The 56,109-nt window shown below is 72.0% G+C and carries 53 protein-coding genes and 3 pseudogenes (2 of these 56 cut by a window edge); 36 read left to right on the top strand and 20 right to left on the bottom strand.

Going from position 1 to position 56,109, the window contains the following annotated elements; translation table 11 throughout:
• Both ACFY1S_RS04345 and ACFY1S_RS04350 read right to left on the bottom strand, forming a co-directional pair.
• Positions 1-169 carry the 5' portion of a TetR family transcriptional regulator gene (locus ACFY1S_RS04345; protein WP_387112765.1) on the bottom strand. The gene continues 434 nt to the left of window position 1, outside the view, so 169 of the gene's 603 nt are visible here — the first part of the coding sequence; its start codon is at positions 167-169; the stop codon falls past the left edge of the window.
• A 12-nt stretch (positions 170-181) separates the two neighbouring features.
• On the bottom strand, positions 182-358 hold the full coding sequence (locus ACFY1S_RS04350; RefSeq protein ID WP_387112767.1) for a hypothetical protein: 177 nt from the start codon (positions 356-358) through the stop codon (positions 182-184).
• Here ACFY1S_RS04350 and proS point away from each other — a divergent pair.
• The 12 genes from proS (at position 357) to ACFY1S_RS04410 (ending at position 8,592) form a co-directional block, all read left to right on the top strand.
• Complete coding sequence (gene proS / locus ACFY1S_RS04355) at positions 357-1,763, top strand: proline--tRNA ligase (RefSeq protein ID WP_387112769.1); 1,407 nt, start codon at positions 357-359, stop codon at positions 1,761-1,763. The two genes, ACFY1S_RS04350 and proS, sit on opposite strands and share 2 nt — an antisense overlap.
• A 37-nt stretch (positions 1,764-1,800) precedes the next feature.
• Complete coding sequence (locus ACFY1S_RS04360; RefSeq protein WP_387114284.1) at positions 1,801-2,421, top strand: DUF402 domain-containing protein; 621 nt, start codon at positions 1,801-1,803, stop codon at positions 2,419-2,421.
• A gap of 230 nt (positions 2,422-2,651) precedes the next feature.
• The gene (gene rpsP / locus ACFY1S_RS04365; protein ID WP_387112771.1) at positions 2,652-3,155 is read left to right on the top strand and encodes a 30S ribosomal protein S16; all 504 of its coding nucleotides are present in this window, start codon (positions 2,652-2,654) and stop codon (positions 3,153-3,155) included.
• Entirely contained in the window at positions 3,130-3,390 is a 261-nt protein-coding gene (locus tag ACFY1S_RS04370) for an RNA-binding protein (protein ID WP_172862164.1), read from the top strand. Before rpsP ends, ACFY1S_RS04370 begins: the two co-directional genes overlap by 26 nt.
• On the top strand, positions 3,390-3,944 hold the full coding sequence (gene rimM, locus ACFY1S_RS04375; RefSeq protein ID WP_387112773.1) for a ribosome maturation factor RimM: 555 nt from the start codon (positions 3,390-3,392) through the stop codon (positions 3,942-3,944). The genes ACFY1S_RS04370 and rimM overlap by 1 nt, the downstream gene beginning before the upstream one ends.
• A 12-nt stretch (positions 3,945-3,956) precedes the next feature.
• Entirely contained in the window at positions 3,957-4,730 is a 774-nt protein-coding gene (gene trmD / locus ACFY1S_RS04380) for a tRNA (guanosine(37)-N1)-methyltransferase TrmD (RefSeq protein ID WP_357990903.1), read from the top strand.
• A 143-nt stretch (positions 4,731-4,873) separates the two neighbouring features.
• Positions 4,874-5,230 carry a 50S ribosomal protein L19 gene (gene rplS / locus ACFY1S_RS04385; protein ID WP_088991045.1) on the top strand — a complete coding sequence of 119 codons (357 nt, stop codon included), beginning with the start codon at positions 4,874-4,876 and terminating at the stop codon, positions 5,228-5,230.
• Between the two features lie 181 nt (positions 5,231-5,411).
• Complete coding sequence (gene lepB / locus ACFY1S_RS04390; RefSeq protein WP_387112775.1) at positions 5,412-6,281, top strand: signal peptidase I; 870 nt, start codon at positions 5,412-5,414, stop codon at positions 6,279-6,281.
• Positions 6,282-6,291: 10 nt separating this feature from the next.
• Positions 6,292-6,927, top strand: coding sequence for a signal peptidase I (lepB, locus tag ACFY1S_RS04395; RefSeq protein WP_203177896.1), 636 nt, complete (start codon positions 6,292-6,294; stop codon positions 6,925-6,927).
• 50 nt (positions 6,928-6,977) lie between these two features.
• A complete protein-coding gene (locus tag ACFY1S_RS04400) occupies positions 6,978-7,466 on the top strand; it encodes an NUDIX hydrolase (protein WP_387112777.1) in 489 nt (162 codons plus the stop codon).
• The gene (locus ACFY1S_RS04405; protein ID WP_387112779.1) at positions 7,460-8,272 is read left to right on the top strand and encodes a ribonuclease HII; all 813 of its coding nucleotides are present in this window, start codon (positions 7,460-7,462) and stop codon (positions 8,270-8,272) included. The genes ACFY1S_RS04400 and ACFY1S_RS04405 overlap by 7 nt, the downstream gene beginning before the upstream one ends.
• Positions 8,269-8,592 (top strand): DUF2469 domain-containing protein, encoded by a 324-nt coding sequence (locus ACFY1S_RS04410; protein WP_007075222.1) that lies wholly within the window; start codon positions 8,269-8,271, stop codon positions 8,590-8,592. Before ACFY1S_RS04405 ends, ACFY1S_RS04410 begins: the two co-directional genes overlap by 4 nt.
• Positions 8,593-8,643: 51 nt before the next feature.
• Here the strand turns inward: ACFY1S_RS04410 and ACFY1S_RS04415 are convergent, their stop codons facing one another.
• Together ACFY1S_RS04415 and ACFY1S_RS04420 are read right to left on the bottom strand one after the other, a co-directional pair.
• Positions 8,644-9,771, bottom strand: a complete 1,128-nt coding sequence (locus ACFY1S_RS04415; RefSeq protein ID WP_387112781.1) for a sulfite oxidase — start codon at positions 9,769-9,771, stop codon at positions 8,644-8,646.
• A gap of 157 nt (positions 9,772-9,928) precedes the next feature.
• Entirely contained in the window at positions 9,929-10,561 is a 633-nt protein-coding gene (locus ACFY1S_RS04420; protein WP_387112783.1) for a class I SAM-dependent methyltransferase family protein, read from the bottom strand.
• Positions 10,562-10,705: 144 nt separating this feature from the next.
• On the opposite strand from ACFY1S_RS04420, the gene ACFY1S_RS04425 reads away from it, so the two are divergent.
• Complete coding sequence (locus tag ACFY1S_RS04425) at positions 10,706-11,407, top strand: M23 family metallopeptidase (protein ID WP_387112785.1); 702 nt, start codon at positions 10,706-10,708, stop codon at positions 11,405-11,407.
• On the opposite strand, the gene ACFY1S_RS04430 is transcribed toward ACFY1S_RS04425, so the two are convergent.
• The gene (locus ACFY1S_RS04430; RefSeq protein WP_387112787.1) at positions 11,358-11,747 is read right to left on the bottom strand and encodes a nuclear transport factor 2 family protein; all 390 of its coding nucleotides are present in this window, start codon (positions 11,745-11,747) and stop codon (positions 11,358-11,360) included. The two genes, ACFY1S_RS04425 and ACFY1S_RS04430, sit on opposite strands and share 50 nt — an antisense overlap.
• Positions 11,748-11,815: 68 nt before the next feature.
• Here ACFY1S_RS04430 and ACFY1S_RS04435 point away from each other — a divergent pair, with 68 nt between their 5' ends.
• Positions 11,816-12,595, top strand: coding sequence for a helix-turn-helix domain-containing protein (locus ACFY1S_RS04435; protein WP_387112789.1), 780 nt, complete (start codon positions 11,816-11,818; stop codon positions 12,593-12,595).
• A 7-nt stretch (positions 12,596-12,602) separates the two neighbouring features.
• Here the strand turns inward: ACFY1S_RS04435 and ACFY1S_RS04440 are convergent, their stop codons facing one another.
• From ACFY1S_RS04440 to ACFY1S_RS04465, 6 genes and pseudogenes are all read right to left on the bottom strand, one after another.
• Positions 12,603-13,784, bottom strand: coding sequence for an aminotransferase class V-fold PLP-dependent enzyme (locus ACFY1S_RS04440; RefSeq protein ID WP_387112791.1), 1,182 nt, complete (start codon positions 13,782-13,784; stop codon positions 12,603-12,605).
• Between the two features lie 44 nt (positions 13,785-13,828).
• Positions 13,829-14,329, bottom strand: a pseudogene (locus tag ACFY1S_RS04445) (tyrosine-type recombinase/integrase); the annotation flags it as partial.
• 185 nt (positions 14,330-14,514) lie between these two features.
• Positions 14,515-14,932, bottom strand: a pseudogene (locus tag ACFY1S_RS04450) (site-specific integrase); the annotation flags it as partial.
• A 281-nt stretch (positions 14,933-15,213) separates the two neighbouring features.
• Positions 15,214-16,407 carry a DNA-processing protein DprA gene (gene dprA, locus ACFY1S_RS04455; protein ID WP_387112793.1) on the bottom strand — a complete coding sequence of 398 codons (1,194 nt, stop codon included), beginning with the start codon at positions 16,405-16,407 and terminating at the stop codon, positions 15,214-15,216.
• A complete protein-coding gene (locus tag ACFY1S_RS04460) occupies positions 16,404-17,924 on the bottom strand; it encodes a YifB family Mg chelatase-like AAA ATPase (RefSeq protein WP_387112795.1) in 1,521 nt (506 codons plus the stop codon). The genes dprA and ACFY1S_RS04460 overlap by 4 nt, the downstream gene beginning before the upstream one ends.
• 30 nt (positions 17,925-17,954) lie before the next feature.
• Positions 17,955-18,314 carry a YraN family protein gene (locus tag ACFY1S_RS04465; protein WP_387112797.1) on the bottom strand — a complete coding sequence of 120 codons (360 nt, stop codon included), beginning with the start codon at positions 18,312-18,314 and terminating at the stop codon, positions 17,955-17,957.
• Positions 18,315-18,478: 164 nt separating this feature from the next.
• On the opposite strand from ACFY1S_RS04465, the pseudogene ACFY1S_RS04470 reads away from it, so the two are divergent.
• From ACFY1S_RS04470 to ACFY1S_RS04505, 8 genes and pseudogenes are all read left to right on the top strand, one after another.
• Positions 18,479-19,511, top strand: a pseudogene (locus ACFY1S_RS04470) (hypothetical protein).
• 433 nt (positions 19,512-19,944) lie between these two features.
• A complete protein-coding gene (gene rpsB / locus ACFY1S_RS04475) occupies positions 19,945-20,847 on the top strand; it encodes a 30S ribosomal protein S2 (RefSeq protein WP_387112799.1) in 903 nt (300 codons plus the stop codon).
• Positions 20,848-20,981: 134 nt separating this feature from the next.
• Complete coding sequence (tsf, locus tag ACFY1S_RS04480; protein WP_387112801.1) at positions 20,982-21,809, top strand: translation elongation factor Ts; 828 nt, start codon at positions 20,982-20,984, stop codon at positions 21,807-21,809.
• A gap of 160 nt (positions 21,810-21,969) precedes the next feature.
• Positions 21,970-22,737 (top strand): UMP kinase, encoded by a 768-nt coding sequence (gene pyrH, locus ACFY1S_RS04485; protein ID WP_151490294.1) that lies wholly within the window; start codon positions 21,970-21,972, stop codon positions 22,735-22,737.
• 49 nt (positions 22,738-22,786) lie between these two features.
• Positions 22,787-23,344 (top strand): ribosome recycling factor, encoded by a 558-nt coding sequence (gene frr, locus ACFY1S_RS04490; protein ID WP_121655235.1) that lies wholly within the window; start codon positions 22,787-22,789, stop codon positions 23,342-23,344.
• A gap of 276 nt (positions 23,345-23,620) precedes the next feature.
• Complete coding sequence (locus tag ACFY1S_RS04495; protein ID WP_387112804.1) at positions 23,621-24,895, top strand: phosphatidate cytidylyltransferase; 1,275 nt, start codon at positions 23,621-23,623, stop codon at positions 24,893-24,895.
• A gap of 104 nt (positions 24,896-24,999) precedes the next feature.
• Complete coding sequence (gene rlmN, locus ACFY1S_RS04500; RefSeq protein ID WP_364366780.1) at positions 25,000-26,157, top strand: 23S rRNA (adenine(2503)-C(2))-methyltransferase RlmN; 1,158 nt, start codon at positions 25,000-25,002, stop codon at positions 26,155-26,157.
• A gap of 31 nt (positions 26,158-26,188) precedes the next feature.
• Positions 26,189-27,340 carry a DivIVA domain-containing protein gene (locus ACFY1S_RS04505; RefSeq protein WP_387112806.1) on the top strand — a complete coding sequence of 384 codons (1,152 nt, stop codon included), beginning with the start codon at positions 26,189-26,191 and terminating at the stop codon, positions 27,338-27,340.
• Between the two features lie 80 nt (positions 27,341-27,420).
• Here ACFY1S_RS04505 and ACFY1S_RS04510 read toward each other — a convergent pair whose 3' ends face one another.
• Positions 27,421-27,642 carry a DUF2631 domain-containing protein gene (locus tag ACFY1S_RS04510; protein WP_151490290.1) on the bottom strand — a complete coding sequence of 74 codons (222 nt, stop codon included), beginning with the start codon at positions 27,640-27,642 and terminating at the stop codon, positions 27,421-27,423.
• Between the two features lie 92 nt (positions 27,643-27,734).
• On the opposite strand from ACFY1S_RS04510, the gene ACFY1S_RS04515 reads away from it, so the two are divergent.
• Both ACFY1S_RS04515 and ACFY1S_RS04520 read left to right on the top strand, forming a co-directional pair.
• The gene (locus ACFY1S_RS04515; RefSeq protein WP_387112809.1) at positions 27,735-28,601 is read left to right on the top strand and encodes a tol-pal system YbgF family protein; all 867 of its coding nucleotides are present in this window, start codon (positions 27,735-27,737) and stop codon (positions 28,599-28,601) included.
• Positions 28,602-28,733: 132 nt separating this feature from the next.
• Positions 28,734-30,323 (top strand): Rieske 2Fe-2S domain-containing protein, encoded by a 1,590-nt coding sequence (locus tag ACFY1S_RS04520; protein ID WP_387112811.1) that lies wholly within the window; start codon positions 28,734-28,736, stop codon positions 30,321-30,323.
• A 31-nt stretch (positions 30,324-30,354) separates the two neighbouring features.
• On the opposite strand, the gene ACFY1S_RS04525 is transcribed toward ACFY1S_RS04520, so the two are convergent.
• Positions 30,355-31,947, bottom strand: coding sequence for a phytoene desaturase family protein (locus ACFY1S_RS04525; protein WP_387112813.1), 1,593 nt, complete (start codon positions 31,945-31,947; stop codon positions 30,355-30,357).
• Between the two features lie 88 nt (positions 31,948-32,035).
• Positions 32,036-32,875 carry a YhjD/YihY/BrkB family envelope integrity protein gene (locus tag ACFY1S_RS04530; protein ID WP_364366763.1) on the bottom strand — a complete coding sequence of 280 codons (840 nt, stop codon included), beginning with the start codon at positions 32,873-32,875 and terminating at the stop codon, positions 32,036-32,038.
• Between the two features lie 51 nt (positions 32,876-32,926).
• Between ACFY1S_RS04530 and ACFY1S_RS04535 the strand changes: the two genes are divergently transcribed.
• The 6 genes from ACFY1S_RS04535 to ispG all read left to right on the top strand — a co-directional run bounded on the left by ACFY1S_RS04535 (position 32,927) and on the right by ispG (position 42,295).
• Positions 32,927-33,478, top strand: coding sequence for a GNAT family N-acetyltransferase (locus tag ACFY1S_RS04535; RefSeq protein WP_387112816.1), 552 nt, complete (start codon positions 32,927-32,929; stop codon positions 33,476-33,478).
• 304 nt (positions 33,479-33,782) lie between these two features.
• Positions 33,783-37,469, top strand: coding sequence for a CARDB domain-containing protein (locus tag ACFY1S_RS04540; protein WP_387112818.1), 3,687 nt, complete (start codon positions 33,783-33,785; stop codon positions 37,467-37,469).
• Positions 37,470-37,863: 394 nt separating this feature from the next.
• The gene (locus tag ACFY1S_RS04545; protein ID WP_387112820.1) at positions 37,864-38,505 is read left to right on the top strand and encodes a Uma2 family endonuclease; all 642 of its coding nucleotides are present in this window, start codon (positions 37,864-37,866) and stop codon (positions 38,503-38,505) included.
• Positions 38,506-38,652: 147 nt separating this feature from the next.
• Positions 38,653-39,864 (top strand): 1-deoxy-D-xylulose-5-phosphate reductoisomerase, encoded by a 1,212-nt coding sequence (gene dxr, locus ACFY1S_RS04550; RefSeq protein ID WP_387112822.1) that lies wholly within the window; start codon positions 38,653-38,655, stop codon positions 39,862-39,864.
• Entirely contained in the window at positions 39,864-41,114 is a 1,251-nt protein-coding gene (locus tag ACFY1S_RS04555) for a M50 family metallopeptidase (protein ID WP_387112824.1), read from the top strand. The genes dxr and ACFY1S_RS04555 overlap by 1 nt, the downstream gene beginning before the upstream one ends.
• 8 nt (positions 41,115-41,122) lie before the next feature.
• Positions 41,123-42,295 carry a flavodoxin-dependent (E)-4-hydroxy-3-methylbut-2-enyl-diphosphate synthase gene (gene ispG, locus ACFY1S_RS04560; protein WP_130408231.1) on the top strand — a complete coding sequence of 391 codons (1,173 nt, stop codon included), beginning with the start codon at positions 41,123-41,125 and terminating at the stop codon, positions 42,293-42,295.
• Positions 42,296-42,402: 107 nt separating this feature from the next.
• On the opposite strand, the gene ACFY1S_RS04565 is transcribed toward ispG, so the two are convergent.
• On the bottom strand, positions 42,403-43,002 hold the full coding sequence (locus tag ACFY1S_RS04565) for a PadR family transcriptional regulator (RefSeq protein ID WP_387112827.1): 600 nt from the start codon (positions 43,000-43,002) through the stop codon (positions 42,403-42,405).
• Between the two features lie 152 nt (positions 43,003-43,154).
• Here ACFY1S_RS04565 and ACFY1S_RS04570 point away from each other — a divergent pair, with 152 nt between their 5' ends.
• Complete coding sequence (locus tag ACFY1S_RS04570) at positions 43,155-43,994, top strand: GNAT family N-acetyltransferase (protein WP_387112829.1); 840 nt, start codon at positions 43,155-43,157, stop codon at positions 43,992-43,994.
• 64 nt (positions 43,995-44,058) lie between these two features.
• On the opposite strand, the gene ACFY1S_RS04575 is transcribed toward ACFY1S_RS04570, so the two are convergent.
• Positions 44,059-44,619: a hypothetical protein gene (locus tag ACFY1S_RS04575; RefSeq protein ID WP_387112831.1), complete on the bottom strand. Its 561-nt coding sequence runs from the start codon at positions 44,617-44,619 to the stop codon at positions 44,059-44,061.
• 1,004 nt (positions 44,620-45,623) lie between these two features.
• Between ACFY1S_RS04575 and ACFY1S_RS04580 the strand changes: the two genes are divergently transcribed.
• Both ACFY1S_RS04580 and ACFY1S_RS04585 read left to right on the top strand, forming a co-directional pair.
• A complete protein-coding gene (locus tag ACFY1S_RS04580; protein WP_387112833.1) occupies positions 45,624-45,794 on the top strand; it encodes a hypothetical protein in 171 nt (56 codons plus the stop codon).
• Between the two features lie 96 nt (positions 45,795-45,890).
• Positions 45,891-49,403 carry an ATP-binding cassette domain-containing protein gene (locus tag ACFY1S_RS04585; protein WP_387112835.1) on the top strand — a complete coding sequence of 1,171 codons (3,513 nt, stop codon included), beginning with the start codon at positions 45,891-45,893 and terminating at the stop codon, positions 49,401-49,403.
• A 45-nt stretch (positions 49,404-49,448) separates the two neighbouring features.
• Here the strand turns inward: ACFY1S_RS04585 and ACFY1S_RS04590 are convergent, their stop codons facing one another.
• The 4 genes from ACFY1S_RS04590 to ACFY1S_RS04605 all read right to left on the bottom strand — a co-directional run bounded on the left by ACFY1S_RS04590 (position 49,449) and on the right by ACFY1S_RS04605 (position 53,696).
• Positions 49,449-50,516, bottom strand: coding sequence for an NADH:flavin oxidoreductase/NADH oxidase (locus ACFY1S_RS04590; protein WP_387112837.1), 1,068 nt, complete (start codon positions 50,514-50,516; stop codon positions 49,449-49,451).
• Between the two features lie 68 nt (positions 50,517-50,584).
• A complete protein-coding gene (locus ACFY1S_RS04595; protein WP_387114287.1) occupies positions 50,585-51,889 on the bottom strand; it encodes a dicarboxylate/amino acid:cation symporter in 1,305 nt (434 codons plus the stop codon).
• 168 nt (positions 51,890-52,057) lie between these two features.
• Positions 52,058-52,738, bottom strand: coding sequence for a DUF998 domain-containing protein (locus tag ACFY1S_RS04600; RefSeq protein WP_387112839.1), 681 nt, complete (start codon positions 52,736-52,738; stop codon positions 52,058-52,060).
• On the bottom strand, positions 52,731-53,696 hold the full coding sequence (locus ACFY1S_RS04605) for a glutathione S-transferase family protein (protein WP_387112841.1): 966 nt from the start codon (positions 53,694-53,696) through the stop codon (positions 52,731-52,733). The genes ACFY1S_RS04600 and ACFY1S_RS04605 overlap by 8 nt, the downstream gene beginning before the upstream one ends.
• Positions 53,697-53,802: 106 nt before the next feature.
• Here ACFY1S_RS04605 and pcaF point away from each other — a divergent pair, with 106 nt between their 5' ends.
• The 3 genes from pcaF to ACFY1S_RS04620 form a co-directional block, all read left to right on the top strand.
• Positions 53,803-55,008, top strand: coding sequence for a 3-oxoadipyl-CoA thiolase (gene pcaF / locus ACFY1S_RS04610; RefSeq protein WP_387112843.1), 1,206 nt, complete (start codon positions 53,803-53,805; stop codon positions 55,006-55,008).
• Positions 55,009-55,159: 151 nt separating this feature from the next.
• Positions 55,160-55,972 carry an SAM-dependent methyltransferase gene (locus ACFY1S_RS04615; protein WP_357984872.1) on the top strand — a complete coding sequence of 271 codons (813 nt, stop codon included), beginning with the start codon at positions 55,160-55,162 and terminating at the stop codon, positions 55,970-55,972.
• Between the two features lie 4 nt (positions 55,973-55,976).
• Positions 55,977-56,109 carry the 5' portion of a putative bifunctional diguanylate cyclase/phosphodiesterase gene (locus tag ACFY1S_RS04620; RefSeq protein WP_387112845.1) on the top strand. It continues 2,024 nt past the right edge of the window, so 133 of the gene's 2,157 nt are visible here — the first part of the coding sequence; the start codon lies at positions 55,977-55,979; the stop codon falls past the right edge of the window.

A 56,109-nucleotide genomic window follows, 5' to 3' on the forward strand; every position in this document is an offset into this window, starting at 1 on the left:
CCGCCTTGCTGCCGAACTCGTTGTAGACGGTCTGCCGGCTCACCCCCGCCGTGGTGGCCACCCCGCCCATCCGGACCGCGTCCCAGCCCGCCGCGATGGTCCGTGTGCGGGCGGCGTCCACGATCGTGTCCCGCAGCCGCTGGCGGGGCGAGTCCATCGATGTAGTCATGGTGGTCGAATTCTACGGCCGCGCCGCCGACCCGCCCAGGCCGCGCCGCCGACCCGCCGCCGACTCGTCGCGGCGCGCGTCGTCTAGCCGTTCCGGCACGCCGACGGCCGGCGTGGGGGTGACCGCGGCGCGGCGCGGCGGCTCCCGGGCGCGGCGTCGTGCCGCCTGACGCATAGGATGTGCGGTCATGGCACGCGTGCTCACTCCCCGCGCGGAGGACTTCCCCCGCTGGTACCAGGACCTGATCGCCAAGGCGAAGCTGGCCGACAACGGCCCGGTCCGCGGCACCATGGTCATCCGCCCGGCCGGTTACGCCATCTGGGAACGGATGCAGGCCGAGATGGACGCCCGGATCAAGGCGGCCGGCGCGGAGAACGCGTACTTCCCGCTGTTCATCCCGGAGAGCTACCTCAAGCGTGAGGCCGAGCACGTCGAGGGCTTCTCGCCGGAGCTGGCGGTGGTCACCCACGGCGGTGGCAAGCAGCTCGCCGAGCCGGTGGTGGTGCGCCCCACAAGCGAGACGGTCATCGGCGAGTTCATGGCCAAGTGGATCGACTCGTACCGGGACCTGCCGCTGCTGCTCAACCAGTGGGCGAACGTGGTCCGGTGGGAGCTGCGTCCGCGGATCTTCCTTCGTACCAGCGAGTTCCTCTGGCAGGAGGGGCACACCGCGCACGCCACCCGCGAGGACGCCCGGGCGTACGCGCGGCGGATCCTGCACGAGGCGTACGAGGACCTGATGGTCAACGTGCTGGGCATCCCGGTGGTGGTGGGCCTGAAGACGGCGCGTGAGCGGTTCGCCGGCGCGACTGCCACGTACACCTGCGAAGGCATGATGGGCGACGGCAAGGCGCTCCAGCTGGGCACCAGCCACGAGCTGGGCCAGAACTTCGCCAAGGCGTTCGACATCAGCTACTCCGCCAAGGAGGGGGGCCGGGAGCACGCCTGGACCACGTCCTGGGGCACGTCGACACGGATGCTCGGTGGCCTGATCATGGCGCACGGCGACGACAACGGTCTGCGGGTGCCGCCGAGGCTGGCCCCGATCCAGGCGTACATCATGATCGTCAAGGATGGCGAGGGCGTCGCGGAGGCGGCGGCCAAGCTGCGCGACGGCCTGCGCGACGCCGGCGTCCGGGTCGCGCTCGACGACCGGACCGACACCGCCTTCGGTCGCCGGGCCGTCGACGCCGAGCTGAGGGGCTATCCGGTACGCGTCGAGGTCGGCCCCCGTGACCTGGCGGTCGGCAACGCGACTGTGGTGCGTCGTACGGACGGGTCGAAGTCCCCGACGCCGGTGGCCGACGTGGTCGGCGCGGTACTCGCCGCCCTGGAGGCCGACCAGCAGGTGCTGCACGACCAGGCGCTCGCTCACCGGCTGTCCCGCACGGTGGAGGTGGCCACCCTCGCCGAGGCGATCGAGGCGGCCGCTACCGGCTGGGCCCGGGTGCCGTGGTCGGCGGTCGGCGTGGCCGGCGAGGCCGAGGCGAACGGTCAGGGTGTCACGGTGCGCTGCCTGCTGCGGGCCGACGGCTCGGTCCCGGATTCGGAGGACGAGCCGGACCTGGTCGCCATCCTCGCCCGCGCCTACTGAGGTGCTCGTCGACCGGTTCCAGCCGGGTCGGCTGATCATGCACCGGAACGTGCGGCACGGCCGGATCGGGTGGGTCCGGCCGGGCCGGGTGGTCAGCGACGACGAGCGTGGCCTGCTGGTGTGGATCGCCCGGGACTCGCCGGTGGCCCACGAGGTGACCGAGGCGGGGTTGGGGATGCGGGCGGTGCCGTTCGCGCAGTGGATCTCGTCGTCGTACCGGCTGGCGCACGGCCGCTGGAACGGTCCGCCGCTGTTGAAGTTCCTGCCCACCGGGGCGGCGCACTCGGTGTGGTGGTTCCGCGACGCGCAGGGCCGGTTCGCCCACTGGTACGTCAACCTGGAGGAGCACGGCGTCCGCTGGGACGACGGCCCGGTGGCCGGCGTCGACGTGGTGGACCAAGACCTCGATGTGGTGGTGCGCCCGGACCTGAGCTGGCAGTGGAAGGACGAGGACGAGTTCGTCGAGCGGCTCGCCTTCGGGGACGACTACTGGGTCACCGACGAGAAGGCGGTCCGGGCCGAGGGGGAGCGGGTGATCGCGCTCGCCGAGGTGGGTGCGTTCCCGTTCGACGGCAGTTGGTGCGACTTCACGCCCCCGGCAGACTGGGACGTACCGGACGAACTTCCGCCGGGATGGGACCGTCCGCCGGTGCGTTGAGCGGTGTTCCCGGTCACCGGTGGCGTGGTGTCCGGGTCCGATGCGGGAGATCGGCAGCGGATCTGGCAGAATGGGTCGCTGGTATCCGGCGCGCGTCCGGCGCCCTCTAACCCGGGCGCGTCGCCAGTCCACCGAGTTGTCTCCGGCCCAACCCCACTGTGCCGGTCGGCGCTCACCCATGCACACCGCCCGTACCGGGCCGGTGAGATCGCAACAGGAGCGAAACAACTGTGGCCGTAAAGATCCGGCTCCTGCGGATGGGCAAGATCCGCAACCCGCAGTACCGCATCGTCATCGCCGACTCGCGCACCAAGCGTGACGGTCGTGCGATCGAGTTCGTCGGGGTGTACCAGCCGAAGGAAGACCCTTCGGTCATCGAGGTCAAGTCGGAGCGGGTCCAGTACTGGCTGTCCGTCGGCGCCCAGCCGAGCGAGGCGGTGCAGCGGCTGCTGGAGCTGACCGGTGACTGGCAGAAGTTCAAGGGCCTGCCGGCCCCGCCGCCGCTGCTGGTCGCCCCCGAGAAGGCCGACCGCAAGGCGGTGTACGAGGCTGAGTCGAAGGCTGCCGCCGGGCTGGCCCCGGAGACCCCGGCCAAGCCGGCCAAGAAGGCCGCCAAGGCCGCCGAGGCTCCGAAGGCCGACGCCCCGGCTGAGGCTCCCAAGGCCGAGGCTCCCAAGGCCGAGGCTCCGGCCGAGGCCCCGGCTGCCGCTGCCGACGCCGGTGAGCAGGCCTGACATGCCTCTGCGTCCGGCGTTGGAGCACCTGGTCAAGGGCATCGTCGATCACCCGGACGACGTCCGGGTGCGGATGGTCGATTCCCGTCGGGGCAAGCGGCTCGAAGTCCGCGTGCACCCCGAGGACCTCGGCACGGTGATCGGGCGGTCCGGCCGGACCGCCAAGGCGCTGCGTCAGGTGATCGGCTCCATCGGCGGGCGCGGGGTACGCGTCGACATCGTCGACTCGTACTGATGCAGCTCGTCGTCGGAAGGATCGGCAAGCCGCACGGCGTCCGCGGTGAGGTCACCGTGGAAGTGCGGACCGACGAGCCCGAAGCACGGTTCGCCCCCGGCACGGTGTTGCGCACCGAGCCGGGGGCGACGCCCGCGCCGACCGCCGATGAGCCCGGGGTGCCGTTCCAGGTGCCCGCGGAGCTGACCATCGAGGAGGCCCGCTTCCACCAGGGGCGGATGCTTGTCGCGTTCGACGGCATCCTGGACCGGAACGCCGCCGAGGCACTGCGCGGCACCCTGCTCGTGGTGGACAGCGCCGACGTGGCGCCGCCGGACGACCCGGAGGAGTTCCACGACCACCAGCTCGTCGGGCTGGCCGTGGTCACCCCGGCCGGTGAGCGTCTGGGCGAGGTTGCCCGCATCGACCACGCGCCCTCCTCGGACCTGCTGGTGCTGCGCCGCCCCGAGGGGCGTACCGCGCTGATCCCGTTCGTCAGGGCGATCGTTCCGGAGGTCGACCTGGCCGGCGGACGTGTGATCGTCGACCCGCCGGCCGGCCTGCTCGACCTTTAGGACCCACCCCCCATGCGCGTCGACGTCGTGTCGATCTTTCCGGAGTACTTCGCCCCGCTGGACCTGTCGCTCATCGGTCGGGCCCGGGCCAACGGCGTACTCCAGCTCGCCGTGCACGACCTGCGGACCTGGACCCACGACGTGCACCGCACGGTCGACGACACCCCGTACGGCGGCGGCCCGGGCATGGTGATGCGGCCCGAGCCGTGGGGTGAGGCGCTGGACGCCCTGGCGCCGGTCGACGCACCGCCGCCCCGGCTGCTTGTGCCCTCGCCGGCCGGTGTCCCGTTCACCCAGGCCATGGCGCACGAGTTGGCGGCCGAGTCGCACCTGCTCTTCGCCTGCGGCCGGTACGAGGGCATCGACCAGCGGGTGTTGACGCACGCCGCGACGCGGATGCCTGTCACCGAGGTCTCACTCGGTGACTACGTGCTGTTCGGCGGCGAGGTGGCGGTGCTGGTGATCCTGGAGGCGGTCACCCGGCTGCTGCCCGGGGTGCTGGGCAACGCCGGCTCGCTGGACGAGGAGTCGCACGCCCACGGGCTGCTGGAGGCGCCGATCTACACGAAGCCGCCGAGCTGGCGTGGGCACGACGTGCCCGAGGTGCTCCGCTCCGGCGACCACGGCAGGATCGCGCGGTGGCGGCGCGAGGAGGGGCTGCTGCGGACGGCCTCCCGACGGCCGGACCTGCTGGCCGCGCTGCCCGCCGACCGGCTCGACAAACGGGACATCGCGGCTCTGGACCGGGCCGGATTTCAGTCACCACCGGGGGATGTGGCAAAGTAGGGGGGTTGCCGCATCCGTCCGCGCCCGTGGGCGGCTGCGAGGATCCCCGACCGGGGTCGGCCCGCCGACCGCCACCCGGGGATCAGAATCACCCACCCGCGCACCGAGTGACGGTGCGCCGTGAGCCTTACGAGGACGCAGCGATGAACATCCTGGACGCCCTTGACGCCCAGTCGAAGCGGACCGACCTTCCCGACTTCCGTGCCGGTGACACCGTCAAGGTGCACGCGCGGGTCGTCGAGGGCAACCGGTCCCGTGTCCAGATCTTCCAGGGCGTCGTGATCCGTCGCCAGGGTGACGGTCTGCGCGAGACCTTCTCCGTCCGCAAGGTCAGCTTCGGTGTCGGCGTCGAGCGGACCTACCCGCTCAACGGCCCGGGCATCGACCGGATCGAGGTCGTGACCCGCGGTGCCGTGCGCCGCGCGAAGCTGTACTACCTGCGCGAGCTGCGCGGCAAGAAGGCCAAGATCAAGGAGAAGCGGGAGAAGCAGCCCAGCTGACTTCCCGCTCGCCACGCCGCCTGAGCTGCGCGTATGCCGTACCGTCCGGACCGCACTACCCTGGTCGTACGGGCGCAGCCAGGCGGCGGCCCCGCCCTCGTGGCGGGCAGCCGTCCACAACCGCCCGTGGAGCCTCGACGAGGCTCCCGGGCGGTGGTGTTTCTGCGGACCGGGGAGTGGCGTGGTGCAGACGCTTGACGAGGACGGCACCGTCGATCCGTGGCGCCGACGGGCCCGCCGTGGCCGCCGCCAGATGCCCCTCTGGCAGGAGTTGCCGCTGCTGCTGATCGTCGCGTTCTGCCTCGCGGTGCTGATCCGCACGTTCCTGCTCCAGGCGTTCTTCATCCCGTCCGGCTCGATGGAGGACACCCTCCTGATCGGCGACCGGGTGCTGGTCAACAAGGTCGTCTACGACGTCCGTGATCCGGTACGCGGCGAGGTGGTGGTGTTCCGGGGCACCGACCGCTGGGCGCCGCAGGTCGACGAGCAGCCGGAGCCGGGCTTCGCCGGCAAGCTCGCCCGCACAGTCGGCGACCTGGTCGGGGTGAGCCGCCCCGGCGAGAAGGACTTCATCAAGCGGGTGATCGGGGTTCCCGGGGACCGGGTGAAGTGCTGCGACACCCAGGGCCGGGTGACCGTCAACGGCACCCCGCTCACCGAGACGTACGTGCTGCGGGACTCCCCGCTGGACCTGCCGCCCAACCCGCAGGAGTGCCGCTCCCGGCGCTTCGACGAGGTGGTCGTGCCGCCCGGGCAGATCTTCGTGATGGGCGACCACCGGGAGGTCTCGCAGGACGCCCGCTGCCAGGGGCCGGTGCCGATCGACAACGTCGTGGGCCGCGCCTTCATGGTGGTCTGGCCGTCGTCGCGGTGGACCGCCCTGTCGGTGCCGCCGACGTTCGCGGACGTGGCCGGGCCCGTCACGGCCTCTTCGGGCGCGCCACCGATCCGACCCACCCCGCAGGGTGGCGTGCTGCTGATTCTTCCCCTGGCGGTGGCGCTGCGGGCTTCCCGCGCGTTCCGGACGGTGACGTCCAGCCCGGCAACGTAGGCTCCTTGGCGTGATTGACGAGCAGACCGACAAGCCGCGTAGCTCCTTCTGGAAGGAGCTGCCGATCCTGCTGGGTGTGGCGATCCTGGTCGCGGTGCTGGTCCGCGCCTTCGTGCTGCAGACCTTCTTCATCCCGTCCCCGTCCATGGAGAACACTCTCAAGATCGATGACCGGGTGCTGGTCAACAAACTGGTCTACGACTTCCGGTCACCGCACCGCGGCGAGGTGATCGTCTTCAAGGCGCCGACCGAGTGGAGCGGCAACCCCGACGGTGAGGACTTCATCAAGCGGGTGATCGGTGTGGGCGGCGACCACGTGGTCTGCTGTGACCCGCAGGAGCGGCTGATCATCAACGGCAGGTCGCTTGACGAGCCGTACATCTTCTCGATGGACGGGGTCCGCGACAAGCCGGCCGACCAGGAGTTCGACATCACCGTGCCGAAGGGCCGGCTGTGGGTGATGGGTGACCACCGTTCGGCGTCGGGTGACTCGTTGGAGCACTGGCAGCAGTCCGGGCAGAACATCACCGAGGCCACCATCCCCGAGGGGGAGGTCGTCGGGCGGGCGTTCACCGTCTTCTGGCCGGTCAGCCGGGCCACCTGGCTGACAGTCCCCGAGCAGTTCGAGGGCATCCCCAAGCCGTAGGACCGACAGGGGGCGTGGGCGAACCGCCTCCCGTCTGGCAGGCTGGGGCGGTGACCGTCTACACCCCTCGACGCGCCGCCCGCGTGCTGCTCGTCGACGCGGCCGGTCGGGTGCTCCTCTTCCACGGCTTCGACCCGGCCCGCCCCGGGCACCGCTACTGGTTCACCCCGGGAGGTGGGCTCGGCGCGCAGGAGTCACCGGCGGCGGGCGCCGCCCGGGAGTTGGCCGAGGAGACCGGGTTGCGGATCGACCCCGCCGAGCTGGGCGAGCCCGTCTGGTCCGACACGACCGAGTTCCCGTTCGACGGCACCTGGTACCGGCAGGAGCAGGACTTCTTCCTCCTTCGGGTGCCGCGGTGGCAGGTCGACACGGTCGGTTTCGACGACGTCGAGCGGCGCAGCATCGCCGGCCACCGCTGGTGGCCGCCCGCCGAGCTGTCCGTCAGCGGCGAGCGGTACTACCCGCCGGAGCTGCCCGAGCTGCTGGCCCGACTCCTGCCACCGACCGCCGAGGCCCGTCCCGAGGAGGCGCCGTGCTGACCCCGCCGCGCACAGTCGTACGCCGCGAGGCCGGGCTGTACGCGCTGGAGCGGGCGCTGCAACGGCGTGGCTTCCGGCACGTGGCCGGCGCCGACGAGGCCGGCCGGGGCGCGTGCGCCGGCCCGCTGGTCGCCGCCGCCGCCGTGCTGCCCGAGGGGCGGCGCGGCGAGATCGAGGGCCTGGCGGATTCCAAGCTTCTCACCCCCGCCAGCCGGGAACGGGTGTACGCGGAGGTCGTGGACCGTGCCCTGGCGTACGCCGTGGTGGTCATCCCGGCAGAGGAGGTCGACGCCCGGGGGTTGCACGTGTGCAACCTCGCGGCGATGCGTCGGGCGCTCGCCTCGCTCACCACCCGACCGGAGTACGTGCTGACCGACGGCTTCGGCGTGGACGGCCTGGGCGTGCCGGGGCTGGCGGTGTGGAAGGGCGACCGGGTCGCCGCGTGCGTGGCGGCGGCGAGCGTGCTGGCCAAGGTCACCAGGGACCGGATCATGGTGGAACTGGACGGCGTGTTTCCGGCGTACGGGTTTGCCGAGCACAAGGGCTACATCACGCCGGAGCACAGCGCCGCCCTGCGGGAGCACGGGCCGTGCCGGGAGCACCGTTTCTCGTACGTCAATGTCGCGGTGGTCTCCGGCCGCGACGGCCGGCCGCCGCGCTCCCGCCGGCCCGTCGGCGCGGGCGCGGACGAGCCGATGGAGCGCTCGTGGGCGTCAGGGGGTACCGTCGGCGTGGCGTTGGGCGAGCAGGCTCGACCTCCGGCGCCGGTGGGGGAAGATGTGGTCATGGAAGGCGGAGTGCGATGAGCGCGGAAGATCTCGAGAAGTACGAGACCGAGATGGAGCTTCAGCTCTACCGGGAGTACCGCGACATCGTCCGCCAGTTCTCGTACGTGGTGGAGACGGAGCGTCGGTTCTACCTGGCCAACCAGGTCGACCTGCACGTGCGCAACTCCGACGGCGAGGTCTACTTCGAGGTCGAGATGCACGACGCCTGGGTGTGGGACATGTACCGTCCTGCCCGCTTCGTGAAGAACGTCCGGGTGATGACCTTCAAGGACGTCAACGTCGAGGAGCTGGAGAAGCCCGACATCTCGCTGCCCGCCGACTCCGGCTTCGGCGGCTGACCGCACCACGGGGCCACGCCACGGGCCCCCACCCGTGGCCTGACCCGCCTGTCACTCGGCCGGCACCACTACCTCGACCCGCTGTACCAGGTTGTTGGCGAAACCACCCCTGTTCCACGGCTGTTCCACCGGCTGGGTCCGCCCGGACGCGTCGGTCGCCCGCGCGCCGAACACGTACCGGCCCGGCGTGGCGGGCCACTCGTACCGCCACCGCCGCCAGGCGAAGTCACCACCGTCCGGCGGGTCCAGCTCGGCCGACGCCCAACTCCTGCCGCCGTCGGTGGTGACCTCCACGGCGACCACAGGCGCGTGCCCCGACCAGGCCCGACCATCCACAGTGCACGGCCCGGGCCGCACCACCCGGCGGCGGGACATGAAGTCCGGGAAGCCGGGCGGGCGGACCAACGCGCGGGGCTCGATCCGGGTCACCGGCACACCCGGGTCGTCGGCGTCGCGGCGCAGCCGGTACGCCACCGCGTTCTGGTAGCCCTCGAACGGCTCGGTCCTGACCTCCACCGAGTGCAGCCACTTCACGTGCGCCATGCCGTACCAGCCGGGCACGATCAGCCGCAGCGGGGCGCCGTGCTGCGGCAGCAGGGGAGCGCCGTTCATCTCGTACGCCAGCAGCACCTCGTCGCGCAGCGCGTCGGCGACCGGCAGCGCCCGCTGGTAGTCCTGCTCGATCCCGCGCTCGACGCCGTGATCGGCGCCGGTGAAGACCACGTCGACCGCGTCCGGCCCGAGGCCCGCGTCGCGCAGCAGCGGAGCGAGGGGCGTACCCGTCCACTCGGCGTTGCCGACGGCCTCCACGAGCCACGGCTGGCTGACCGGCCGCGGGTGCAGCAGCGCACGGCCGTTGCCTGCGCACTCAAGCGTGACCTGGTGGGTGACCCGGGGGCGTTCGCGAAGCTCGGCCAGGCTGACTGTCAACGGCCGGTCGACGGCGCCGCCGACGGTCAGCGCGTGCGTGGCCGCGTCCACCTCCGGGATGTCGTAGTGGATCAGCAGGTAGTGCAGGCCGGCCGGGGTGACGTCGTACCGCAGCGCCTCCAGGGGGATGCCGTGGTTGCGGGCGGCCAGCTGCAACTCCTCCGCGCTGATCGCCTCGTCCGGCCCGGCGAGCCTCGACGGGCCGCTCACCTCGTCCAGGGTCGGCATCCGGTCATCGACACTGGTCATGTGGGGGGCCTCCCTGGTCCGGGCGGCGGCGCGCGCCGCACCGGCCCAGCCTAGGCCCTCGCCGTCGACGCGGGCACGGCCCGGCGTTCGACCGCGACGGCGGCCGGCGGTCGTCCGGCCGGCGGGGTTCGGCCGGCGGTCGTCCGGCCGGCGGGGTTCAGTCGGCCAGGAAGCGGAACATCGTCACGCCCTGCGGCAGTGGCCGGGGCTCACCGACGAGCCGGTGTACGCCGACGCCCACCCGGTCCGCCGGGGTGCTGACCGCCACCTGCGCGAAACCCTCCTCGGCGAACCAGTCACAGATGGTGGGCACCAGATCGGGCTCGCCCCGGTGCCGCGTCCAGACCACCGTGCCGCCGCTCGCGCAGAGCGCGGCACAGTGCCCGACGGTCGCCCGGATGTCGAGGTCCGATACGTTCCCGAACACCCCGCAGAACAGCACCAGGTCGGCCGGTGCCAGATCGGCGTACGCGTCGGTCGCCGCCGCGTCGCCCGCCACCACCTGGACGCCCGTCAACCCGGCCGCGTGGACGGCGTCCTTCGCCAGCGCGACGTTGCGCGGCTCGAGTTCGACGAGGCGGGCGGTCACATCGTCCCGGCGGGGGTGCGCGGCGAGCACCGGGATCAGGTCCCGCCCCTGACCGGCGCAGGCGCTGATCACCCGTAGCGGCCCGGCGGGCGCCCGATCGAGAGCCGTCCGGACCTGTTTGCGCACCTCGGCGAGGCGGGCGGCCAACGCCGACCCCGGCCTGTCGTAGTCGTCGTGCCAGGAGAGCCAGTCCTTCGTCATCGGCCCAGCCTAGGCAGCGTCCGCGAGCGGCGGGACATAGCAGATCATCGACGGGTACGGGTGCTCGTCCACAGCACCTCCGGTTGTCCACAGCGTCGCGGTGCGGGATGGCGGACGATCAGGCAGTGGCCGGAGGCTGCCGTCATGCCACAGTCATCTGTCCGCCGTGCCTGCTCGGTCGGCCGCACCGTCCTGCTCCGCGCCGCGTTCGCTCTCGTGCTGGCCGTGCACCTCTGCGGGCTGACCGTGCTCGTGGCGGCTGCGCCGGGCCACCCACCGCCGCGGGCGGTGCCGGCGTCCTCTGCCGTGGACATCGCCCCGGAGCGGTTCCGCTTGCCGCTCGACGGCCCGCCGGCCCCGGTACGCCGATTCGACCCACCGCCCCGGCCATGGCTGGCCGGGCACCGGGGGGTCGACCTGGCCGCCCCGGCGGGCGCGGTGGTCCGCAGCGCCGGGCCGGGCACTGTGCTCTTCGCGGGCCTGGTGGCCGGCCGCCCGGTGGTCACCGTGGGGCACGCCGGGGGGCTGCGGACCACCCACGAGCCGGTACGGCCGGCCGTGCGCCCCGGCCAGCCGGTCACCGCCGGCGCGCCGCTGGGCGAACTGCTGCCGGGGCATCCGGGCTGCCCGACCGAAGCGTGCCTGCACTGGGGTCTGCGTCGGGGCGACGAATACCTGGACCCGCTGGCACTGCTCGGCCTCGGTCCGGTGCGACTGTTCCCGGTCGCCGGCACCGGGTTCGCCGGCACCGGCGCGCCGACCGGCGCAGCCGGTCAGCCACGCCGCTCGTCGGCGGTCAGTGCCGAGCTGACTGCCACCACGACGCGTTGGCCGCCGCGTGGGTGACCGGTTCGATGACCTCCCACACCTCGGCGATGAGCCCGTCGGTGACACGCAGGACGTCCACGACCACGATCTCCGGCCCCGGGTCGGGCAGTCGGCGCCGCGAGTGCACCACGACGTGGTCACCCTCGGCCAGCAGGTGCAGGATCTCGACACGCATCCCGGCGGTCGGGGCCGACGCCGCTCGGACAGCGGCGAGCCACTCGGCCCTCGTCGAGGTTGTCGAATCCGGTCGATGATGAACGAAGTCCTCGCTCAGGAACGAGGCGAGCGTGTCGACGTCACCCGTCTCGACCAGCCCCGCGAGCGCACTGTGGACGATTGCCCTGTTCTCGGTCGTCATGGGCGCAAGTGTTTGCCCGGCCCGTCCGGTTGTCGATGACATCGCATGTCATGGCGTCCCGCACGACGATGAGTACGCTCCTGACCGTGCACACCGTCGGGCACCTTCTGCGGCAGTGGCGGCAGCGCCGAGGGCTCAGCCAACTCGACCTGGCGATCGCCGCGGATGTCTCCGCCCGGCACGTCAGCCTCGTCGAGACCGGCAGGTCCAGGCCCAGTCCGAACATGATCCTCCGGCTCGCCGACCAGCTCCACGTGCCGCTGCGTGACCGCAACCGGTTGTTGCTCGCCGCCGGTTTCGCGCCCCGGTACGCGGAACGCCCCCTCGACGACACCGCCCTGTCGGCCGCCCTCGACGCGGTCCGGCGGGTCCTTCAGGCGCACGAGCCGTTCCCTGCGCTGGTCTTCGACCGCCGGTGGAACATCGTGCTGACCAACCGCGCGGTCGACCCGTTCTTCGCGCATGTCGCCCCCGACCTGCTGCGGCCACCGGTGAACCTGATCCGGCTGGGCCTGGACCCGCGCGGGCTCGCGCCCCTGGTCGTCAACCTGGCCGACGTGCGCGCCGTGTTCCGCAGTCGGGTCTCCCGCCAGCTCGCCGCCGCCCCCGACGAGGAACTCACCGCGCTCTACGAGGAACTGCTGAACCCCCTGCCCGAGGACCCGGTCGACAATCGGGTCGACGCCGACGTGGTGATCCCGATGATCCTCCGGATCGGCGGTCGGGAGGTGCGGCTCTTCTCGACAATCACCACGTTCGGCACCCCCACCGACATCACGGTCGACGAGATCGCCATCGAGTCCTACTACCCGGCGGACGCGCAGAGCGCGGCCTACTTCACCGGCTAGCGGAAAGTCAGCGCTGGGCGAGCAGGGCCGGCAACCGCACGGCCAACCGTTCGTACTCGCCGGCGGTGTTGTACACCTGACCCGCGAGCCGCAGCCATCCCCTGCCGTTCCAGCCGATCACGGCGACCTCGGCGGCGAGCCGCTCGCTGATCCGCGTCTGCAGGGCCCGGGCCGCCTCGATGGTGGTGGCGATGCCGGCGGGCAGCGGAATGAGACGCATGGACACCCCCGGTCCGCCGGGGTCGGGCAGTTGCGCGGGGGGCACCCCCAGCGCGTCCCCCACGACCCGCTGGCCGTACGCGGCGAGCGCGGAATTGTGCGCCCGTACCCGGTCGACGCCGAGACTGCGCAGCGTGAACAGGCCGGTAGGGGCGGCCAACCAGGACGTGTAGTCCAGGGTGCCCTGCCATTCGACCCGGGCCGGGTAACCGGCGTCCTGCTCCCAGGAGACCACCAACGGCTCGATCCGGTCCCGCCACCCCGGCGCCACCGCCAGCAGCGCCGTCCCGCGTGGGGCGAACCCCCATTTGTGCAGGTTGCCCGCCCAGAAGTCGGCGCCGATGCTGCTCACCGTCGTGGCGAGCATGCCCGGGGCGTGCGCGGCGTCCACCAGGACCGGCACACCGTGTTCGTGGGCCACGGCGACGATGGCGGTGGTCGGGAAGAGACGGGCGGTGACCGAGGTCAGCTGGTCGATGACGAGCAGCCGTGTCCGTCCCGGGCGCAGGCCGGTCCGGATGGCCTGGACGATCTGCTCGTCGGTGTCGGCCAGGGGGATCGGCAGGACCCGGTTGACAGCCCCCGACCGCCGGCACTCCCGCTGGATGGCCAGGGTCACAGCCCCGTACCCGTGGTCGGTGGTGAGCACCTCGTCGCCCGGTTTCAGGCCCATCGACTGGAGCACCACGGCGACGCCCGTGGTGGTGTTGCCGACCAGGGCACTGCCCTCAGGGTCGGCGCCCAGGAACCCGGCGAGGTGCCGGCGGGTGTGCGCGATCCGGTCGACGAGCCCCTGGGTGAAGAAGCGCAGCGGGTTGGCCTCCATCTCGTCGCGCAGCCGCTGCTGGGCCCGCTGCACGGCGATCGGCGCCGCACCGAACGCGCCGTGGTTGAGATAGCTGACCGCCGGGTCCAGGGAGAAGAGCAGGCGGGCGCCCGGGATCGGCTCGGGAGGCTGCGGGACGCTCACGAGATGATCGTAACCGCCTGGCGTTCCGCCCTCCGGACCGTTGATCAGGCGCGCGGGTGCGCCTGGCGGTAGGCGGCACGCAGCCGTTCCACCGAGACGTGCGTGTAGATCTGCGTGCTGGCCAGCGACGAGTGGCCGAGCAGCTCCTGCACGGCGCGCAGGTCCGCGCCGCCCTCCAGCAGATGGGTGGCCGCGGAGTGGCGCAGCCCGTGCGGGCTCGTCCGCGGTAGACCCGCGGCCTCGGCGTACCCACCGACGACCGTGCGCGCGGTCGTCGGGTTGAGCCGACCACCCCGGGCGCCGAGCAGCAGAGCACTGCCCGAGTGGGCGCCGACCAGCACCGGCCGGCCGCGGAGCAGCCACTCGTCCAGGGCCCGCTGCGCCGGCACCCCGTACGGCACCGAGCGTTCCCGCCCGCCTTTGCCGAACACCCGGACGACCCGCCGGCCGTGATCGACGTCCCCGATGTCCAGCCCGCAGGCCTCGCTTACCCGTACCCCTGTGGCGTAGAGCAGCTCCAACAGCAGCCGATCGCGCAGCAGCACCGCCTCGGCCGCCGGCCCGCCCGCCGTGTCAGCGGTCTTCGCGCCAGCGCCGTCGGCGGTCGCCTCCGTCACTGAGGCGCGCTCGGCGTCCATCCCGCCTGCGGTCACCGCCGCGGTGGTCGTGTCGTCGCTGACCATGTCGGTGGTGGTCGTGTCGTTGGTGGTCGTCGGCCGCCGGGAGGGTGCCTCGACGAGGGCGGCGGCCTGGTCGGCGCGCAGGACGCTGGGCAGCTCCCGGTGCGCACGCGGGCTGGCCAGCGCCGCACCCACATCGGCGGGGAGCAGGCCGGCGCGGTGCGCCCAGGCGCTGAACGCCCGCGCCGACGCGGCCCGCCGGGCCAGCGACGTACGGGCGGCGCCCGTGGTCCGCTGCCGGGCCAGCCAGCTGCGCAGCACCGACAGGTCCAGCTCGCCCAGCTCGACGCAGCCCATCCGGACGGCGTGGTCGAGCAGCGAAACGACATCGGTGACGTACGCGCGGACGGTGTGCGCCGACCGGTTACGGACCCGGGAGAGGTGGTCGGCGAAGTCGTCCACCGCATCGCGCAGCGCCGGCGGGAGCTCCTGGTGGGTGGCCCGGGTGCCCCGGGCGGACCGGCTCATCGCCGACGCGCCGATCGTGGCCGCGTGGATGCCCGCCGCACGGCACGGGCACCCCCACTGACAGCTGGCACGGCACCAGCGTACGGCCGGGTGTCCCGCACCGCCGGCACGCCGATGTCAGCTCTGCCTAACGGCGGTTCGACCGCCTGACGAGGAACAGGACCACACCGCCGATGAGAACGGCGGACGTGACGAGACAGCACAGCGTGGCGATGTGCCACGGCCTGATCGCACCCATGACCGTGGACCGTACCGGTCCGTCCGCGCACCCGTCGCCCCGCTCAGGTGCCCTGCTTGGCCTTGGCCGTGGCGGGCGGGGCGAGGGCGTAGCCGTCCTCGCGTCGGACCACCATGGACAGCTGCTCCAGGAGCGACAGCTTGCGCAGCGCGGTCCGCACGTCGACGCCGGCGCGACCGGCGAGCCTGTCCACGCCCATCGCGCCCCGGCGGGGGAGCGCCTCCAGCAGCGACCGGGTGTCGTCGTCAAGCGCGTCGGTCGGACGCTGAGGGCCTCGGGCCGGCGGAGCCAGGTCCGCGCCGATACGGCCCACCTCCTCCAGCACGTGTGCCACACCGGTGACCAGTCGTGCCTTGGGCTGGTCGCGGAGCAGTTCGTGTGCGCCGACCGACATGGCCGAGGTCACCGGTCCGGGCACCACCATGGCCACCCGGCCGGTGTGGATGGCCCGCCGCGCGGTCTGCGTCGCGCCGCTGCGCGCCGACGCCTCCACCACGACTGTGCCCAGCGTGCCCCCGGCGATCACCCGGTTGCGGATCAGGAACCGGGGCCGTAGCGGCTCGGCACCCGGTGGCCACTCGCTGACCAGCAGGCCGGTGTCGGCGATCCGGTCGAAGAGCGCTGTGTTGCCCATCGGGTACGGCCGGTCCACGCCGCAGGCCAGCACCGCGACGGTCAACCCGCCGGCGTTCAGGGCACCCCGGTGGGCGGCCGCGTCGATGCCGAAGGCGCCGCCGGACACCACTGTCCAGTCCCGCTCGGCCAACCCGTACCCCATCTCGGTGGCGACGTGCTGGCCGTAGCCGGTGGCGGCCCGCGCGCCGACCACCGCCACCGAACGCTCCAGCGCCTCGCCGAGCGGCCAGCCCCCGCGTACCCAGAAGCAGAGCGGCGGCGCGGTCTCGCCGTCCACCCGGCGGGTCACGTCGGGGAGTCGCAGCTCGGCGAGCCCACCGACCCGGGTCGGCCACTCCTCGTCGTCGGGGGTGACCAGCCGCGCCCCGAGCCGTTGCGCCCGCTCCAGCGCCTCAGCGGCGACCGCCCGGGCGTCGCCGGTGGCCGACCGAGCCGCCACGGTGGCGTGCAGCCAGCCGTCCGGGCTGCCGCCGTCGAGCAGCAGATCCAGTGTCGCCACCGGCCCGAACCGCTCGACCAGCCGGTGCACCACCCTGGTGCCCGGCTCGGCCAGCCAGGTCAGCGCCACCCGGGCCAGCCGGCTCTCCTCGTCGGCGCTCACGTCGCCTCTCCCGTCCGTAGTTGGGTCGCCTCACGGACGTCGTCCAGATCCGGCCGGTCCCGACCGTCCAGATCCGCGATCGTCCACGCCATCCGGATCACCCGGTCGAAGCCGCGCGCCGACAGCGAGCCGGAGTCGAGCCGGCCACGCAACTCGGCGGTGACCCGGGCGGGCAGTCGCCACGGCGGCCGGCGCAGGTGCGGGCCGTCCACCTCGGCGTTGAGCCTCCGGCCCAGACCGGCCCAACGGGTGGCCGCCGCCCGGCGGGCCGCCGCCACCCGCGCGGCCACCGTGGCCGACGACTCGGCGTCTGCGCCGGACGCCATCAGCTCCGCCGCCCGGACCGGCATCAGCCGCACCTGCACGTCGATCCGGTCGAGCAGCGGGCCGGAGAGCCGGCCGAGGTAGCGGCGGCGTACCAGTGGCGTGCACTCGCAGTGCGCGTCGCCGGACGGCTTCGCGCACGGACACGGATTGGCCGCCAGCACCAGCTGGGTCCGGGCCGGGTATTCGGTGCCACCGCCGCTGCGGCTCAGCTGGATCCGGCCGTTCTCCAGTGGCTGGCGCAGCGCCTCCAGCGCGGCCTTGCTGAACTCGGGGGCCTCGTCGAGGAAGAGCACCCCGCGATGGGCCAGCGACACCGCCCCGGGCCGGGCCAGCCCCGAGCCACCTCCGACGAGCGACGGAACACTCGCCGTGTGGTGCGGCGCCTGGAACGGCGGACGGCGCAGCAGGTGGCCGCCCGGCGGCAGCAGCCCGGCCACCGAGTGCAGCGCCGTCACCTCCAGCGCCGCGTCGTCGTCCAGCTCAGGCAGGATCGACGGCAGCCGCTCGGCCAGCATCGTCTTGCCCGCCCCGGGCGGGCCGAGCAGCGCCACGTGGTGCCCGCCGGCGGCGGCGACCTCCAACGCGCGCCGCCCCAACTGCTGCCCGGCGACCTCGGCGAGATCCGGGCCGCCGGCGTCGGGTGTCGGAGTCGTCTCCGGTGGTTCGATCAGGGGAGTGCCGTCGCGGACGAAGGCGACAAGTCGGTGCAGGGTGTCGACCGCGCGCACGCGTACCCCGGGGATGACCGCCGCCTCGGCGGCGTTGCCGGTCGGCACGATCACCCGCCCGACGCCGGCGCGGGCCGCGGCGGCGACCATCGGGAGTACGCCCCGCACCGGCCGAACCGTCCCGTCCAGTCCCAGTTCGCCGAGGATGACCACCCCCTCCAGCGGGAGCAGCGGCAGCTCACCAGAGCCGCCCAGGAGCGCGGCGGCGATCGCCAGGTCGAAGGCCGAACCGAACTTCGGCAGTGTGGCGGGCAGCAGGTTGAGGGTGATCCGGCGGTTCGGCCAGCGCTGGCCGGAGTTGACCACGGCGGCGCGGACCCGGTCCCGCGCCTCGTGCAGGGCGGTGTCCGGTAGCCCGGAGATCACCACGGCCGGTAGCCCGGCGGCCAGGTCGGCCTCGACCTCGACCAGGTGTCCGGTGACCCCGACCAGCCCCACGCACAGCACCTTCGCGTAGCTCATGGCGCGTCACCGACCCGGTCGGTGCGCATCTCAGAACGCGCCCTTGAGGTGGTCGACCTGGGCCGGACCGCTGTCGGGCAGCCGTACCGAGAGCACGTCGAACCGCACCTCGTCGGCGCTCGTGCCGGTCTCGGCGAGCCACCGCGCGGCGAGACCGCGCAACCGACGTGCCTTGGCCGGTACGACGGCCTCGGCCGGTGTGCCGAAGTCGTCGCCCCGGCGGGTCTTCACCTCACAGAAGGCGAGCACCGGCCCGTCCCAGGCGATGATGTCGATCTCCCCGGCCGAGCAGCGCCAGTTCCGGGCGACCGGGCGCAGTCCCGCCTCGGTGAGGTGCCGGGTGGCGCACCGTTCGCCGTACGCCCCGACGGCCTGGTTCCGCTTCGTCATGCCCGGCACGCTGCCCGCCGGGCGGGGGGCGCCGCGACCCGTGGTCCCTGCACCTGTGGACAAGGGGCGACCTGTGGACGACCGGACGATCAAGCCCGCGCCGTGCTATGCCGCGGATCGAGGGGCCGACCCTCGCCGCTGGTGGCGGGGCGGGGCGGGCCGAAATGACGCGGCCGTGGCTGGTCGCATACGGTGCCGGACGTGGACGGACGACGGAGCTTTCCCGAAGATCAGGAGTCGCGCTGGTATCCCGACGAACGGGGTCGCGGCTACGGCGAGGCGGAGTGGCGTGCGGCGGGTGAACCGCGATACGGGGACAGCGAGGTTCCCGAGCAGCGTGGCGCGGACGGCAGCCGGTACGACGAGGACACCGGCGCCGGTCGCCGCCGGGAGCCCGACTCGGGCCGCTTCGGCGCGGTGGACGCGGGTCGTTTCGGTACGCCGGAGTCGGATTCCGGGCGCTTCGGTGCTGTCGACGCCCCGCCGCCCCGCTTCGGTACGGGCGAGTCCGACTCGGGACGGTTCGGCGCGGTCGACCCGCTTGGTGACGCGCGGCCGGAGGGGGAGGGTTACCGGGCAACCCGCTCGCGCAGGGCGGATCGGGATCCCTCGGAGACCTCGGGTGAGCTGCCCGGTCGACGGGCGGCCCGGGAGCAGGCCCCGACCCCGCTGACCACCGCAGCGCCGGAGGTCGTCGCGGACACCCCACCCGCCGCAGTGCTCGCCGACCAGACCCGGCCCGCCCCGCTCGGCGGGTACCCGATCATCGAACCGACCCGGGGCGCCGGCGAGACGCCGCACCCGCTGGAGATGCCGACCGGCCCGATGCCCGGTATCGGTCCCCGTGTCGACCCGCCCGTGGTCGAGTCGCCGGCGTACCCCCCGGTCGCCGACGGCGTGTACCGGACCCGCCGGCCGGCGCTGGCGGTGCTCTTCGCCCTGCTGGTGTTGATCTTCGAGGTGCCGGCGCTGCGGGTGCTGCTGGCCGGCGTGACAGGCGACCCGGTGTCCGCCGGCAACGTGGTGGCGGGCATCGCCCTGGTCGCCGGCCTGCCGATCCTCGCGACCGGGCTGTACGGGCTGCGGACCGGCGGCCTCGCGCTCTCCGACTCCGGCCGTGGCTGGCTGCGCCCGCCGGCGGCCTACCTGACCGCCGGCCTGGTGCTCTTCGTGGCCGCCGCGCTCGCCGCCGGCTGACCCGGTCCGGACCTCCCGGTCTGAGTGATCCACAGCCGCCCGGCGCGGCTGATGATCCACCCAACAACACGGAAATAGTGGCCTCCACCGACAAGGAGGCCACTATTTCGATGAAGTAGCGCGATCAAGCCGCGGCCAGGCGGCAAGGCCCGCGATCAAGCCCGGCCAGGCAAGGACGAGCCGGGAGAGCGGCGGTCGCGCGGCACCCCGGGCAGCACCCCGGGGCGGCTGGGCGGGGGAGGCGCGTACACTTGTCGACTGGCGACCGCCTTGCGCGGTCGACCTCGCGTGCCCTCTTCACGAAATCGTCGTGGAGCGACGGCCTCCCTGGTCCCGATCCTGATCGGGCCCACCATGGGCCGGCGACCAGGCACCAGGACGCCCGGCCACCGGCCGGGCGTGACAACCAGGGATCTTGAGGAGTAACCCAACCATGGCCGTCGTGACCATGCGTCAGCTGCTGGAGAGCGGTGTCCACTTCGGGCACCAGACCCGCCGCTGGAACCCGAAGATGAAGCGCTTCATCATGACCGAGCGCAACGGCATCTACATCATCGACCTGCGCCAGACTCTCGACTACATCGAGAAGGCGTACGAGTTCGTGCGTGGGACCGTCGCCGAGGGCGGCAGCATCCTGTTCGTCGGCACCAAGAAGCAGGCCCAGGAGGCCATCGCCGAGCAGGCGACCCGGGTCGGCCAGCCGTACGTCAACCACCGCTGGCTCGGTGGCATGCTCACCAACTTCCAGACCGTGTACAAGCGGCTCCAGCGGATGAAGGAGCTGGAGGGCCTGGGTGACCTCAGCGGCACCGCCGCCGGTTACACCAAGAAGGAGACGCTCCAGCTCTCCCGCGAGAAGATCAAGCTGACCCGCACCCTCGGTGGTCTGCGGGACATGCAGAAGCTCCCCGCCGCGGTCTGGATCGTCGACACCAAGAAGGAGCACATCGCCGTCGACGAGGCCCGCAAGCTGGGCATCCCGGTGATCGCGGTGCTGGACACCAACTGCGACCCGGACGAGGTCGACTTCCCGATCCCGGGTAACGACGACGCGATCCGCTCGGCCGAGCTGCTGACCAAGGTCGTCGCCGCCGCCGTCGCGGACGGTCTGATCGCGCGTTCCGGCCGTCGCCGGGGCGGGGACGAGAAGCCCGAGGGTGTCGCGAGCGACGAGCCGCTGGCCGAGTGGGAGCGCGAGCTGCTGGAGCCGAAGAAGGCCGACGAGTCGGCCGCCCCGGCCGAGCAGCCGGCCGCTACCGCCACCGAGCAGCCCGCCGCCACCGAGCAGCCGGCGCAGGCCGCCACCGAGCAGCCGGCGGCCGCCACCGCGGAGTGACCGCGCCGTCGCTGCCCCGCCGTCCGTTTTCGCGGACGGCGGGCAGCGGCGGTACGCCGGGCACGATCCGCCCGGATCCGGGTAACCGGCACCTCTGACCATCCACACGCCGTCTCAACACCGAAGAGAGAGCCATGTCCCAAATCACCGCCGCGGACGTCAAGAAGCTCCGCGACCTCACCGGCGCCGGCATGATGGACAGCAAGAAGGCGCTGACCGAGGCCGAGGGCGACTTCGACAAGGCCGTCGAGATCCTGCGCGTCAAGGGCGCCAAGGACGTCGGCAAGCGGGCCGGTCGTACGGCCGCCAACGGCCTGGTCGCCCACTCCGGCCAGGCGCTGCTCGAGCTGAACTGCGAGACGGACTTCGTCGCCAAGACCGAGTCGTTCATCGCGCTGGCCCAGCAGCTCGTCGAGCACGGTGAGCGCTCCGGTGTGACGAACGCCGAGGAGCTGCTCGCCAGCGAGCTCGACGGCAAGGTCGTCGCCGACCTGATCCAGGAGCAGTCCGCCAAGATCGGCGAGAAGCTGGTCCTCAACCGGTTCGCCAAGGTCGAGGGCACCACCGCGGTCTACCTGCACCGCAAGGCTCAGGACCTGCCGCCGGCCGTTGGCGTGCTGGTGTCGTACACCGGCAAGGCCGACGAGGCGGGCGACGCCGACGCCCGTGGTGTGGCCATGCAGATCGCCGCGATGCGGCCGAAGTACCTCACCCGGGACGAGGTTCCGGCCGAGGTCGTCGAGTCCGAGCGGCGCATCGCCGAGCAGACCGCCCGCGAGGAGAACAAGCCCGAGGCGGCCCTGCCGAAGATCGTCGAGGGTCGGGTGAACGCCTTCTTCAAGGACTACGTCCTCGTCGAGCAGGCGTCGGTGGCCGACAACAAGAAGTCGGTGAAGCAGGTGCTGGCCGAGGCCGGCATCGAGGTCACCCGCTTCGTGCGGTTCGAGGTCGGCCAGGCCTGAGCCGCCGCCGGGCGCCGCGCGCGCCCGTGGCGCAAGACGTCGACGAGGAGGCCGCCGGTGTACGTGACAGGCACCGCGGCCTCCTCGTCACATAGGGTCGGCAGCGGCAGGTTCGTGGTACGCGCCGCACGGGGCGTGCGCGTGGGGAAGGGCGGGGCGGATGACGCAGGTTGTGAGTGACCGGACGCTGGCGGTGGACGATCCGACGGCACCGCCGCCGGGACGTGCCCGCCGGGTGGTGCTGAAGCTCTCCGGTGAGGTGTTCGGTGGCGGCGCGATCGGCGTCGACCCGGACGTCGTCCAGGCCATCGCCCGGCAGATCGCGACAGTGGTCCGTCGCGGCGTGCAGGTCTCCGTGGTCGTCGGTGGCGGCAACTTCTTCCGCGGCGCCGAGTTGCAGAAGCGGGGGATGGACCGGGCCCGCGCCGACTACATGGGCATGCTCGGCACCGTGATGAACTGCCTCGCGTTGCAGGACTTCCTGGAGAAGGAAGGCATCGAGACCCGGGTGCAGAGCGCCATCACGATGGCCCAGGTCGCCGAACCGTACATTCCGTTGCGGGCGATCAGGCACCTGGAGAAGGGCCGCGTGGTCATCTTCGGCGCCGGCGCGGGCATGCCGTACTTCTCCACCGACACGGTGGCCGCCCAGCGGGCGCTGGAGATCCGGGCCGACGTGGTGCTGATGAGCAAGAACGGCGTGGACGGCGTCTACACCGCCGACCCGCGGATCGACCCCACCGCCAGCAAGCTCGATTCGATCACCTTCTCCGAGGTGCTGCGCCGTAACCTGCGGGTGGCCGACGCGGCGGCGTTCAGCCTCTGTATGGAGAACGGCCTGCCGATGCTGGTCTTCGGCGCGCAGGGTGACGACACCATCATCCGCGCGGTGGGTGGCGACAAGATCGGCACCCTGATCACCGCCTGACGACTTTCAGCAGAGCCCACGACGAGCACAGAAGGAGGCGAGGAGACCGGTGATCGACGACACCCTCCTCGAGGCCGAGGAGAAGATGGAGCGTGCGGTCGAGCACGCCAAGGAGGAGTTCGGCGCCATCCGCACCGGCCGCGCCAACCCCGCCATGTTCTCCAAGATCATTATCGACTACTACGGCACGCCCACGCCGCTTACCCAGATGGCGTCCGTCGCGATCCCCGAGCCGCGGATGGCCATCATCAAGCCGTACGACAACTCGCAGATCAACGCGATGGAGAAGGCGATCCGCGACTCGGACCTCGGGGTGAACCCGAACAACGAGGGCAACCAGCTGCGCATCCTGCTCCCGCAGATGACCGAGGAACGCCGCCGCGACATGATCAAGGTGGCTCGGCACAAGGGCGAGGAGGCCAAGGTGGCGATCCGCAACGTCCGCCGCCGTGGCAAGGAGGAGCTGGACCGGATCGTCAAGGACGGCGAGGCCGGCGAGGACGACGGTCGTCGTGCCGAGAAGGAGCTGGACGACCTGACCCAGCGGTACGTCGCCAGCATCGACGACCTCGTCAAGCACAAGGAGACCGAGCTTCTCGAGGTGTGACCCCGGCATCCGTACGCTGCGACGAGGCCCGACCTGGCTCCCGGGGCGGGCCTCGCGCGCGTCCGGCACACGCCGGGGGAGTGCTCAGAGGGCCGCCCTCGTCCGCCTCGCCCGGACGGCGGGTGCAGTAGGCTCGGCAGGATTCCCGACCACCGGGCGGTGAACACCGGGAATCGACCGACCGTCGGGGCGGTCAATCGGAGGAACATCGCGCGTGTAGGGGATGGTTGTGGTCTTGCGTCATGTGGTCGTTCTCGAGCCACGTCGCGGTGCGTGATGTCCCACCCCGACCCCTACGTGGGAGAGCCGCGCGGCTGGGACCGGCCGGAGCGTCCGGTGGCGCTGCCCTGGCCGGAGCCCGAGATCGAGGCGGGCCAGTGGAGTCGCCGCCCGCCCGGCCCTGAGCTGTACGCGGAGCCACGCACCCGCCCGTACGCCGAGCCGGTGCCGGCGGACCGCGACGCTTTGACCCGTCACGACGGCCCGCAGCGGTACGACGAGCCCGGCCGGTACGACGAGCCCGGCCGGTACGACGGCCCGGAGCCCTTCGGCGGGCCGGGCCGCCTCGACGACGACACCGACTATCCGACCGCCCAGATCGCCCCCATCGGGGCCGAGCTCGGTCCGGACCTGGATCCGGTGACCGAGCCCGATCCCGTGCCGCCGGCCGGCCGGCGGCCGAAGGGCCGACGTCGGGCCAGCGTCGACCGGCCGGCCACCCAGCAGCTGGGCACCGGGCGGGCGGGCCGCAACCTGCCCGCGGCGATCGGTGTGGGGCTGGGCCTCGGCGCGCTGATCGTGGTGCCGCTCGTCATCTACCCGTTGGCGTTCCTGCCGGTGCTCGCCGGTGCGGTGGCCATCGGCATGTGGGAGATGGCCCGCGCGGTCCGCCGCAGCGGGGCGCACCCGCCGTTGGTGCCGTTGATCGCCGGTGGCGTGCTGACTGTGGGTCTGGCCTGGTTCGCCGGCCCGGACGCGCTCAGTCTGGGGCTGCTGGTCACCGTGCTGGGCACCATGATCTGGCGGTTGGGCGACGGCCCGGCGGGCTTCCAGCGGGATCTGACGGCGGCCACCCTGATCGCGGTCTACGTGCCGTTCCTGGGGGGGTTCGCGGCGCTGCTGGCGGCGGCCCCCGACGACGGCCCGCTGCGCATTCTGGCCACACTTGTCGCGGTGGTCCTCTCCGACACCGGCGGGTACGCGGCGGGCGTCTCGTTCGGCAAGCACCCGATGGCCCCGTCGATCAGTCCGAAGAAGTCCTGGGAGGGCTTCGCCGGTTCGGTGAGCGCGGCGGCGCTGGGCAGCGCGCTGCTGCTGTGGCTCATGTTGGACGTGGCGCCCTGGTGGGGCGCGGTGTTCGGGGTGGCCGTCTCGTGCGCGGCGGTCCTCGGTGACCTCGCCGAGTCGATGATCAAGCGGGACCTCGGGGTCAAGGACATGAGCAACCTGCTGCCCGGGCACGGCGGGCTGATGGACCGCCTGGACTCGATCCTGTTCGCGGTGCCGACCGCCTACCTGTTGTTGGCGATCTTCGTGCCGGTGGTGGGGTGAGGCATGGATCACCGCGCCCCGGTCTTCCCGATCCGGCGGTCGGGACCGGTTCGGCACCTCCGGACGGGTGTGTGCCGCCCGAGGCGTGACACACTGGACCAGCCATGACGAGCCTGCCCCTGATCCCCGCCATCTCGGACGCCCCTGCCGCGCGCCGGGCCTCCATGCCCCCTCAGCACCTCGCTGACCTGGACCTGGCGGGCCGCCAGGCGTTGGTCGCCGAGTTGGGTGAGCCGGCGTTCCGCGCCAAGCAGGTCTCCAACCACTACTTCGGGCGGCTCGTCCGCGACCCGCAGGCGATGACCGACCTGCCCGCGGCGACCCGGGAGCGGCTGGCCGACCAACTGCTGCCGAAGCTGCTCACCCCGGTCCGGGAGTTGGCCTGCGACGACGGCGCCACCCGCAAGGCGCTGTGGAAGTTGCACGACGGCGCGCTCGTGGAGAGCGTGCTGATGGGTTACCCGGACCGGGTGACCGTCTGCATCTCCAGCCAGGCGGGCTGCGGCATGGCCTGCCCGTTCTGCGCGACCGGCCAGGCCGGGCTGACCCGCAACCTGTCCACCGCCGAGATCGTCGACCAGGCGGTCTACCTGGCCGGGGTGGCGGCGTCCGGCGCGGTCGCCGGCTCACCGCCCCGGCTGTCGCACGTCGTCTTCATGGGCATGGGCGAGCCGCTTGCCAACTACAACCGGGTGATCGCGGCGATCCGTCGCCTGGTCAGCCCCGCTCCGGAGGGCCTCGGCCTGTCCCAGCGGCACATCACCGTTTCCACGGTGGGCCTGGTTCCGGCCATCCGCCGACTGGCCAGCGAAGACCTCTCTGTGACCCTTGCGTTGTCGTTGCACGCCCCCGATGATGATCTGCGCGACGAACTCGTGCCGGTGAACCAGCGCTGGAAGGTAGCCGAGGTGCTGGACGCAGCGTGGGACTACGCAGCCCGGACGGGCCGTCGCGTGTCGATCGAGTACGCGATGATCAAGGACGTGAACGACCAGCCGTGGCGAGCTGATCTGCTCGGGCGGCTGCTGGCCGGCAAGTTGGCGCACGTGAACCTCATCCCGCTCAATCCGACGCCGGGCAGCCGCTGGGACGCGAGCCCGAAGCCGGTGGAGCGGGAGTTCGTCCGGCGTTTGCGCGACGCCGGGGTGTCCACCACCGTACGGGACACCCGGGGTCGTGAGATCGACGGCGCGTGTGGCCAACTCGCCGCCGCCGAGGACACCGACACCAACACCGACCGCGCCGGAGATGCACCGGCGTGACCGGGCGTGGCGAACGAGACCAGGAGACATAGTGGCGAGTCAGGGTCAGCGTTTCCGGCGCAAGGCGCTCCGCCGGGGATACAAGGTCGACGAGGTGGATGCCTTCCTCGACCGGGTCGAGGCGACGCTCGACGGCCGGCAGGTCGGGGCGCCGGTGGCCTCCCAGGAGGTCCACGACGTCGTCTTCCGGGTCAGGTTCAACGGTTACGACGAGTGGCAGGTCGACCTGCACCTGGACCGCGTCGAGCGGCAGCTGGCCGAGTTGGAGGAGCGCACCGGCGCCGGGCGCGGCGGTGACCCCCGGATGGGCCCTCCGGACCGGATGGGTCCGCCGATGCGCGACGACCGTGGGGGCATGGTTCCGCAGCCGATGCCGCCCCGGCCGATGCCGGCGCAGCCCGGCCCGCCCGACAGGTACGGCCGCTACGACGAGCCCACGGGCGCCTTCGCCGGTGGTTACGACGCCCCGCGTGGCGGCTACGACGCGCCGCGCGGCCCGGCCGGCCCCGGCCCGATGGGCCCCGGCGGCCCGATGGGTGGGCACGGTGTGCCCCCGCGTGGCCTGCCCGCCGGCCCCGGCGGTTACGGCCCGCCCGACGACCAGCGGATGCCCGGCGGCTACGGCCCTCCGGACGACCAGCGGATGCCTGGCGGCTACGGCCCGCCCGACGACCCGCGTTCGTCCGGCGGCTACCCGCCGGAGGAGCCGCGCTTCGACGGTTTCGAGGCCGGCCGGCACGGTCGCGCCGACATGACCGCCGAGATCCGGATGCCGGAACGGGACCTGCGTGACATGCGGCGTGGTCCGGCCGGCCCGCCGCCGATGCCGCAGCCCGGCGTCGGTGGTCCGCCGATGGCCGGCCCGCCCGCCGTCGCCGGCCCCCCGATGGCCGGTCCGCCGGTGGGTGGCCCGCCGATGGCCGGGCCGCCCGGCAGCGACCTGTACCGGGTCGACCAGATCCGGCGCAGCTTCCAGGTGCGCCGGTTCGGCAGCGGGTACGACCCGGACCAGGTGGACCGGTTCTTCGAGACCCTGCTCGGCGGCATGCAGCGCCGCAACCCGATGCCTGTCGACCCGAAGGACCTGGACACGCTCCGGTTCGGCCTGGTGCCTGGCGGCTACTTCGAGGCCGAGGTCGACGCCGCGCTCAAGGACGTACAGGACATCCTGTTCGGGCGCTGAGCCCGACGCGTACGCGACGAGGGCCCGTCCCCCGGGTGGGGGCGGGCCCTCGTCGTACGCCGGTTGGGTCGTCCGGCGGGTCAGGAACGCAGACCGTTGCGCCGCAGCACGGCGTCGCCGATCACGATGATCAGCAGCAGCGCGGCCAGGCCGACCAGCCAGATGTCCTCGACCCTGCCCTCGTGGTTGCCGCAGATCATCGCCAGCAGCGCCAGCGCGGACAGCACCGCGCCGATGCGCCCGGCCTTCCGGTGCCCAGGCTTGTGCTGGTCTGGCGACGTTACCGGCTCGCTTCCTGCCACTGTCGGTCCTTCCCTCGCGATCGGATCTTTGGTTAGTCTGGCACGCCTCGTGCCGGGCCCGGCGCAGGGTCCGACCAGATGGAGGGGACGACGTGACCCGCGAGGAGGATCGGGAGCTGCTGAAGGCGGCCTACGAGGCGTGGGAGTCCGAGGACTGGCCGCAGGCGGGCGAACTTCTGGAGCGGTTGGCGCGGCGACACCCCGACCACCCGAGGGCAGGGGTCTGGTGGTACGACGCGGCGCTGGCGTACAAGTTCCTGCGTAACTGGGCGAAGGCGTATGAGCTGGGCCGCGAGGCGGCCGCCCGAGCGGACCGTGACGCGCAGGATCCGGCCTTCTGGAACCTCGGCATCGCGGCGACGATCATGGAGGACTGGGCGACCGCCCGGTACGCCTGGCGAGGCTTCGGACTGACCGTGCCGGACGGCGACGGCGAGATCGTCGCGGACTTCGGAGTCACTCCGATCCGACTCGGTCCGGCCGGCACCAACGAGGTGGTCTGGGCGCAGCGGCTCTGCCCCACCCGAGCCCGGGTGCTGAACGTGCCGACACCTGAGTCGGGCCGTCGGTTCGGTGAGGTCGTTGTGCACGACGGCGCGCCGAACGGGGAGCGTGTGGTGGACGGGCGGACGTACTCCGTCTTCGACGAGCTGCTGCTGTTCCGGGCGTCCGCGCTGCCGACAGCCACCGTCCACGTCACGGCCGCGACGCCGGAGGACGTCCGAGCCCTGGCGGCGCTGTTCGACAAGCACGGGTACGCGGCGGAGCCGGCCAGCGGAGTGCGGTTCATCTGCTCCTGCTGCAGCGAGGGGAACGTGTCGCAGGACGCGGACCACCAGGTCGGTGGCGCGCAGCAGGTGAACGTGGCGGCCCCGACCGACGAGATCCCCCGCCTGATGGACGCCTGGCGTGGGGCCGACCCGTCCCGTCGCAGCTGGACGTCTCCGGCCGCGAACTGACCGGCGGCGGGGCGGGCCTTCCGACCCTTGAGGGCGGGCGGAACGACACTACCGGCGTCGCGGGGCGGCGGTCAGACTCCCTCCGGTAGCGTTTGGCGTACACCTGATTGTCTGTTTGAGGGGGACTGTGCGGTGCGAGTGACCGGAACCGGGCACGCCAGTATGCGGATCGACACGGCCGCGGGCAGCATCCTGTGCGACCCGTGGGTCAACCCGGCGTACTTCGCCTCGTGGTTTCCCTTCCCCGACAACTCCCTGCTCGACTGGGAGACCCTGGGGCAGGTCGACTACCTGTACGTCTCCCACCTGCACCGGGACCACTTCGACGCGAAGCACCTGCGGGACTTCGTCTCGAAGGACGCCACGGTCCTGCTGCCCGAGTTCCCGACCTCGGAGATGGAGGACGAGTTCCGGGCGCTGGGCTTCACGAAGTTCCTCAAGGCGCCCAACGAGCAGGTGGTGGAGCTGCCCGGCGGCCTGAAGGTCATGATCCAGGCGTTGACCAGCCCGACCGACGGCCCGATCGGCGACTCGTCGCTCTGGGTCGAGTACGACGGTGTGCGGCTGCTCAACCAGAACGACGCCCGCCCCACCGACCTGAGCGTGTTCGCCGAGCTGGGGCACGTGCACGCGCACCTGCTCCAGTTCTCCGGCGCGATCTGGTATCCGATGGTCTACGAGCTGCCGCAGGCCGCGAAGACGGCGTTCGGCAAGCAGAAGCGCGACAGGCAGTTCGACCGGACGTGGCGCTACATCGACGACCTGAAGGCCGACCACGTCTTCCCGATCGCCGGCCCGCCGTGCTTCCTCGACGACGAGCTGTGGCAGTTCAACGACATCCACGGCGACGAGGGCAACATCTTCCCCGACCAGTCGGTCTTCCTGTCGGAGTACGCGAAGGTCGGCGGCACCAACGGGATCGTGCTGCTGCCGGGCAGCGTCGCGGAGGTCACCACCGAGGGCGCGAGCACCACCCACCCGGTACCGGTCGAGGAGTTCTTCGCGAACAAGGTCGCCCACCTGGAGGACATGCGGGAGCGCAAGCGCCCGATCATCGAGGCGGAGAAGGCGTCCTGGCGACACCCCGAGGTGGACGTGCTCGGTGAGATGAAGCGCCGCATCGAGCCGCTGCTCGACGAGTCGATCTACCTGGCCAAGGGAGTCGGCGGCCCGGTCCGCTTCGACCTGGTCGGCACCGACGACTCGGGCGGCGAGACCATTGAGTCAATCGTGGTGGACTTCCCGGGCAAGGAGGTCCGGCCGTACGCGGACGAGAAGGTCCGCTACCGGTTCCGGACCGAGCGGGCGTTGATCGAGCACCTGCTCTTCATCGACGAGGTGGACTGGGTCAACTCGCTCTTCCTGTCCTGCCGGTTCTCGGCGGCCCGGATCGGCCAGTACAACGAGTTCGTCTACGCGTTCTTCAAGTGCCTCTCCGAGGAGCGGCTCCAGTACGCCGAGGGCTGGTACGACGAGCACGAGCGCACCACCGACGCCGAGGACATCACCCTTGGCGACTGGGTGGTGCAGCGGCGCTGCCCGCACCTGAAGGCCGACCTGACCCGTTTCGGCATCGTCGAGGGTGACCAGCTCACCTGCCAGCTGCACGGCTGGCGTTTCGACCTGCCGAGCGGCCGCTGCCTCACCAGCGTCGGCCACAAGGTGCGGGCCCACCGGGTGGACGCCGAGACCCCGGCCCCGGCAGGCGAAGCCCTGAGCTGACCCCGCCCGAGCCCGCCCGAGGTGGGGGCGGTCAGGTCAGGTCGGCCAGGATCTTGCGGGCGGCGTTGTGGCCGGCTGCGCCGATGACGCTGCCGGCGGGGTGGCAGCCGGCGCTGCCCGCGTACACGCCGTCGATGCCTGTGGCGTAGGGCATCCGGTCGGTGAACGACACGGTGTTGTCGATGTGGTGGATGTGCCCGCCGGTGATCCCGAAGTGCGCCTCGATGCCCGGTGGGGGCAGCGGCACCGCGTCGGCGATCAGGTCGGCGGTGCCGGGGGCGTACCGCTCGACGATCTCGATGAGCCGGTCGACGTAGCCGGGCAGCTCGGCGTCCCAGGTGGTGCCGGCCAGCTCGTAGGGGACGGACTGGACGAACAGCGCCGACGAGTGGTGCCCGGCGGCGTCGGAGAGCGACGGGTCGACTGTGGTGTGCAGGTACCACTCGATTGTCGGCTCTGCCGGCAGCCGCCCGGCCTGCACGTCCGCCCACATGCCGCGCAGCGCGGTCATCGGTGAGGTGGCGTCCCCGCCGACCAGCGACGCGGAACCGGGCAGCAGGTGGATGGTCGACCCGAACGGGCTCGGCGTGCCGGCCGGCAGGCAGGAGAACCGCGGCAGCCCGCTGAGCGCCAGGTTGAGCTTGAGGGTGGTGCCGGGGCGGCGGACCGCCGCCATCCGCTCGCCGAGAGCCGTCGGCAGCGCGCCGTCGGGCAACAGGTCCATCAGCCGGTACGGGTCACACGCGCCGAGAACCACCCGGGCGGTGACCTGCCGGCCGTCGGCCAGCACGACTCCGCTGGCCGCGCCGCCGTCGAGGGTCACGGCGCTCACCGGCGTACCGGTCAGGATTGTCGCCCCGGCGGCACGCGCGGCCTCGGCGAACGTGCGCGACACGGTGCCCATCCCGCCCTCGGCGATCATCCAGGTGCCGCCCGAGCCGGGCAGCCGGCACATGTTGTGCACGAGGAAGTTGTGCCCGGTGCCGGGGTCGTCCGGGCCCGCGTTGAGCCCGGACAGGCCGTCGGTGACCGCGTACATGCTGACCAGCAGTTCGGACTGGAACTCGAACCGGGCCAGGTAGTCGGCCACCGAACCCTGGACGAGGTCGACGAAGACCTGCCGTAGCGCCGGGCGGACGTACCGCTCGGCGGTCTCCTGGACGGTCGACGGCTCGGCCAGCCAGGCCGGGGCCAGGTCCTCGCGCAGCGCGGCCAGCTCGGCCTGCATGGCGTCGTCGGCGGCCACGTCGGCGGGGGAGAAGAACTCGGCGAGCTGCGCCCGCGTGGCGGCGGTGTCGCTGCCGAAGAGCAGGTACGGCGAGCCGAGTCCGCCCGGCGTGGGCAGGAAGTAGTGCGGGTCGCGGCGCAGCACCGGGATGCGGACGTCGAGGGTGTCGAGCAGTTCCGGGGGCATCAGCCCGAGCAGGTACGAGCCGGTGGAGTGGCGCAGCCCCGGCACCTTCGGGAACGGGTTCTCGGTGCGGGTCGCGCCGCCGAGGACGTCGGCCGCCTCCAGCACGAGGACGTCCAGGCCGGCGCGGGCCAGCAGGACTGCGGAGACCAGGCCGTTGTGCCCGGCACCGACGATCACGACGTCGGCGCGGGCCGGAATCTCGCTGCTCATGCCGCGGCAGCCTAGTCCGCGCGGCCGCCCAGGTCAGCCCTTCGCCCGCCGATCCGCCGCTGACCGTTCCCCAGCGACCGCCTCCTGATCAGGGCGTGGCCGGGGCGCGCTGGGCGCGCCAGCGGGAGAGGGCGAGGGTGGCGGAGTAGCCGGCCAGGACGATCACGTGGAACAGGTAGAGCCACAGGAGCACGGCGACGCCCCCGCCGATCTCGTCGAAGCCGCCGAACGGCACCCCCAGGTCCAGGGGGAGGGAGGCGAAGAGCACGAAGCCGTGCAGGAAGCCGGAGAGGTTCGCCGCCGTGAACGACCCGACTGCGAGCGTGGAGAGCCAGTCCGGTGACGCCGGTCCGACCACCCGGAACACCCACACCAGCACCGGCGTGAGCACCAACCACACCGCCAGGAACGACAGCACCACGCCCAGCGCGCCTACCCAGCCGCCCTGACGGACCAGCCGGGTGGTGAGCGGCAGGGCCAGCAGGATCGACAGCAGCAGCGCGGGCGCCGGCGCGAGCAGCGGCAGCAGCAGAAGCCGGCCCCGCCACCCCACCAGGTGCTCGTCGGTGCGGGGCGCCGCCACCGACACGAACGCCCGGCGCAGGCCCTCGCCGTACAGCGACGCGGGCAGCAGCGAGGCAAGTGCCAGCAGTGGGGTCAACTCCACCCCGGCGTTGACGAGGGCGTCCACCGCCCGGGGCGCGCCGATCGCGGTGGGCAGCGCCTCCACGGCGTACGAGGTGAGTCGGCGTACCCGATCGGCTCCCGCGACCAGCGAGGTGAGCCAGATGGCTAGCAGCGCCACCGGCACGATCGCGATCGCCCCGTAGAAGGTGATCGCGGCGGCGTGCAGCGACAGGTCCCGTCCTCGCACCGGACGGAACGCGGCACTGGTGATCCGCTTCGCCCGCTGCCATCCGCTGCCCATCGTGATCTCTTTCCCCCTCGCCGCGCCCGTCACTCCTTAAGCTGGCCGGTCATGACTGTTCTCACGACCGAACGCCTGATCCTGCGCGACTGGACCGACGACCCGGCCGATCTGGCGAGGATCTACGACATCTACCGCCGTTTGGAGATCACCCGCTGGCTGGGCGCGGTTCCCGGACTTCCGATGACCGACCCGGCGCAGGCCGTCGACCGGCTGCGGATCTGGCGGGAGCGGCACGCCGCCGACCACGGCCGGTACGGCACCTGGGCGATCGAGGTACGCGACACAGGTCTGGTGGCGGGCACGGTGCTGCTCAGGCCTCTGCCCGGGCGGGACGAAGCGGTGCGGACCGTGGACATCGAGGTGGGCTGGCACCTGCACCCGGACTCGTGGGGGAGGGGCTACGCCACCGAGGCGGCCCGTGCGCTCCTGGCGCGGGAGTTCGCCGCCGGCACCCGGGAGATCTACGCGGTCGTGTCGCCAGGCAACGAGGCGTCGATGGCGGTCTGCCGGCGCCTCGGCATGACGCACGTGGGCCGCCGCGACGACTGGTACGGAGGCGAACTGCTGGAGACCTTCGTCCTGGCGGCACCAGGCGCCTGAGCGTTCCGGCGCGGTCCGACGCCGGATCCGCGCCTCATCGTCGGGTGGCGGGGCAGGCACATCCATCAATAGTCACGGCTGTCGAAGTGTTGACGCCCCCGTAGCACGTCAGTAACCTTTGGCCAAAGTCACGCAAGATTTTGACAAAGGCGTGCACGGTTTCTCGCACGGGTTCGGAAGTTTCAACGAATCGTGCCACCTCCACCTCTCTCGACACCGGCCCGCGTCCGTCGGCCGGCGCACCGCCGCACCCCGCCCCGTGGTCAAGCCGCCGCGGCAACCGTCCCCGACGACAAGGACAGTGATGAGACGAACGCATCTGTTCAGAACGGTGGCGGCCATGGCCGCCACCGCGCTGATCGCCACGGCCGGGGCGACCGCCGTCGCGAGCCCGGCCTCCGCCCGCCCCGCCGACCCGGCAGCCGCACCGGTCGCCGGGTTCGCCCCGGCGGCCACCAACCTCGCCCAAGGCCGTCCCACCCAGGAGAGCGGCCACGCCGACGTCTACGACTCGTCGAGGGTCGTCGACGGCAACGCGGGCAGCTACTGGGAGAGCGTCAACAACTCGTTCCCCCAGTGGGTGCAGGTCGATCTCGGCTCGTCGCAGTCCGTCAACCAGGTCGTGCTGAAGCTGCCGACCTCGGGGTGGGCCACCCGGACGCAGACGTTGAGCGTGCGCGGCAGCGCCGACGGTTCGTCGTTCACCGACCTGGTCGCGTCGCAGACGTACAGCTTCAACCCGGCGAGCGGCAGCACCGCCACGATCACCTTCGGCGCGACCTCCACCCGGTACGTCCGGATCACCATCACCGCCAACAGCGGCTGGCCGGCCGGGCAGCTCTCCGAGCTGGAGGTGTACGGCAGCGGCGGCACCACCCCCGACACCACCGCGCCGAGCGTGCCCGGCACGCTGTCGCAGAGCACGTCGGGCAGCACGATCACGCTCACCTGGGGCGCCTCCACCGACTCCGGTGGCAGTGGGCTCGCCGGCTACAACGTCTACCGGGGCGGCAACCTGATCGCCACGCTGGGCACCGTTCTCACGTACCAGGACAGCCAGCCGGTCACCGCGACCGTGTCCTACTACGTCCGCGCCCGCGACGGCGCGGGCAACCTGTCCGGCAACAGCAACACCGTCACCCGGACCGGCGGCAACCCGCCCGCCTGCACCAACGTGGCGCAGGGCAAGAGCATGACGGCGAGCGGCTCCACCTTCACCTTCACTCCGGACAAGGCGAACGACGGGCAGCTCGGCACCTACTGGGAGGGTGCGGCGAGCTACCCGCAGAACCTGACGGTGGCGCTGGGCGCGAACCACTCCATCTCCGGCGTCACGGTCAAGCTCAACCCGGACCCGGCCTGGGGCACCCGTACCCAGACCATCGGTGTCCTGGGTCGCGACCAGGCGTCGTCCACGTACACCAGCCTGGTGTCGGCGGCGTCCTACCAGTTCGTCCAGGGCAGCAACGTCGTGACCATCCCGGTCACCGCGACCACCGCAGACGTGCAGTTGCGGTTCACCGGCAACACCGGCGCCCCGTCCGGGCAGGTGGCCGAGCTGGAGGTTTGCGGCACCCCGGCACCCAACCCGGACCTGGTCGTCAGCTCGGTGACCTGGTCACCCACCTCGCCCAGCGAGGTCTCCCCGGTCACGCTCTCGGCGGTGGTGCGGAACATCGGCTCGGCGTCCGCCGGTGCGACAACTGTGAACTTCAGCCTGGCCGGCGCGGTCGTCGGCAGCGCCACGGTGGGCGCGCTCGCCGCGGGCGCGTCGACCACCGTGTCGTTCAACGCCGGTACGCGACCGATGGGCAGCTACGCCGTCTCGGCTGTGGTCGACCCGGCCAACACGGTCGTCGAGCAGAACAACGGCAACAACAGCCTCACGGCGCCGTCGCCGCTGGTGGTGGCGCAGGCCCCGGGCCCGGATCTCCAGGTGCTCAGCATCGCCTCCAACCCGCCGAACCCCGCCGTGGGGGCCTCGGTCACCTTCACCGTGGCGGTCCGCAACCGGGGCACCACCGCGACCGGAGCGACCACCGTCACCCGGCTGGCCGTGGGCGGCACCACGCTCAACACGACCACCGCCTCGATCGCCGCCGGCGCGACGGTCACCGTGTCGGTCAGCGGCAGCTGGACCGCCACCAGCGGCGGCGCGACCATCACCGCCACCGCCGACGCCACGAACGTGGTCGCCGAGACCAACGAGACCAACAACGCGTTGAGTCAGTCAATCGTGGTCGGGCGCGGCGCGGCGGTCCCGTACGTCTCGTACGAGGCGGAGGCCGGCCGTTACCAGGGCACGCTGCTGGAGGCCGACCCGCTGCGTACCTTCGGGCACACCAACTTCGCCAGCGAGTCCTCCGGCCGCAAGTCGGTACGGCTCACCAGCACCGGGCAGTTCGTCGAGTTCACCTCGGCCAACCAGGCCAACGCCATGGTGGTCCGGAACTCCATCCCGGACGCGCCGGGTGGCGGCGGTACCGAGGCGACGATCAGCCTGTACGTCAACGACGTCTTCTCCCGGAAGCTGACCCTGTCGTCGAAGCACAGCTGGCTCTACGGCAACACCGACGGGCCGGAGGCGCTCACCAACACGCCGCAGGCCGACGCCCGACGGCTCTTCGACGAGTCGAACGCGCTGCTGGCGCAGTCGTACCCGGCCGGCACCCGGTTCAAGTTGCAGCGCGACGCCGGTGACACCGCCTCCTTCTACGTCATCGACATGATCGACCTGGAGCAGGTGGCGCCTCCGGCGACCCAGCCGGCGGGCTGCACCTCGATCACCCAGTACGGCGCGGTCCCCAACGACGGGATCGACGACACCGCCGCCATCCAACGGGCGGTGACCGACGACCAGAACGGCGTCATCAGCTGCGTCTGGATCCCCGCCGGGCAGTGGCGGCAGGAGCAGAAGATCCTGACCGACGACCCACTCAACCGGGGTACGCACAACCAGGTAGGCATCAGCAACGTCACGATCCGGGGTGCCGGCATGTGGCACTCGCAGCTCTACACGCTCACCGAACCGCAGAACGTGGTCGGCGGCATCAACCACCCGCACGAGGGCAACTTCGGCTTCGACATCGACAAGAACACCCAGATCTCCGACATCGCCATCTTCGGCTCGGGCCGGATCCGCGGCGGTGACGGCAACGCCGAGGGTGGGGTCGGTCTGAACGGTCGCTTCGGCACCGGCACGAAGATCAGCAACGTCTGGATCGAGCACGCCAACGTGGGCGTCTGGGTTGGCCGCGACTACGACAACATCCCCGAGCTGTGGGGGCCGGCCGACGGGCTGGAGTTCACCGGGATGCGGATCCGCGACACGTACGCCGACGGCATCAACTTCAGCAACGGCACGCGCAACTCGCGGGTGTTCAACTCGTCCTTCCGGACCACCGGCGACGACGCGCTCGCGGTCTGGGCCAACCCGTACGTCAAGGACCGCAACGTCGACATCGCGCACGACAACCACTTCGTCAACAACACGATCCAGCTGCCCTGGCGGGCGAACGGCATCGCCATCTACGGCGGCTACGACAACTCGATCGAGAACAACCTGATCTACGACACCGCGAACTACCCGGGCATCATGCTGGCGACCGACCACGACCCGCTGCCGTTCTCCGGCACGACGCTGATCGCCAACAACGGGCTCTACCGCACCGGCGGCGCGTTCTGGAACGAGGACCAGGAGTTCGGTGCCATCACCCTGTTTCCCGCCACCAGGGACATCGTCGGCGTCACGATCCGGGACACCGACATCATCGACTCGACGTACGACGGCATCCAGTTCAAGAACGGCGGCGGCAACATGCCGAACGTCGCCATCACCAACGTACGGATCGACAAGTCGAACAACGGCGCCGGCATCCTCGCGATGAGCGGGGCACGCGGCAACGCCACCCTGACGAACGTGACCATCACCAACTCGGCCGACGGCAACGTCGTCATCCAGCCGGGCTCACAGTTCGTCATCACCCCCTGATCGACGCGGTCTAGTCGACGTCGGGGTGTCCGCATGTTGCGGACACCCCGACGTCCGTGGCGGGCACCGCGCCCGCGCCGTCGATTCTGGCGTCACAGAAACAGGGCCTCTGGTCCTCCCGTCCGGGCGGCGACCTCTCGGTGAGCGCTATACCGCACAGGTATAGATATGACCCTGAGGTATATCGCTCACCCGAGCGGCCGCCCCGCTGCACGACATTCAGCACAGGTTCGGGGTGGCCGCCTGACCCGGTACAGGCTTCTACCTGTCGATATCCGGGCAGCTCCGTTGCCAGCCGAAGGCGCTGACGCACTGGGTGTGCGATGACGCACATCTGAGGCTGCGGTGGCTAGGCTGAGTCGAGCAGGATTGTCCGCTGAGGGGGTGAGCCCGGATGGCCCAGGCAGCGTTCGCGCCGGAGCCGGCGCCGCAGCACACCGAGCCGTCGTTCGACGTGCTGCGGTGGCACGACGAGCCGTGGACCGCGCAGCTCGCCCTCGACCTGTTGCCGGATACCAACGGCCCCAAGGTTGAGGTCCTGAGCGGAAGCGTGATCGTGACCCCACACGCGGGAATTGACCACCAGTCGGTGGAGAGGGAACTGCCCTACGTGCTGCACCGTGCTGCGCGAAAGGCCGGCTTCTGGGTCTATCCGGAGATCAACGTTCTCTCCGGGGATGATCTCTTCATTCCAGACATCGTTGTGCTACGCAGCTCCGGGGGTGGCCGCACGACGGTTCCCATCGCCGAGGCGGTACTACTCGGAGAGATCGTTTCGCCGGGCACCCGACGCAAGGACGTGATCGACCGGCCCCGGGAGTACGCGGCTGCTGGGGTTCCGTTCTTCCTCCGGGTGGACCTGCGGAACCGGGTACCGACACTGGCTCTGTTCGAGCTGGTCAACGGGGAGTATCGGCCGTTGGCTGCCGCTGCGGCGGGGAGCACCTTCGCGATGCGCGAGCCCTTCGAGTTCTCCATCGATCCGGCCGAACTGCTGGACGAGGAAGCAGTCCGAGAAGAGTCCGGCACCTCTTGATCGACACGGGTTCGGCGATGTGGGGGTGTCCGAGAGCTGCGGATACCCCGAGATCGGCGAACTCGTGTGGATCATGGCCGGGAGCGGCGGGCGGGGAGGGCTGAGGCTCCCAGCGGGCGTGCAGCGACGGTGGGGAAGAATGGCCGGGTGACTTCCCCCCGCGACCTCGTCCTGCTCGGGTCCACCGGTTCGATAGGCACGCAGGCCATCGACATCGTCAGGCGCAACCCGGACCGGTTCCGGGTGGTGGCGGTGGGTGCGGGCGGCGGCAACGTCGAGCTGCTCGCCACCCAGGCCCTGGAGCTGGGCGTCGAGGCGGTCGGGGTGGCCAGGGCGTCCGCCGCGCAGGATCTGCAACTCGCGTTCTACGCCGAGGCGAGCCGGCGCGGCTGGGCCACCGGCGACTTCAAGCTTCCCAAGATCGTGGCCGGTCCCGACGCGATGACCGAGCTGGCCCAGTGGCCGTGCGACATCGTGCTCAACGGGGTGGTCGGCTCGCTGGGCCTCGCTCCTACGCTTGCCGCGCTGCGCGGTGGTCGTACCCTCGCGTTGGCCAACAAGGAGTCCCTCGTGGCCGGCGGCCCCCTGGTCAAGGCCGCGGTGACGCGGCCGGGGCAGATCGTGCCCGTCGACTCGGAGCATTCGGCGTTGGCGCAGTGTCTGCGGTCCGGGTCGCGCGGCGAGGTCCGCCGGTTGATCGTCACGGCCAGCGGCGGCCCGTTCCGGGGGCGGCGGCGCGACGAGTTGACGCAGGTCACGCCCGAGCAGGCCCTCGCGCACCCGACGTGGAACATGGGGCCGGTCGTCACGATCAACTCGGCGACCATGGTCAACAAGGCGCTTGAGGTGATCGAGGCGCACGAGCTGTTCGACGTGCCCTACGCCGACATCGCCGTCATGGTGCACCCGCAGTCGGTGATCCACTCGATGGTCGAGTTCGTCGACGGGTCGACGATCGCCCAGGCCAGCCCACCGGACATGCGCCTGCCCATCGCGCTGGGCATCGGGTGGCCGGACCGGGTGCCCGAGGCCGCCGCCGCCGTGGACTGGACGGCCGCGCACACCTGGGAGTTCGCGCCGCTGGACGACGAGGCGTTCCCGGCCGTCGCCCTCGCGAAGGCCGCCGGGGAGGCCGGGCGCTGCCGCCCGGCGATCTACAACGCGGCGAACGAGGAGTGCGTGGCGGCGTTCGTGGCGGGCCGGTTGCCGTTCCTGGGGATCGTCGACACCCTCGAACGGGTCTTGGAGGACGCTCCGGACTTCGCCGAACCAGGTACCGTCGAGGACGTGCTCGCGGCCGAGTCGTGGGCACGCGCGCACGCGCAGGAGATCATCGCGGGTTCGGTGGAAGGAGCTTGATGGCTAACCTGCTCGGGGTGGCGCTCTTCGCCCTGGCAATTCTCGTCTCGGTGAGCCTGCACGAAGCCGGTCACATGGTGACCGCCAAGGCGTTCGGGATGAAGGTCACCAAGTACTTCGTCGGCTTCGGCCCGACCCTCTGGTCGTTCAAGCGGGGCGAGACGGAGTACGGCATCAAGGGCATCCCGCTCGGCGGCTTCTGCAAGATCGTCGGGATGACCGCCCAGGACGACGACGTCGACCCGGCCGACGAGCCGCGCGCGATGTGGCGCTATCCGGTCTGGAAGCGGACGATCGTCATGTCCGCGGGCTCGATCACCCACTTCGCGCTGGCGCTGATCGCCATCTGGATCGCCGCCGTGTCCCTGGGCCTGCCTAACCAGAACTTCCCCACCACCGAAGCGGAGATCCGCCAGGAGCCGGCGGTGATCGCGCTGTCCGACTGCGTGATCCCCGACAGCGCCCCCCGGGCCTGCGCCCCCGGTGACGCCGCCAGCCCCGCCGCCCAGGCGCAACTGCGCGACGGCGACCGGATCACCTCGCTCAACGGCACGCCGATCAACAACTACGGCGAGATGCTCGCCGCCCTGCGCGGGCTCAAGCCGGGCGAGACCGCGAAGATCGGGTACGTCCGCGACGGGCAGCCCGGCGAGACCAGCACGGTGCTCGCGCAGACCCAGCGGCCGCCGCTCGACGACCCGAAGGGTGCCGTCGCCCCCGTCGCCGCGCTCGGCGTCGGCCTCGTGCCCACCACCCCGACCCGGATCACCTACAGTCCGGGCGCGGCGTTCGGCGCCACCGCCGACTTCACCCGTGAACTGGCCGTCGGCACCGTGCAGGCGTTGCAGCGACTGCCGCAGAAGGTGCCCGCCCTGTGGACCGCCATCACCGGCGGCGAACGGGACGTCGACACCCCGATCAGCGTCGTCGGCGCCAGTCGCCTCGGCGGTGAGGCGTTCGCCAACAAGGCGTGGCTGCTGTTCGTGACGCTGTTCATCTCGCTGAACTTCTTCATCGGCGTTTTCAACCTGCTGCCGCTGCTCCCACTCGACGGCGGCCACATCGCCATCGCCTGGTTCGAACGGGCACGCTCGTGGCTGTACGCGAAGATCGGCCGCGCCGATCCCGGCCGCGTCGACTACCTCAAGCTGATGCCCTTCACGTACGTGGTGATCCTGATCGGTGGCGTGTTCACGCTGCTGACCATCACCGCTGACGTCGTCAACCCGATCACGCTCTTCCCAAGGTGAGTGCTGAAGTGACCGCAATCAGTCTCGGTATGCCGGCCGTACCGCCCCCGCCGCTCGCGCCCCGCCGCGCCAGCCGCCAGATCATGGTCGGTTCGGTGCCGGTCGGCGGTGGTGCGCCGGTCTCCGTGCAGTCGATGACCACCACCCTCACCTCCGACGTCAACGCCACGCTCCAGCAGATCGCCGAGCTGACCGCGTCCGGCTGCCAGATCGTCCGGGTGGCCGTGCCGTCCCAGGACGACGTCGAAGCCCTGCCCGCGATCGCCAAGAAGTCGCAGATCCCGGTCATCGCCGACATCCACTTCCAGCCCAAGTACGTCTTCGCCGCCATCGACGCCGGCTGCGCGGCCGTCCGGGTCAACCCGGGCAACATCCGCCAGTTCGACGACAAGGTCAAGGAGATCGCCAGGGCGGCCGGCGACGCGGGCGTGCCGATCCGGATCGGCGTCAACGCCGGCTCGCTGGACAAGCGGCTTCTGTCCAAGTACGGAAAGGCCACCGCCGAGGCGCTCGTCGAGTCGGCGCTGTGGGAGTGCTCGCTGTTCGAGGAGCACGGCTTCCGCGACATCAAGATCTCGGTCAAGCACAACGACCCGGTCGTGATGATCCGGGCGTACCGGCAGCTCGCCGAGCAGTGCGACTACCCCCTGCACCTCGGCGTCACCGAGGCCGGCCCGGCCTTCCAGGGCACCATCAAGTCGGCTGTCGCCTTCGGCGCCCTGCTCGCCGAGGGCATCGGCGACACCATCCGGGTGTCGCTGTCCGCCCCGCCGGTCGAGGAGATCAAGGTCGGCAACCAGATCCTGGAGTCCCTGGGTCTGCGCGAGCGCGGCCTGGAGATCGTCTCCTGCCCGTCCTGCGGCCGCGCCCAGGTGGACGTCTACAAGCTCGCCGAGGAGGTCACCGCCGGTCTGGAAGGCCTGCCGGTGCCGCTTCGGGTGGCCGTCATGGGCTGCGTCGTCAACGGTCCTGGTGAGGCCCGCGAGGCCGACCTCGGTGTCGCCTCCGGCAACGGCAAGGGCCAGATCTTCGTCAAGGGGCAGGTCGTCAAGACGGTCCCCGAGGCGCAGATCGTGGAGACGCTGATCGAGGAGGCGCTGCGGATCGCCGACGAGATGGGCGCCGAGCTTCCCGAGGAGTTGCGCGGGCTGGTCACCGGCCCGACCGTCACCGTGCACTGACCTTCACACGGAGAAAGCGGCCGCCTCCCATCGGGGAGACGGCCGCTTTCGTGGTTTCGGCGTGGTGCTGCCGCTGTCGCGGGTGCCCGGCGTGGTGCTGCCGGCCGTCACTCGGATTCGGCGAGGATCGCGTACAGCTTGCGCCGGGTCTCGTCGAGCACCTGGGCGGCCCGCTCACGCTGGTCGTCGGTGCCGTTCATCATGACCTGACGCAGGGCGTTCATCGCCTGCGCGCCGGAGTCGCGGATGTCGTGCCAGCTACTCACCGAGCCCTGGGCGACGTCCGCCCACGCGGGGGCCTGCGCGGCCTCGGTGGCCTCCGCCTGCCCGGCCTCGGTGACAGTGAACCGCTTGCGCCCGCTGCTGGACTCCTCAGTGCTGGCGGCGATCACACCCTCGTCCTCCAGCAGTTGGAGGGTGGGGTAGATCGACCCCGGGCTCGGCCGCCACGCACCGCCGGTGCGGGAGTCGATCTCCTGGATCATCTCGTAGCCGTGCATCGGCCGCTCGGTGAGCAGAGCCAGCACGGCTGCCCGGACGTTGGGGCGTCGACCCCGACCCCGACCCCGTCCACGGCCCCGGCCGCCCCAGGGGCCGCCGTGTCCGCGCTCGTGGCCGTGGCCGTGCGGGCCGGGCGGGACCGGCGGGAAGCCGAAGCCGCGCATGCGTCCCTCGTGCATCGGGTGGTGCTGTCGGTGGAACCGCATCGGGTTCTCCTTCTCGTCGTACTGTCGCTGATGCATCAACGATATATCGGCAATGCATCGCCGACAAGTCTTCGCGTCGACTTGCCTGCCGGCCGCGTCGAGCTCGCCACTCAGCCGGCGAGGGGCGGGGTCGATCTGGCAGGCTGGTAGTCGTGCTGACGGTGCCGGTACGCCAACTGGGAGAATCGGAGCGCCGCGCGGTCGAGCGACTGCTCGACCTGGACCCGTTCGCGGGCGCGCAGGTCGCCGAGCGGATCGCCGCGCGCGGACTGTCCTGGTGGCGGGCCGAGGGCAGGATCCTGGGGTACGGAGCCCGACGCAACCTCGAATCGCTCTGCTGGCTCGGCGGCAACCTCACCCCGATCCTCGCCACCGACGCCGCGGTTGCCGCCTTCGCCGACCTGCTCGCCGGCGAGGAACGGCTCTGCTCCTCCATCGTCGGTCGCGCCGACGCCGTCCTCGGCCTGTGGGACCGACTCTCCGACACGTGGGGGCCAGCGCGGGACATCCGCCCCAACCAGCCGCTGCTGGCCACCGACACGCTGCCACCCGTACCGGCCGACCCAGAGGTACGCCAGGTCCGCGCCGGTGAGGTCGACAGGCTCTTCCCGGCCGCCGTGGCGATGTACACCGAGGAAGTGGGAGTCTCGCCCCTGGTCGAAGACGCCGGGCGCAGCTACCGCCGCCGGGTCAACGACCTGGTCCGGGCCGGTCGGGCGTACGCCCGGTTCGTCGACGGCAAGGTCGTGTTCAAGGCCGAACTGGCCGTGGTGACCAAGCGGACCGCGCAGGTGCAGGGCGTCTGGGTGGCCCCGGAGTGGAGGGGCCGGGGCATCGCCACTCCGGCCATGGCCGCCGTCGTCCGCGACGCGCTGCTGCGGGTCGCCCCGACCGTCAGCCTGTACGTCAACGACTTCAACCTTCCGGCCCGCCGGGTCTACGAACGCTGCGGCTTCCAGCCGGTAGGCACCCTGGCCACGGTTCTCTTCTGACCGCATGCCGATGGCCGGCACCCCGTTGCGGGGTGCCGGCCATTGGGTCGGGTCGTGCGGTGGGTCAGCTGTTCCAGTGCTGGGTGACGAGGTCGGTGGCCTGCTGTTCCCACTGGGCGTAGGCGTCCGGGTAGGCCGAGACCTGCACGGTCTGCGCGGCGTCGGTCAACGCCATGTCCTGCCACCCGTCGACCTGCTTCAAACCCTTGAGGAACGCGGTGGTGGAGTACTCGGGGTCAGTGATCTGCTCCGGCGTGCCCCAACCCGAGCTCGGGCGCTGCTGGAACAGGCCCAGCGAGTCGTGGTCGTTGCGGTCGCCGAGGTGCCCGAGGTTCTCCAGCTTCGACTCCTGCAGGCTCGTCGCGATGGAGATGACCGCGGCCCGCTCGGGCAGGCCGGCCTTCTTCGTCGCGGCGATGATCGCCTTGACGTTCGCGCTCTGCTCGTCGTTCAGGGTGATGTGCGACTGCTCGCCCTGCGGCTTCGGCGCGGCCGTCTGCACCGCGGCGGCGGCGGGCTTGGCGTCGACCGGGTTGGCGTGGGCGGCGACCGGGCCGGCGAAGACGCCACCGGCGAAGGCCAGACCAGCAACGGACAGCACACTCTTGCGCATGATCGTGTTCATGGGGGTAGCTCCTTCGGGGGTAGGAAACACCCGCGTGACAAGCCGGGTGTGAGCACCTCGTCCGGCGCTGCACAAAGTCGGGGGGTCGGCGGCCAGCGAGCCGGGGGGCTCGCGGCGCCGGGGTCTGGGTGTAACGACCCGGGGGCCGGGGTCATTCCGGGGGTGGCCCATCCGGTGGCACCCGCATCGTGGCGGTGCCCGGGGGTCGGTGTAACGGCCGGCCGACCGGGGTCATTCCGGGGCCGGCGGCACCGCATCGAGGCGGTGCCTGGGGGTCCGCAACGGCCGGCCGACAGGGGTCATTCCGGGGGCGGCCCATCCGGTGGCACCCACATCGAGGCGGCGCCCGGGTTTGCAACGAGCGGGCCAGGTCGGGCATTCCAACCCGTGGCGGGTGGGCCGTGGTCCTGCGATCGTCAGGATGTGTAACGACCCCCGGCCGGCCATGATTCCGCCGCACCGGTGCGACCGGTCACAACCCAGGCCGGACAAAATGCCCATCCGGCGACACCGGCACCGCGCGGCCTGGGGCGGTCGGGGTCGATCGACTTCATATCGGGCGATCTCGGGCTGTCGGGGCCACCCGCATGCCGCCACATCGCCGATATGAAGTCGACCCCCAGCCCGCAGGCCCTGAGGCCTCCTCGGCCTGGCTGCGGGGGCGGGACTGGTCAGGTGGGTTGATCGGGATCACCTGATCCGAGTGTCCCGTCTGGGGCGGGCAGCGCCCTATGCTTCGAGTCCAAGACTGCGCTCTTCGAGGAGTTGCAGCGGCACGGCATCGGTCTGCTCACCGCCGAGTTCCGGACGGCGGTCGCCGGGCTGCCGCCCCGCGCCGCGCTGGCGGCCCTCGTCCGCGCCGAGTTGGAGTACATCCGCCGGTACCGGGCGTTCGCCCAGCTGCTGTTGTCGGAGATGTGGCGGACGAACAGGGAGTGGCAGCAGACGTTGCGGCTGCTGCGCGGCGAGGCGATCGAGGTGATCGCCGAGACGTACGGGCTGGAGTGGACAGCGGCGACCTGCCGGCCGATCTGGACGTGCCGACCGCCTCCTCGGCGCTGTTCGGCGTGGGCCTGGTGGTGGCCGTGGACTGGCTGGTGTTCCAGCCCGACAGGCCCATCTCCGACGTGCAGGAGGCGCTACCCGGCATCGTCCGCCGGGTCGCCCAGACGTGATCGGAAGTCCTGCTCAGAGCGGGTAATTCGGTTGAGCGGACAGGGCTGCTGCCGGCAGGCTGGGTGCTCAGCCACCCACGTCCGGAGGGACTCTCCATGCGCCTGCTCCGAGATATGTGGGGCACCTCGCCGCGCCGGATGACGGTAATGGCCGTCCTCATCGTGCTCGGTGCCGCCGGTCAGGCAGGCGCCTCGGCGCTGGCCGGCGCGGTGCTGGTGCACCGCTCGGCCGGCTTCTTCGCCGTGCTGGCCGCGGCACTTGTCGCCGTGGTGCTCAGCGACTTCGTGGTGAGCCTGCTGATGGCCGGTCTGACCGCCGACTGGTCGGCCGACGTACGCCGTCGACTCTGCCGGGTGGCCCTCGGGCAGGACCTGCCCGCGCTGGAGACCACCCCGGTGGGCGAGATGCTCGACCGCATCGACGGTGACGTCTACCAGGTGGCGGCGGCGATCCGTAACCAGGGCACCCGGCTCGCGCAGGGGCTCTGCGTCGGGCTGCTGTCGATGGTCGTCGCGTTGGCCGTGTGGTGGCCGGCCGGAATCGCGATGCTGCTGCTCACGGTGGTGCTCGGGGTCGGGTTGCGGCGGCCCACGGCACGGATCGGCCCGGCCCGGATGGCCGAGGAGGAGGCGTGGTCGGACCTGGCCGCGGTGATGGAGGAGGCGGTGCACGGCCAGGACGACGTACGGACCAGCCTGGCCCGGCCGTACGTCCTGCGGCTGTACGCCCGCCGCGCCGCCGCCGTGCTGTCCCGGGGCAACCGGGTCTGGGTGATGTCGGCCCGGGTGGCCACGATCGCCACCGCGACGATCCGGGGTGGCATCGGCGCGGTGGTGCTCGGCGGGGCGTGGGCCCTTGCCACCGGCCGGATCGACGCCGCCCGGCTCACCGGCATCTGGCTGCTCGCCCTGGCCTTCGGGGCCACCGCGGAGCACGTCAGCCGGATGGTGCCGGAGATCCAGGAGGCCCTCGGGGCGTGGGCCCGGGTGCGGTTGCTCCAGCAGGCCCGGCAGGAACCCGTCGGCGGAGCCAGCCCCACCTCGGGTGACCTGCGCATACGCGACCTGACGTTCGAGTACGAGGTGAGCGGCCCGGAGAGTGGACGGGGTGCCGCCCTGCGCGGGCTCAGCCTGACCTTCGCGCGCGGCCGCTCGTACGCGCTGATCGGGCGGACCGGTTCGGGCAAGTCGACACTGGCGAAGGTGCTCACCCGGGCGGTCGACGTGCCACCGGGAACTGTCTTCCTCGGCGGCACCGACCTGTGTGATCTCGACGTCGAGCAGTTGCGCCGCTGGGTGGCGCTGGTGCCGCAGCGCACCGAGATCCTGGCCGGCACGCTCGCCGAGAACGTGGCGCTCTTCGACCCGGACCTGCTCGACGCCGCCGCCCGCGCACTTGACGAGCTGGGCCTGGCCGGCTGGATCGCCGAGCTGCCGCAGGGACTGGCGACCCGGTTGGGGGAGGGCGGCCACGTTCTCTCCGCAGGGCAGGAGCAGTTGGTGGCGTTCGCCCGGATCCTGGTGCGGGACCCGCACGTGGTGATCCTCGACGAGGCCACTGCCCGGTTGGATCCGGTGACCGAGGCGCGGGTGCAGCGCGCCACCGAACGACTGCTGCGCGACCGGATCGGCATCGTCATCGCGCACCGGCTCTCCTCGGTGCGCCGCTGCGACGAGGTGGTGGTGCTGGCCGACGGTGCGGTGGTCGAGGCCGGCCCGCTGGAGACGTCCACGCGCTTCGCCGAACTGCTGGCGACCAGCCACGCCGCCGCGTACGCCGCGTCGGCGCCGACCGGTCGCGCCGGCGCTGGTACCGACCTGCTGGTCGGTCCCGACCCGGTCGACGCCTGGCCGGGCGAGCCGGCGACCACGCCTGCCGAGTCGCCCGAACCGGTCGGGCCGACCCGCGCCGACCCGCCGCCGCTGCCGCCCCTGCCACGGGCCCGGACGATGCGGGAGATCTTCCGGCTCTGCCTCAACGATCCCCGGTACGGGATGTCCGCGATCGGGCTGTTCCTCGGGCTCAGCCTGCTCGGGCTGGACGGCCCGGTGCTGCCCTGGCTCTGGGCCGACGTGGTGGACGGGGGCAGTCCGTATCTGCCGGCGATGGGGATCGTGGTCGGACTGCTGGTCACCCTTCCGCTGCCGTTCTACACCCACGTCTGGTTCCCGCACTGGTGGGTGCGGCAGATGCTGCGGATCGGCCTGCGCCTGGTGCACGGCCAGACCGGGCCGCGCCGGGTCAGCTCCCACACCCCGGCCGAGGTGGTGGCACAGGGCGGGGACACCGAGCGGGTCGTCCAGCTCGCCGACAACGTGCTGGACCAGGTCGTCGCGCTGGTGTTCCTGGTCGCCATGACGGCGGTCACCGGCAGCGTCGTACCGGGGCTGTTCTTCCTCGGCACGATCGTCGTCTCCGGGCTGGCCGCGACCCTCTTCGGGCCGAAGTTGGAGCGTGCCGCCCGGGCGACGGTGACGGCACGGGCCGCGTTCGCCACCGCGCTGGTCTCGGCGCTCTCCGCGGCGCGGACGGTGAAACTCGCCGGCGCGACGGGGGCCGTGCTGCGCCACCTGGCGGACCTGGACGCGGTGCGCAGCGACAGGCAGCGGCGGGAGATCTCGGTGCAGGTGTGGTCGCGTTCCACACCGTCGATGGCGAGCGGGTTGTTGCCGATCGGCGCGTGGGCGCTCTACCTGGGCGGCGGGCTCTCCGCCGGGGCGGTGCTGGTGGCGGTGTCCACCCTGGGCGCGGCCCGTTGGTTCGCCTGGACGACGGCGTCGTTGATCTCCCAGCTGCCGTCCGCGCGGGTCTGGACCCGTCGTACGGTGGCGATGACCGGAGTGGGCGCGTACTCCGCGGCGGTGCCGGCGGTCGACCTGGCCGGCGGGACGGCCCCCGCGCCGACTCCACCGCCCCGCCACCCGCTGCGCCGGCTGGAGCTGCGCGGCTTCGGCGTGGTGCACTCCGACGGCACGGTCGCCGTCCGGGACGTGGACCTGACCGTCGAACGGGGACAGTTGGTGCTGGTCGTCGGGCCGGTGGGGTCGGGCAAGTCGTCGCTGCTGCGGGCGCTCGCCGGCATCGTGCACCACACCGGTGAGCTGTCCTGGAACGGCGACCCGGTCACCGAGCCGGAGCTGTTCCTGCGCCCCAACCAGGTCGGCTACGTCGCCCAGCTGCCCCGGGTGCTCTCCGGTACGGTCGCCGACAACATCGCCCTCGGGCACCAGGTGGACGCGGCCGGAGCGGTAAGCACCGCCCAGCTCGACCACGATCTGACCGCCGCCGGTGGCGGGCTGGGTCTGCTCATCGGGCACAAGGGCACGCGGCTCTCCGGCGGGCAGTTGCAGCGGTTGGCGTTGGCGCGGGCGTTGGCGCCGCGTACCGAACTGCTGGTCGCCGACGACGTGTCCTCGGCGCTCGACGTCACCACCGAGCTGGCGTTGTGGCAGGCGTTGCGGGCACACGGGGTGACAGTGGTCGGGTCGACCGCGAAGCGGGCCGCGCTGGTCCGCGCCGACCACGTGGTGGTGCTGCTGGGCGGAGCCGTCGCGGCTCAGGGCGCGTGGCAGGACCTGGAGGGCGACTGGTCGCACCTCGCGGGCTGACGGTCGGGCGGCTGCCGGACACGGCAGCCGCCCGACCGGCGGGGATCAGGCGGCGCGGGCGTACTGCGCCGGACCGGTGTACGCGACTCCGAGCTTCGCGGCGGCCCGGCGCGGCCAGTACGGGTCGCGCAGCAGCTCACGCCCGAGCAGCACCAGGTCGGCGTCGCCGCTGGCGATGATCTGCTCGGCGTGCTCCGGCTCCACGATCAGGCCGACCGCGCCGCTCGGCACGCCTGCCTCGCGGCGGATCCGGGCGGCCAGCGGCACCTGGTAGCCGGGGCCGAGCGGGATGCGCTGTTCCGTGCTCACACCGCCGGAGGACGCGTCGACCAGGTCCACGCCGACACCTGCCAGCTCGCCGGCGAGCACCAGGCTGTCTTCGATCGTCCAGCCGCCCTCGACCCAGTCGGTGGCGGAGATCCGGGTGAGCACCGGGACGTTCTCGCCGACGGCGGCGCGTACCGCGCGGGCGACCTCGAGGGTGAGCCGCATCCGGCCGGCCCGGTCGCCGCCGTAGCCGTCGGTGCGGTGGTTGGTAAGCGGGGAAAGGAACTCGTTGAGCAGGTAGCCGTGCGCGGCGTGGATCTCCACGGCGGCGAACCCGGCGGCCAGTGCCCGCTCGGCGGCGGCGGCGAACGCGTCGACCACACCGGTGACACCCGCCGCGTCCAGCGCGGTCGGCGTCCGGTAGCCGGCGGTGAACGGGTCCGGCCCGGGGGCGACAGGGGTCCAGCCGCCTTCGTCGTCCGGGACACCGCCGCGCCCCGGTGCCCACGGCCGGTACGTCGAGGCCTTGAACCCTGCGTGCGCGAGCTGCACGGCCGGCACCGCGCCGTGTGCGGCGACGAACTCGGTCACCGGTCGCCACGCGTCCACGTGGGCGCCGGACCACAGCCCGGTGTCCTGCGGGCTGATCCGCCCCTCGGGCACCACGGCGGTGGCCTCGCTCAGCACCAGGCCGGCGCCGCCGACGGCGCGGGTGCCGAGGTGGATCAGGTGCCAGTCGGTGGGCAGCCCGTCGGGGCCTGCCGAGTACTGGCACATGGGTGCCATGGCGATCCGGTTGGGCAGGGTGACCGCGCGCAGGGCCAGCGGTGTGAACAGGACACTCATGTCGTCATCCTCTCGAAAACGTCGACGGACCCCTCGGGGAGGGGTCCGTCGACGTCGGTGTGCCGGGATCAGGCGGGGACGGGGCTCAGTTCGTCCTGCCGGTCGGGTCGGGCCACCGGGGCCGGCTCCGGCTCGGTCAGGTCGCGCTTGCCTGCGGACTCGTACGCGGTCCGGTCGAGGGTGCCCTCGCGGGCGGCGACCACTGTCGGCACCAGAGCCTGCCCGGCCACGTTGGTGGCGGTGCGGATCATGTCGAGGATCGGGTCGATGGCGAGCAGCAGGCCGGCGCCGGCCAGCGGCAGACCCAGCGTGCTCAGGGTGAGGGTGAGCATCACGATCGCGCCGGTCAGGCCGGCGGTGGCGGCCGAGCCGACCACCGAGACGAACGCGATGAGCAGGTAGTCGGTGACGCCGAGCTGGACGCCGAACACCTGGGCCACGAAGATCGCGGCGAGCGCCGGGTAGATGGCGGCGCAGCCGTCCATCTTCGTGGTGGCGCCGAACGGCACCGCGAACGAGGCGTACTCGCGGGGGACACCGAGGCGCTCGACGGAGCGCTGGGTCACGGGCATGGTGCCCACCGAGGAGCGGGACACGAACGCCAGCTCGATGGCCGGCCAGGCGCCGGCGAAGAAGCGCAGCGGGTTGAGCCGGCCGGCGAGGATCAGCACCAGCGGGTAGACCACGAACAGCACGATGGCGCAGCCGACGTAGACGGCCGTGGTGAACTTCGCGAGCGGGGCCAGCAGGTCCCAGCCGTACGAGGCGACGGCGTTGCCGATCAGGCCGAGGGTGCCGATCGGGGCGAGCCGGATGACCCACCAGAGCGCCTTCTGGACGATCTCCAGCAGCGAGCGGTTCAGCGCCACGAACGGCTCGGCGGGCTCGCCGACGAGCAGGGCGGCGGCACCGACGACCAGGGCGAGGAAGACGATCTGCAGGACGTTGCCCTCGACGAACGCGCCGACCGGGTTGGTGGGCACGATGCCGGTGAGGAAGTCGGTCCACGAGCCGGTGTTCTTCGGCGGCGCGGCGCCACCCACGTCGATGGTCACACCCTTGCCGGGGTTGGTGAGCAGGCCGAGGCCGATGCCGATGCTCACCGCGATGAGCGCGGTGATGCCGAACCACATGAGGGTCTTGAGCGCGAGCCGGGCGGCGTTCGCGACGCCGCGCAGGCTGACCACGCTCACCACGATGGCGGTGAAGACCAGCGGCGGCACGGCCAGCTTCAGGAGTTGGATGAAGAGGCTGCCGACGGTGTGCAGGGTGCTGGTCAGCCAGCTCAGGTCGTTGCTGCGGGCAACGAAACCGAGTGCGACACCGAGGACGAGACCGAGCAGGATCTGCACGGAGAAGGGGATTCTACGCAGGCCGAATGGCATGGGACGTTTTCCAATTGTCTGGTCCGGGCGAGATGGCGAGTGACGCGCGCTACGCCGGACAGACGCCGCTGGCCTGCAGTCGGAGATCGACGTACAGGCGGACGGTGAGGCCCCAGACATTGGTCATCGTTTACACAACGATACCCCCGTCGCCGATCACTGCAAGGAGCGATCCGGGTGAGGCTCCTTACAGAGCGCCAGCGTGGTGGCCGTCGCCACACCCCACAGCGCCGCGAGCGCGAGGACCACCCGCTCCAGCACACCCACCACCGCGCCCCGGCCCACGACGAGCATGGCCAGCCCCACCGCGGCGCAGAGCGGCAGGGCCAGCCCGGCAGCCCCGGCGGCCAGGCGTCGTACCGTCCGGTCGGCCGCACCCGAGACGGCAAGCGCGGCCATCGCCAGGACGACCGCCGCGGTCGCCGCGATACTCGCGCCGCCGTGCACCAGGTCGGCCACTGTTGCCTTCTCGAACGGCGGCAGCGGGCAGCCCGCCGAGCAGGTCACCGCCCCGGACACGGCCGTGCACACGGCTCCGACGGCGAGCAGCGCCGACGCCAGCCGTACCCCCGGGGGCAGCGCCGCGGCGATCAGCAGCAACGCGCCGGCCAGGGCCAGCACCCCGATCCGGTACGTCGCGGCGTAGCCGCTGCCGGCGATGCCTGCCTCACTGACGTACCCGATGAGACCCGGACCGGGACCGGCGAGCACGGCGACTGTCACCGCTACGGCGCCGGCGAGCGTGCAGCCGGCGGCGACCGACGCGGCGACCCGGCGGGCGACGTCCGCGCCCACGCCCGGCGCGCTCGTGGTGCCGGCCCGCCCCCGCTCAACCACGCCCGTGCGGCGTCGTCCAGCCGGACTCGTCGGGGCCGAGCGGCACGATCCCGGTCGGGTTGATCTCCCGGTGGGTGCCGTAGTAGTGCCGCTTGATGTGGTCGAAGTCGACAGTCTCGCCGAAGCCCGGGGTCTGGAACAGGTCCCGGGCGTACGCCCAGAGCACAGGCATCTCGGTCAGCTTGTTGCGGTTGCACTTGAAGTGCCCGTGGTACGCGGCGTCGAAGCGGACCAGTGTGGTGAACAGCCGCACGTCGGCCTCGGTGATCGCGTCGCCCAGCAGGTAGCGCTGCCCGGCCAGCCGCTCGGAGAGCATGTCGAGCCGGGCGAAGAGCGCCCGGAACGCCTCGTTGTACGCCTCCTGGGAGGTGGCGAACCCGCACCTGTAGACGCCGTTGTTGACGTCGGCGTGGATGTCGGCCATCAGCGCGTCCATCTCCGGGCGCAGCGCCTCCGGGTAGAGGTCCGGCGCCCCCGCGCGGTGCAGCGCCCGCCACTCGGTGGAGAGGTCGAGGGTGAGCTGCGGGTAGTCGTTGGTGACCACCCGACCGGTCAGGGTGTCGACAAGCGCCGGCACCGTCACCCGGCCGGTGTAGTCCGGGTCGGTCGCCAGGTACGCCTCGGAGAGGAACCCGACGCCGAGGACCGGGTCGAAGCCGTCCGGGTCGAGGGCGAACGCCCAGCCCCGCTCGTCGCGGATCGGGTCGACGGTGCCCAGCGAGATCGCGTCGTCCAACCCGAGCAGACCACGCACGATCCTCGCCCGGTGCGCCCACGGGCAGGCGCGGCACCAGATCAGCCGGTAGCGGCCGGCCTCCAGCGGCCAGCGGTCCTGCTCGTCCGGGCCGCCACCGGGCGGGGAGGTCGAGTCGGCGGTGACCCGACCGGTGAACCGGTTGGGCTGGCGGACGAACGCGCCGCCGCCGCTTGTCTCTGCGCTGAACTGGGCCCGGGCCATGCCGTCAACCTATCCGCTGCGAGCGCGGATATCCTGGCGGCCGGATGCCCTCCGCGACCCGGCGGGCGTGCCCCACCCCCGCCGTATGCACCCCGAAGGACTCGCGATGACCGTGGCATACCTGGTGGCCGGTGTCCGCACCCCGATCGGCCGGTACGCCGGCGCGCTGGCCGGAGTCCGCCCCGACGACCTGGCCGCGCACGTGATCCGTGAGCTGGTCGCCCGCCACCCGTCGGTGGACTGGGCGCGGGTGGACGACGTGGTGCTCGGCTGTGCCAACCAGGCCGGCGAGGACAACCGGAACGTGGCCCGCATGGCGGCGCTGCTCGCCGGCCTGCCCGAGGAGGTGTCGGGCAGCACCGTCAACCGGCTCTGCGGCTCCGGCCTGGACGCGCTGGCCACCGCCGCGCGGTCGATCGTCGCCGGGGACGCCGAGCTGGTGGTCGCAGGCGGGGTGGAGAGCATGAGCCGGGCGCCGTTCGTCATGCCCAAGGCGACGTCGGCGTACTCCCGCTCGGCCGAGGTGTACGACACCACGCTGGGCTGGCGGCTGGTCAACCCGCTCATGCGCGACGGCTGGGGGGTCGACTCGATGCCGGAGACGGCGGAGAACGTGGCAGCCGAGTACGGGGTGAGCCGGGCCGAGCAGGACGCGTTCGCGTACCGCTCGCAGCAGCGGGCGGCCAGGGCGCAGGCCGACGGCCGGTTCGCCGAGGAGATCGTGCCGGTGTCCGTGCCGGCCGGCCGCCGGGAGACCCGCCTCGTCGAGGTGGACGAGCACCCCCGGGAGACGTCGCTGGAGAAGCTCGCCGCGCTGCCCACCCCGTTCCGCGACGGCGGCACGGTGACCGCGGGCAACTCGTCGGGCGTCAACGACGGCGCTGTCGCGCTGCTGGTGGCCAGCGAGGCGGCGGTGGCCCGGTACGGCCTCACCCCGCTGGCCCGCATCGGCGGAGCGGCCGCCGCCGGCGTACCGCCCCGGATCATGGGGATCGGCCCGGTGCCGGCCACCCGCAAGCTCCTCGACCGGGTCGGCGTCGAGGTGGGCGCGGTGGACGTCGTGGAGCTGAACGAGGCGTTCGCCGCGCAGTCCGTGGCGGTGCTGCGCGAGTTGGGGTTGCCCGTCGACGCCGAGCACGTCAACCCGAACGGCGGCGCCATCGCGTTGGGGCATCCGCTCGGCGCCAGCGGCGCCCGGCTGGCCCTGACCGCCGCCCTGGAGTTGCGCAGGCGCGGGGGCCGTCGTGCCCTGGCCACCATGTGCATAGGTGTCGGCCAGGGCATCTCGCTGCTGTTGGAGTCCGCCGACTGAGCGTGGAAACAGCGTGAAGGGATCTCCCGAACGCTCGCGTCGGCGGCCTAGAGTGGTCCACACCACACGACCCGCGGGTCCGCCGGTGGTCGCGCACGTCCGCCGACGCCGGTGCCGCCCGCGCCGCGGCGATGAACTGGGGAGCACGCTGATGCCGGACGGACTGCCGACCGAGATCGATCTGACCAGGCCGAGTGCGGCCCGGGTGTACGACTATTTCCTGGGTGGGGCGCACAACTTCGAGATCGACAGGCAGTTGGCCGAGCAGATCGCCAGCATGACCCCGAACCTCGCCGCCACCATGCGGTCCGGTCGGGAGTTCCTGCGCCGCGCCGTCCGCGCGCTGCTCGACGCCGGCATCGACCAGTTCCTCGACATCGGCTCCGGAATTCCCACCGTGGGCAACGTGCACGAGGTGGCCCAGGCGGCGAACCCCAAGGCCCGGGTGGTGTACGTCGACATCGACCCGGTGGCCGTCGCGCACAGCCGGGAGCTGCTCGCCGGCAACGACCTGACCGGCGTGATCCACGCCGACCTGCGCGAGCCGGAGCGGATCCTCACCGAGACCCACCAGCTCAATCTGATCGACTTCAGCCGGCCGATGGGCATCCTGCTGGCCGGGGTGGTGCACTTCGTCCCGGACGCCGACCGTCCCGAGGAGATCCTCTCCACCCTGCGGGCCGCCGCCGCGCCGGGCAGCTTCCTGGTCATCTCGCACTCCACGTTCGAGGACCAGCCGCAGGAGATGCTTGACGCCCAGCGCCTCTCCGCGCGTACCGACACGGAGATCACCCTGCGCTCCCGCGCCCAGATCACCGGCTTCTTCGGCGACTGGACGGTCCTCGAGCCGGGCGTCGTGCACATGCCGCTCTGGCGTCCCGACTCGCCGTCCGACGTGGACGAGCACCCGGAGCGGTTCGGCGCCTTCGGGGGCGTCGCCCGGTACGACCAGTCCGCCGGCTGATCCCGTGGCCGCCGTCCCGGAGCCCATCGGGGCCGACGTCGGCCGGGGCGGTGCCCAGGGCTACGCCGCCGACTGGGCCCGTGCGGTACGCCGGCTCGGTTTCGTGCCGCTCAGCGCGGCCGAGACGGAGCGGCTGC

Source organism: Micromonospora sp. NPDC000663 (assembly GCF_042898105.1).
In the GTDB taxonomy this organism is placed as follows: domain Bacteria; phylum Actinomycetota; class Actinomycetes; order Mycobacteriales; family Micromonosporaceae; genus Micromonospora.

Coding starts and splice junctions, on each gene's coding strand:
- rlmN (WP_364366780.1), top strand. CDS start 25,000: ATGACGAGCCTGCCCCTGATCCCCGCCATCTCGGACGCCCCTGCCGCG.
- ACFY1S_RS04460 (WP_387112795.1), bottom strand. CDS start 17,924: ATGAGCTACGCGAAGGTGCTGTGCGTGGGGCTGGTCGGGGTCACCGGA.
- proS (WP_387112769.1), top strand. CDS start 357: ATGGCACGCGTGCTCACTCCCCGCGCGGAGGACTTCCCCCGCTGGTAC.
- ACFY1S_RS04425 (WP_387112785.1), top strand. CDS start 10,706: ATGCCACAGTCATCTGTCCGCCGTGCCTGCTCGGTCGGCCGCACCGTC.
- ACFY1S_RS04465 (WP_387112797.1), bottom strand. CDS start 18,314: ATGACGAAGCGGAACCAGGCCGTCGGGGCGTACGGCGAACGGTGCGCC.
- ACFY1S_RS04605 (WP_387112841.1), bottom strand. CDS start 53,696: ATGGCCCGGGCCCAGTTCAGCGCAGAGACAAGCGGCGGCGGCGCGTTC.
- pyrH (WP_151490294.1), top strand. CDS start 21,970: ATGACGCAGGTTGTGAGTGACCGGACGCTGGCGGTGGACGATCCGACG.
- pcaF (WP_387112843.1), top strand. CDS start 53,803: ATGACCGTGGCATACCTGGTGGCCGGTGTCCGCACCCCGATCGGCCGG.
- ACFY1S_RS04360 (WP_387114284.1), top strand. CDS start 1,801: ATGCACCGGAACGTGCGGCACGGCCGGATCGGGTGGGTCCGGCCGGGC.
- ACFY1S_RS04535 (WP_387112816.1), top strand. CDS start 32,927: ATGACTGTTCTCACGACCGAACGCCTGATCCTGCGCGACTGGACCGAC.
- ACFY1S_RS04430 (WP_387112787.1), bottom strand. CDS start 11,747: ATGACGACCGAGAACAGGGCAATCGTCCACAGTGCGCTCGCGGGGCTG.
- ACFY1S_RS04495 (WP_387112804.1), top strand. CDS start 23,621: ATGTCCCACCCCGACCCCTACGTGGGAGAGCCGCGCGGCTGGGACCGG.
- ACFY1S_RS04585 (WP_387112835.1), top strand. CDS start 45,891: ATGCGCCTGCTCCGAGATATGTGGGGCACCTCGCCGCGCCGGATGACG.
- rplS (WP_088991045.1), top strand. CDS start 4,874: ATGAACATCCTGGACGCCCTTGACGCCCAGTCGAAGCGGACCGACCTT.
- ACFY1S_RS04590 (WP_387112837.1), bottom strand. CDS start 50,516: ATGAGTGTCCTGTTCACACCGCTGGCCCTGCGCGCGGTCACCCTGCCC.
- ACFY1S_RS04525 (WP_387112813.1), bottom strand. CDS start 31,947: ATGAGCAGCGAGATTCCGGCCCGCGCCGACGTCGTGATCGTCGGTGCC.
- ACFY1S_RS04545 (WP_387112820.1), top strand. CDS start 37,864: ATGGCCCAGGCAGCGTTCGCGCCGGAGCCGGCGCCGCAGCACACCGAG.
- ACFY1S_RS04350 (WP_387112767.1), bottom strand. CDS start 358: ATGACCGCACATCCTATGCGTCAGGCGGCACGACGCCGCGCCCGGGAG.
- ACFY1S_RS04415 (WP_387112781.1), bottom strand. CDS start 9,771: ATGACCAGTGTCGATGACCGGATGCCGACCCTGGACGAGGTGAGCGGC.
- ACFY1S_RS04555 (WP_387112824.1), top strand. CDS start 39,864: ATGGCTAACCTGCTCGGGGTGGCGCTCTTCGCCCTGGCAATTCTCGTC.
- ACFY1S_RS04410 (WP_007075222.1), top strand. CDS start 8,269: ATGAGCGCGGAAGATCTCGAGAAGTACGAGACCGAGATGGAGCTTCAG.
- tsf (WP_387112801.1), top strand. CDS start 20,982: ATGTCCCAAATCACCGCCGCGGACGTCAAGAAGCTCCGCGACCTCACC.
- ACFY1S_RS04540 (WP_387112818.1), top strand. CDS start 33,783: ATGAGACGAACGCATCTGTTCAGAACGGTGGCGGCCATGGCCGCCACC.
- ACFY1S_RS04530 (WP_364366763.1), bottom strand. CDS start 32,875: ATGGGCAGCGGATGGCAGCGGGCGAAGCGGATCACCAGTGCCGCGTTC.
- ACFY1S_RS04420 (WP_387112783.1), bottom strand. CDS start 10,561: ATGACGAAGGACTGGCTCTCCTGGCACGACGACTACGACAGGCCGGGG.
- rpsB (WP_387112799.1), top strand. CDS start 19,945: ATGGCCGTCGTGACCATGCGTCAGCTGCTGGAGAGCGGTGTCCACTTC.
- ACFY1S_RS04435 (WP_387112789.1), top strand. CDS start 11,816: ATGAGTACGCTCCTGACCGTGCACACCGTCGGGCACCTTCTGCGGCAG.
- rimM (WP_387112773.1), top strand. CDS start 3,390: ATGCAGCTCGTCGTCGGAAGGATCGGCAAGCCGCACGGCGTCCGCGGT.
- ACFY1S_RS04565 (WP_387112827.1), bottom strand. CDS start 43,002: ATGCGGTTCCACCGACAGCACCACCCGATGCACGAGGGACGCATGCGC.
- trmD (WP_357990903.1), top strand. CDS start 3,957: ATGCGCGTCGACGTCGTGTCGATCTTTCCGGAGTACTTCGCCCCGCTG.
- ACFY1S_RS04615 (WP_357984872.1), top strand. CDS start 55,160: ATGCCGGACGGACTGCCGACCGAGATCGATCTGACCAGGCCGAGTGCG.
- ACFY1S_RS04575 (WP_387112831.1), bottom strand. CDS start 44,619: ATGAACACGATCATGCGCAAGAGTGTGCTGTCCGTTGCTGGTCTGGCC.